The sequence below is a fragment of the Streptomyces sp. SudanB5_2050 genome (genome assembly GCF_964272335.1).
Classification (GTDB): domain Bacteria; phylum Actinomycetota; class Actinomycetes; order Streptomycetales; family Streptomycetaceae; genus Streptomyces; species Streptomyces rochei.
The window spans coordinates 4,193,690-4,250,651 of record NZ_OZ186760.1 but is presented as its reverse complement, the minus strand read 5'-3'; the positions used below and the strand labels follow the sequence as shown (position 1 = coordinate 4,250,651).

At 73.0% G+C, this 56,962-nt stretch carries 46 protein-coding genes, 1 tRNA gene and 2 pseudogenes (1 of these 49 only partly in view); 21 read left to right on the top strand and 28 right to left on the bottom strand.

All coding sequences use genetic code 11. The features are described 5' to 3' along the window. Positions 1-149 precede the first annotated feature (149 nt). Positions 150-614, bottom strand: coding sequence for a GatB/YqeY domain-containing protein (locus ACFZP7_RS18945; RefSeq protein ID WP_019329804.1), 465 nt, complete (start codon positions 612-614; stop codon positions 150-152). A gap of 108 nt (positions 615-722) precedes the next feature. Here ACFZP7_RS18945 and ACFZP7_RS18940 point away from each other — a divergent pair, with 108 nt between their 5' ends. The 4 genes and pseudogenes from ACFZP7_RS18940 (at position 723) to ACFZP7_RS18925 (ending at position 6,457) form a co-directional block, all read left to right on the top strand. Continuing rightward, complete coding sequence (locus tag ACFZP7_RS18940; protein ID WP_019329803.1) at positions 723-1,649, top strand: metallophosphoesterase; 927 nt, start codon at positions 723-725, stop codon at positions 1,647-1,649. A gap of 272 nt (positions 1,650-1,921) precedes the next feature. After that, a pseudogene (locus ACFZP7_RS18935) lies at positions 1,922-2,708 on the top strand (Pr6Pr family membrane protein). Between the two features lie 33 nt (positions 2,709-2,741). Beyond that, positions 2,742-2,815: transfer RNA gene (locus ACFZP7_RS18930), tRNA-Pro, on the top strand. Between the two features lie 459 nt (positions 2,816-3,274). Next, complete coding sequence (locus tag ACFZP7_RS18925; RefSeq protein WP_385634917.1) at positions 3,275-6,457, top strand: type ISP restriction/modification enzyme; 3,183 nt, start codon at positions 3,275-3,277, stop codon at positions 6,455-6,457. Positions 6,458-6,537: 80 nt separating this feature from the next. On the opposite strand, the gene ACFZP7_RS18920 is transcribed toward ACFZP7_RS18925, so the two are convergent. Further along, positions 6,538-7,731: a hypothetical protein gene (locus tag ACFZP7_RS18920; RefSeq protein WP_254219211.1), complete on the bottom strand. Its 1,194-nt coding sequence runs from the start codon at positions 7,729-7,731 to the stop codon at positions 6,538-6,540. A 359-nt stretch (positions 7,732-8,090) separates the two neighbouring features. Here ACFZP7_RS18920 and ACFZP7_RS18915 point away from each other — a divergent pair. The 4 genes and pseudogenes from ACFZP7_RS18915 to ACFZP7_RS18900 form a co-directional block, all read left to right on the top strand. After that, a pseudogene (locus ACFZP7_RS18915) lies at positions 8,091-8,377 on the top strand (NUDIX hydrolase); the annotation flags it as partial. A gap of 56 nt (positions 8,378-8,433) precedes the next feature. Then, complete coding sequence (locus ACFZP7_RS18910) at positions 8,434-8,751, top strand: winged helix-turn-helix domain-containing protein (RefSeq protein WP_127444000.1); 318 nt, start codon at positions 8,434-8,436, stop codon at positions 8,749-8,751. Positions 8,752-9,743: 992 nt separating this feature from the next. Next, the gene (locus tag ACFZP7_RS18905; RefSeq protein ID WP_210903947.1) at positions 9,744-11,261 is read left to right on the top strand and encodes a sodium:alanine symporter family protein; all 1,518 of its coding nucleotides are present in this window, start codon (positions 9,744-9,746) and stop codon (positions 11,259-11,261) included. Positions 11,262-11,448: 187 nt separating this feature from the next. Further along, positions 11,449-12,099: a DNA-binding response regulator gene (locus ACFZP7_RS18900; RefSeq protein WP_046249700.1), complete on the top strand. Its 651-nt coding sequence runs from the start codon at positions 11,449-11,451 to the stop codon at positions 12,097-12,099. On the opposite strand, the gene ACFZP7_RS18895 is transcribed toward ACFZP7_RS18900, so the two are convergent. The 5 genes from ACFZP7_RS18895 to lanKC form a co-directional block, all read right to left on the bottom strand. Next, on the bottom strand, positions 12,068-13,909 hold the full coding sequence (locus ACFZP7_RS18895) for an ATP-binding cassette domain-containing protein (protein ID WP_385634915.1): 1,842 nt from the start codon (positions 13,907-13,909) through the stop codon (positions 12,068-12,070). The two genes, ACFZP7_RS18900 and ACFZP7_RS18895, sit on opposite strands and share 32 nt — an antisense overlap. Further along, complete coding sequence (locus tag ACFZP7_RS18890; RefSeq protein ID WP_385634913.1) at positions 13,906-15,726, bottom strand: ATP-binding cassette domain-containing protein; 1,821 nt, start codon at positions 15,724-15,726, stop codon at positions 13,906-13,908. The genes ACFZP7_RS18895 and ACFZP7_RS18890 overlap by 4 nt, the downstream gene beginning before the upstream one ends. Before the next feature lie 158 nt (positions 15,727-15,884). Then, positions 15,885-15,998, bottom strand: a complete 114-nt coding sequence (locus ACFZP7_RS18885; protein ID WP_107053326.1) for a SapB/AmfS family lanthipeptide — start codon at positions 15,996-15,998, stop codon at positions 15,885-15,887. Between the two features lie 106 nt (positions 15,999-16,104). Continuing rightward, positions 16,105-16,218: a SapB/AmfS family lanthipeptide gene (locus ACFZP7_RS18880; RefSeq protein WP_220450921.1), complete on the bottom strand. Its 114-nt coding sequence runs from the start codon at positions 16,216-16,218 to the stop codon at positions 16,105-16,107. Positions 16,219-16,328: 110 nt separating this feature from the next. Then, entirely contained in the window at positions 16,329-18,932 is a 2,604-nt protein-coding gene (lanKC, locus tag ACFZP7_RS18875; RefSeq protein WP_385634911.1) for a class III lanthionine synthetase LanKC, read from the bottom strand. 243 nt (positions 18,933-19,175) lie between these two features. Between lanKC and ACFZP7_RS18870 the strand changes: the two genes are divergently transcribed. After that, the gene (locus ACFZP7_RS18870) at positions 19,176-21,722 is read left to right on the top strand and encodes an ABC transporter permease (protein WP_385634909.1); all 2,547 of its coding nucleotides are present in this window, start codon (positions 19,176-19,178) and stop codon (positions 21,720-21,722) included. Between the two features lie 130 nt (positions 21,723-21,852). On the opposite strand, the gene ACFZP7_RS18865 is transcribed toward ACFZP7_RS18870, so the two are convergent. From ACFZP7_RS18865 to ACFZP7_RS18850, 4 genes are all read right to left on the bottom strand, one after another. Then, positions 21,853-23,079, bottom strand: coding sequence for a sensor histidine kinase (locus tag ACFZP7_RS18865; RefSeq protein ID WP_385634907.1), 1,227 nt, complete (start codon positions 23,077-23,079; stop codon positions 21,853-21,855). A 109-nt stretch (positions 23,080-23,188) separates the two neighbouring features. After that, entirely contained in the window at positions 23,189-24,709 is a 1,521-nt protein-coding gene (locus ACFZP7_RS18860; RefSeq protein WP_385634905.1) for a potassium/proton antiporter, read from the bottom strand. A gap of 90 nt (positions 24,710-24,799) precedes the next feature. Then, entirely contained in the window at positions 24,800-25,099 is a 300-nt protein-coding gene (locus ACFZP7_RS18855) for a DUF3040 domain-containing protein (protein WP_385634903.1), read from the bottom strand. 272 nt (positions 25,100-25,371) lie between these two features. Beyond that, the gene (locus ACFZP7_RS18850; RefSeq protein WP_127442844.1) at positions 25,372-26,502 is read right to left on the bottom strand and encodes an amidinotransferase; all 1,131 of its coding nucleotides are present in this window, start codon (positions 26,500-26,502) and stop codon (positions 25,372-25,374) included. A gap of 141 nt (positions 26,503-26,643) precedes the next feature. Between ACFZP7_RS18850 and ACFZP7_RS18845 the strand changes: the two genes are divergently transcribed. The 4 genes from ACFZP7_RS18845 to ACFZP7_RS18830 all read left to right on the top strand — a co-directional run bounded on the left by ACFZP7_RS18845 (position 26,644) and on the right by ACFZP7_RS18830 (position 28,989). Continuing rightward, on the top strand, positions 26,644-27,141 hold the full coding sequence (locus ACFZP7_RS18845) for a DUF2975 domain-containing protein (RefSeq protein ID WP_062130713.1): 498 nt from the start codon (positions 26,644-26,646) through the stop codon (positions 27,139-27,141). Further along, a complete protein-coding gene (locus ACFZP7_RS18840) occupies positions 27,141-27,365 on the top strand; it encodes a helix-turn-helix transcriptional regulator (RefSeq protein ID WP_019324965.1) in 225 nt (74 codons plus the stop codon). Before ACFZP7_RS18845 ends, ACFZP7_RS18840 begins: the two co-directional genes overlap by 1 nt. Before the next feature lie 111 nt (positions 27,366-27,476). Then, positions 27,477-27,782 carry a zinc-ribbon domain-containing protein gene (locus ACFZP7_RS18835; RefSeq protein ID WP_019324964.1) on the top strand — a complete coding sequence of 102 codons (306 nt, stop codon included), beginning with the start codon at positions 27,477-27,479 and terminating at the stop codon, positions 27,780-27,782. A gap of 121 nt (positions 27,783-27,903) precedes the next feature. After that, positions 27,904-28,989: a CdaR family transcriptional regulator gene (locus ACFZP7_RS18830; RefSeq protein WP_030972902.1), complete on the top strand. Its 1,086-nt coding sequence runs from the start codon at positions 27,904-27,906 to the stop codon at positions 28,987-28,989. 30 nt (positions 28,990-29,019) lie between these two features. On the opposite strand, the gene ACFZP7_RS18825 is transcribed toward ACFZP7_RS18830, so the two are convergent. Both ACFZP7_RS18825 and ACFZP7_RS18820 read right to left on the bottom strand, forming a co-directional pair. Beyond that, positions 29,020-30,546, bottom strand: coding sequence for a flotillin family protein (locus ACFZP7_RS18825; protein WP_199578793.1), 1,527 nt, complete (start codon positions 30,544-30,546; stop codon positions 29,020-29,022). A 119-nt stretch (positions 30,547-30,665) separates the two neighbouring features. Then, positions 30,666-31,175 (bottom strand): NfeD family protein, encoded by a 510-nt coding sequence (locus ACFZP7_RS18820; RefSeq protein ID WP_127444008.1) that lies wholly within the window; start codon positions 31,173-31,175, stop codon positions 30,666-30,668. 335 nt (positions 31,176-31,510) lie between these two features. Between ACFZP7_RS18820 and ACFZP7_RS18815 the strand changes: the two genes are divergently transcribed. Continuing rightward, complete coding sequence (locus ACFZP7_RS18815; RefSeq protein ID WP_125537942.1) at positions 31,511-33,406, top strand: NAD(P)-binding protein; 1,896 nt, start codon at positions 31,511-31,513, stop codon at positions 33,404-33,406. A gap of 196 nt (positions 33,407-33,602) precedes the next feature. Here the strand turns inward: ACFZP7_RS18815 and ACFZP7_RS18810 are convergent, their stop codons facing one another. Further along, positions 33,603-35,450 (bottom strand): prolyl oligopeptidase family serine peptidase, encoded by a 1,848-nt coding sequence (locus ACFZP7_RS18810; protein WP_175462065.1) that lies wholly within the window; start codon positions 35,448-35,450, stop codon positions 33,603-33,605. A gap of 143 nt (positions 35,451-35,593) precedes the next feature. Here ACFZP7_RS18810 and ACFZP7_RS18805 point away from each other — a divergent pair, with 143 nt between their 5' ends. Continuing rightward, entirely contained in the window at positions 35,594-36,427 is an 834-nt protein-coding gene (locus tag ACFZP7_RS18805) for an SURF1 family protein (protein ID WP_318653716.1), read from the top strand. A gap of 21 nt (positions 36,428-36,448) precedes the next feature. On the opposite strand, the gene ACFZP7_RS18800 is transcribed toward ACFZP7_RS18805, so the two are convergent. The 7 genes from ACFZP7_RS18800 to ACFZP7_RS18770 form a co-directional block, all read right to left on the bottom strand. After that, positions 36,449-37,666, bottom strand: coding sequence for a hypothetical protein (locus ACFZP7_RS18800; RefSeq protein ID WP_037900114.1), 1,218 nt, complete (start codon positions 37,664-37,666; stop codon positions 36,449-36,451). After that, positions 37,663-38,238, bottom strand: a complete 576-nt coding sequence (locus ACFZP7_RS18795; RefSeq protein ID WP_019324956.1) for a SigE family RNA polymerase sigma factor — start codon at positions 38,236-38,238, stop codon at positions 37,663-37,665. The genes ACFZP7_RS18800 and ACFZP7_RS18795 overlap by 4 nt, the downstream gene beginning before the upstream one ends. 491 nt (positions 38,239-38,729) lie before the next feature. Then, positions 38,730-39,806 (bottom strand): aspartate-semialdehyde dehydrogenase, encoded by a 1,077-nt coding sequence (locus tag ACFZP7_RS18790; RefSeq protein ID WP_385634899.1) that lies wholly within the window; start codon positions 39,804-39,806, stop codon positions 38,730-38,732. Continuing rightward, entirely contained in the window at positions 39,806-41,083 is a 1,278-nt protein-coding gene (locus ACFZP7_RS18785) for an aspartate kinase (protein ID WP_019324954.1), read from the bottom strand. Before ACFZP7_RS18785 ends, ACFZP7_RS18790 begins: the two co-directional genes overlap by 1 nt. Before the next feature lie 209 nt (positions 41,084-41,292). Beyond that, positions 41,293-41,952 (bottom strand): DUF5063 domain-containing protein, encoded by a 660-nt coding sequence (locus ACFZP7_RS18780; protein WP_019324953.1) that lies wholly within the window; start codon positions 41,950-41,952, stop codon positions 41,293-41,295. Next, complete coding sequence (gene recR / locus ACFZP7_RS18775) at positions 41,945-42,544, bottom strand: recombination mediator RecR (protein ID WP_019324952.1); 600 nt, start codon at positions 42,542-42,544, stop codon at positions 41,945-41,947. Before recR ends, ACFZP7_RS18780 begins: the two co-directional genes overlap by 8 nt. Before the next feature lie 73 nt (positions 42,545-42,617). Next, positions 42,618-42,962, bottom strand: coding sequence for a YbaB/EbfC family nucleoid-associated protein (locus ACFZP7_RS18770; RefSeq protein ID WP_078494807.1), 345 nt, complete (start codon positions 42,960-42,962; stop codon positions 42,618-42,620). A gap of 271 nt (positions 42,963-43,233) precedes the next feature. On the opposite strand from ACFZP7_RS18770, the gene ACFZP7_RS18765 reads away from it, so the two are divergent. The 3 genes from ACFZP7_RS18765 (at position 43,234) to ACFZP7_RS18755 (ending at position 49,006) form a co-directional block, all read left to right on the top strand. Continuing rightward, on the top strand, positions 43,234-43,992 hold the full coding sequence (locus ACFZP7_RS18765; RefSeq protein WP_030972889.1) for an SLATT domain-containing protein: 759 nt from the start codon (positions 43,234-43,236) through the stop codon (positions 43,990-43,992). A gap of 186 nt (positions 43,993-44,178) precedes the next feature. Next, positions 44,179-44,667 (top strand): CU044_2847 family protein, encoded by a 489-nt coding sequence (locus ACFZP7_RS18760; protein ID WP_127444013.1) that lies wholly within the window; start codon positions 44,179-44,181, stop codon positions 44,665-44,667. After that, positions 44,657-49,006, top strand: coding sequence for a trypsin-like peptidase domain-containing protein (locus ACFZP7_RS18755; protein WP_385634898.1), 4,350 nt, complete (start codon positions 44,657-44,659; stop codon positions 49,004-49,006). The genes ACFZP7_RS18760 and ACFZP7_RS18755 overlap by 11 nt, the downstream gene beginning before the upstream one ends. Positions 49,007-49,031: 25 nt before the next feature. Here the strand turns inward: ACFZP7_RS18755 and ACFZP7_RS18750 are convergent, their stop codons facing one another. The 3 genes from ACFZP7_RS18750 to ACFZP7_RS18740 all read right to left on the bottom strand — a co-directional run bounded on the left by ACFZP7_RS18750 (position 49,032) and on the right by ACFZP7_RS18740 (position 52,055). Next, positions 49,032-50,891: a serine/threonine-protein kinase gene (locus tag ACFZP7_RS18750; protein WP_385634896.1), complete on the bottom strand. Its 1,860-nt coding sequence runs from the start codon at positions 50,889-50,891 to the stop codon at positions 49,032-49,034. Positions 50,892-50,979: 88 nt separating this feature from the next. Then, complete coding sequence (locus tag ACFZP7_RS18745) at positions 50,980-51,447, bottom strand: MarR family winged helix-turn-helix transcriptional regulator (RefSeq protein ID WP_019324946.1); 468 nt, start codon at positions 51,445-51,447, stop codon at positions 50,980-50,982. Beyond that, positions 51,444-52,055, bottom strand: a complete 612-nt coding sequence (locus ACFZP7_RS18740; protein ID WP_385634894.1) for a type 1 glutamine amidotransferase family protein — start codon at positions 52,053-52,055, stop codon at positions 51,444-51,446. The genes ACFZP7_RS18745 and ACFZP7_RS18740 overlap by 4 nt, the downstream gene beginning before the upstream one ends. A gap of 237 nt (positions 52,056-52,292) precedes the next feature. On the opposite strand from ACFZP7_RS18740, the gene ACFZP7_RS18735 reads away from it, so the two are divergent. From ACFZP7_RS18735 to ACFZP7_RS18725, 3 genes are all read left to right on the top strand, one after another. Next, positions 52,293-53,648 carry an aspartate aminotransferase family protein gene (locus ACFZP7_RS18735; RefSeq protein WP_086877901.1) on the top strand — a complete coding sequence of 452 codons (1,356 nt, stop codon included), beginning with the start codon at positions 52,293-52,295 and terminating at the stop codon, positions 53,646-53,648. A gap of 164 nt (positions 53,649-53,812) precedes the next feature. Further along, on the top strand, positions 53,813-54,514 hold the full coding sequence (locus ACFZP7_RS18730) for a GntR family transcriptional regulator (RefSeq protein WP_019324943.1): 702 nt from the start codon (positions 53,813-53,815) through the stop codon (positions 54,512-54,514). Positions 54,515-54,631: 117 nt separating this feature from the next. Beyond that, on the top strand, positions 54,632-55,282 hold the full coding sequence (locus ACFZP7_RS18725) for a hypothetical protein (protein ID WP_019324942.1): 651 nt from the start codon (positions 54,632-54,634) through the stop codon (positions 55,280-55,282). 33 nt (positions 55,283-55,315) lie between these two features. Here ACFZP7_RS18725 and ACFZP7_RS18720 read toward each other — a convergent pair whose 3' ends face one another. The 4 genes from ACFZP7_RS18720 to ACFZP7_RS18705 form a co-directional block, all read right to left on the bottom strand. Beyond that, positions 55,316-55,606 carry a hypothetical protein gene (locus tag ACFZP7_RS18720; RefSeq protein ID WP_031018987.1) on the bottom strand — a complete coding sequence of 97 codons (291 nt, stop codon included), beginning with the start codon at positions 55,604-55,606 and terminating at the stop codon, positions 55,316-55,318. Between the two features lie 43 nt (positions 55,607-55,649). Next, a complete protein-coding gene (locus tag ACFZP7_RS18715; RefSeq protein ID WP_019324940.1) occupies positions 55,650-56,504 on the bottom strand; it encodes a sigma-70 family RNA polymerase sigma factor in 855 nt (284 codons plus the stop codon). An 83-nt stretch (positions 56,505-56,587) separates the two neighbouring features. Further along, positions 56,588-56,788, bottom strand: a complete 201-nt coding sequence (locus ACFZP7_RS18710; protein WP_019324939.1) for a hypothetical protein — start codon at positions 56,786-56,788, stop codon at positions 56,588-56,590. Positions 56,789-56,855: 67 nt separating this feature from the next. Further along, on the bottom strand, positions 56,856-56,962 hold the 3' portion of the coding sequence (locus tag ACFZP7_RS18705) for a DUF3515 family protein (protein ID WP_019324938.1). The gene runs 385 nt beyond the window's last position; the window shows 107 of its 492 coding nt (coding positions 386-492); the start codon falls outside the window, past its right edge — the gene reads right to left on this strand; the stop codon is at positions 56,856-56,858.

Genomic DNA, 56,962 nt, shown 5'->3' with positions numbered 1-56,962 from the left:
GACGCGTACTCCTGTAGCCGTACGCCATAGTCCGTGCCCCGTGCCCCGTGCCCCGTACTCCGTAATACGACGACGAAGGCCGGTGGCTCCTCCTCCCGGAGGCGCCACCGGCCTCGCTCGTGCCGGCGCCGGGCGAGCGCCCGGGCGGGTCAGCCCGCGAGCAGCTTCTTCACCGCGGCGGCGACCCGGCCGCCCTCGGCCTGTCCGGCCACCTTCGGGTTGACGATCTTCATGACGGCACCCATGGCCCGCGGCCCCTCGGCGCCCGCCGCCTTCGCCTCCTCGACGGCCTGCGCGACGATCGCGTTCAGCTCGTCGTCGGAGAGCTGCTTGGGCAGGTAGGCCGCGAGCACCTCGCCCTCCGCCTTCTCGCGCTCGGCGCTCTCGGCACGGCCGCCCTGCGCGAAGGCCTCGGCGGCCTCACGGCGCTTCTTGGCCTCGCGGGTGATCACCTTCTGCACCTCGTCGTCGGAGAGCTCCCGCTTCTCCTTCCCCGCGACCTCCTCCTTGGTGATCGCGGCGAGCGTCAGCCGGAGCGTCGAGGAGCGGAGCTCGTCGCGCTCCTTGATCGCGGCGTTGAGGTCGTCCTGCAGCTTCGACTTGAGCGTGGTCATGGTGACGATTGTCGCAGGTGCCGGGGAAGGGGCGCCTGCCGATTAAAGGGTGCCCCGGCGAACGGACGCGCGGCCGGCTCACTCCCCCGCTTCTGCGACGATGGACACATGCGCGCGCGATACGGAGTACCCCTGGGAATCACGGCGGTTGGCGCCGCCGGACTGGTCTACGCGGCGGGCTTCGAGGCCCGCTCCTTCCGCCTGCGACGGGTGACGATCCCCGTCCTGCCCTCCGGGATGCGCCCGCTGCGCGTGCTCCAGGTCTCCGACATCCACATGGTCGGCGGCCAGCGCAAGAAGCAGCGCTGGCTGCGCTCGCTGGCCGGCCTGCGCCCCGACTTCGTGATCAACACCGGCGACAACCTGTCCGACCCGGACGGTGTCCCGGAGGTCCTGGACGCCCTCGGGCCCCTGATGGAGTTCCCCGGCGCCTACGTCTTCGGCTCCAACGACTACTACGGCCCCAAGCTGCGCAATCCCGCCCGGTACCTGATCGAGAAGGCCCAGGGCCGCCACGGTCTGAACGGCAACGCGCCCGCCGTGGGCGCCGTCCACAACCCGTGGGAGGACCTGCGCGACGGCTTCGACGCCGCCGGCTGGCAGAACCTCACCAACACCCGCGGCACCCTCAAGGTCGAGGGCGTCTCCGTCGAGCTGACGGGGCTGGACGACCCGCACATCAAGCGCGACCGGTACGCGGAAGTGGCCGGCGGCCCGTCCGGCACGGCCGACTTCTCGATGGGCGTCGTGCACGCCCCGTACCTGCGCGTCCTGGACTCCTACACGGCGGACGGCTACCCGCTGATCCTGGCCGGCCACACCCACGGCGGCCAGCTCTGCATCCCCTTCTACGGCGCCCTGGTCACCAACTGCGACCTCGACACGGACCGCGTGAAGGGCCTGTCCACCCACACGGCCGAGGGCCGGACGGCCTACCTCCACGTCTCGGCGGGCTGCGGCACCAACCGCTACACGCCGGTCCGCTTCGCCTGTCCCCCGGAGGCGACGTTGCTGACGCTGGTGGGGCGGGAGTAGCGGGGGGGGCGGAGGCCGGAGGCCGGGGCAGGGCCGCGAAGGCCGGGGCCGGCGGCCGGGGCCGGGGGCTGGGGCCGGGGGCTGGGGCCCGGGGGGAGCCGGGGGCGGGGCACTAAGGCCGGGCCGAATCCGAGGACCGGGCCATGCGCTGGGCCCGGCGCCGGGCCCAGCGCATGGAAGCGCAGAGCCCTGAGCCGGGGGTCACGAGTCGGAAGTCACCCACACGGCCCACCCGCATAGCCCGCTATGTCCGGCATGCCTAGCTTGAGGCCATGACAGCCCCGATACCCAGGGACATCCCGGACCTCCCCGCGGTCCCCGGCCCGCCGACCCTGCTGCCCTCCCCCGTCCCGGCGACGGCCGTGATCACGCCCGTACGCCGCCCGCTGGTCGCCGTCTTCCGACTCCTGACGGCACTCCTGGCCGCCACCGGCGTGGCGCTCGAACTGGCGACGGGCGGCCCGGCCACCAGGACGGTCAGCCACTTCACGCTCCAGAGCAGCGTCCTGCTGGCCCTGGTCATGCTCGCCTCGGCCCGTCGCGCGTGGTCCGCCCGCCGCCCCCTGCCGGGCGCCCTCACCGGAGCGGCCCTGCTCTACGTCGTCGCCGCCGGCCTCATCCACCACCTGCTCCTGGTCAACGCGTCGAGCCCCTTCGCGACCGAGGCGGCGACCGCGGGCACCGGCTGGCAGGCGACCGCGAGCCATCTCCTGAACACCGCCGTCCCCGCGGCCGCCGCCCTGGACTGGCTCCTCCTCACCGCCCCCGGCCGCCTCCACCTGCGCCAGGCCGCCGCGTGGCTCCTCTACCCCCTGGCCTACCTGGCCTTCTCCCTGGCCCGCGGCGAACTCCTCCTCCCCGGCACCCAGGACCGGTACCTCTACCCCTTCCTCGACGTCGACCAGCACGGCTACAAGGGCGTCCTCGGCAACGCCCTCCTCCTGGGCCTCTCCCTCTACGCCCTCGGCGTCCTCCTCGTGGCCCTCGACCACATCCGCCCGAACCCCCTGCGCCGCCGCTGGTAAAACCGGATTTCGTCTCCGGCTCCGGGTGGGCTAAAGTAAACGACGTCGCCGCGAGAGCAGCGACGATCGGGGTGTGGCGCAGCTTGGTAGCGCGCTTCGTTCGGGACGAAGAGGTCGTGGGTTCAAATCCCGCCACCCCGACAGTGAAGTACCAGGTCAGGGGCCTGATCCACCAAGTGGATCAGGCCCCTGACGGGTTTCTGGACAGCGCCCGCCGCCTCGCGACGGCCTTGACCCGGCGCATCCAACGTCTCAGCTCCAATCCGACATGGGCGCATATTGCGCGCATACGCGCCTCCGTGCGCCCTCGCATGCACCCTCCTTGCGCCCCGCGCTCCCCTCCTACGGTCATGGAACAGCGAGGGCCGGAATGAAGTCCGACCCCGACGGGAGCAAGGTGCGGCAGATAGCCGCACCGACCTGACGTCGGCCGGATCTGCCCGCCTTGGGGGATGGGGCGGTATGAGTGCCCGACGGAGGATCCATGACAGCTTCGAACAGGCAGTCCGCGCCTCTGTGTCCGCGTTTGGAGCGGAGGTCACGCCAAAGCTGAGAGGCAGCGGGTGGCAGGAGGACCAGCTCCGGGGACCGCTGGAGAACATGATCCGGTCTGTGTGCCGTGGCCTTGGTCTGGACGTCACCCTCATCGGCGAAGTTCCCCTCGTCGACATGGGAGCCCGCCCTGACTATGTGGTCGAGGTCGGCGGCGCTCTCGTCGGTTACATCGAGCTCAAGAAGCCGGGCACTCAGGCCGACCCGTCCGTCTACACACGCCGCAACGCCGAGCAGTGGGCGAAACTGCGGCTGCTCAACAACGTACTGCTCTGTGACGGTAACGAGTTCTCTGTCCACCAGCAGGGCGAGCAGGTTGGCGACGTGGCCTACCTGCGCGGCTCGGTCCTCACTTCCGGAGCCCGGCTTGCTCCCGCCGACGGCGCGCTTGCCCGAGTGCTGTACGACTTCCTTACCTGGGAGCCGCAGACACCCCGCACCACGAGCCAGCTCATCCGAGCAGTCGCCGGCCTCTGCCAACTTCTGTCGGAAGAGGTCGGTGAGGCGATCGCGCAGGAGAAGAGCCAACGCCGTCTGCCGGCCTTCACAAAGCTGGCCAAGGACTGGCGGCACTTGCTGTTCCCGGAGGCGACCGACACCGAGTTCGTCGAACAGTACGGTCAAGCCGTCGTGTTCGCCCTTCTGCTCGCTCGGGTGGAGGAAATCACCTTCGAGGGCGAGACTATGCACAGCATCGCCACGAAGCTGGGCAAGAAACACTCGCTGATGGGCCAGGCACTTGACGCCCTCGCCGGAGACTCAGTCGCTGGACTGTCCACCACACTCAACACACTGCTCCGTGTCATCGGCGCGGTCAGATGGGACCTGCTCGACGACGGAACGGGCGACGCCTATTTCCTGCTCTACGAGCACTTCCTTCATATCTACGACCCTGAGCTGCGGATACGCACCGGCTCGTACTACACACCGCGTGGTGTCGTCTCGGCCATGGCCAGGCTGGTCGAGGACGTCCTGAGACGGGAGGGATTCCGTATTCCGTCCGGCTTCGCTTCTCCCGATGTGGTCCTTGTCGATCCGGCCATGGGCACCGGCACTTTCCTGCTGTCGGCACTGGAGCTCGCTGCCGAGACGATCGCCGAAGAAGAGGGCCCGGGCGCGGTGGGACCGCGTCTGCGAGACATGGTGGGGCGTCGACTGGTCGGCTTCGAGATGCAGGTCGGTCCGTTCGCAGTCGCAGAACTGCGCATGCACGCCATGCTCAAGCAGTACGGGTCCGCGGCCCCCTCCCAGGGCCTCAGGCTGCTGGTGGCTGATGCCCTGGACAGTCCGACAGCCGAGTTCAACTGGATCCCCCATACCTACCGGGCGCTCGCCGAATCCCGCCGCCAGGCCAACCAGGTCAAGCGGGACGAGCGTGTCATGGTCGTCATGGGCAACCCGCCTCACGACGCCGTGAGCCGGGGCGCCGGCAAGTGGGTGGAACGAGGCGAGCCCGAGGCGGACATCCCCGCCCCGCTGGGGGCCTTCCGGGAACCTGGTAATGGCAGGTACGAGTCGAAGATCGCCAATCTCTACGTCTACTTCTGGCGCTGGGCCACCTGGAAGGTCTTCGACGCACACGACGACGCTCCATTCGGTGTCGTCGCCCTGATCACACCGAAGGCATGGCTCAAGGGGCGGGCGTTCGCCGGAATGCGGCGCTACTTGCGGGAAACCGCCGACGAGGGCTGGATCATCGACCTGTCACCGGAGGGCCACCGCGCGGATGTCGCGACCCGCATCTTCCCCGAGGTCGCCCAGGAGCTGTGCATCGCGATCTTTGTACGATGGCGGGACAGCCCCAGGCCGCGGACAGACCGGCAGGCCGCAAAGGTAAGACACCTCAAGGTCGGCGGGCGCCGCGACGAGAAGATCGAACGTCTGACGACCCTCAGGCTCGACGACCCCGAATGGCGCGAGTGTGCCACCGGCGGGACGGATGCCTTCCTGCCACCCGGCAGCGATCTGTGGGAGTCCTGCCCGCAGTTGAGAGACCTGATGCCGTGGTCGTCCCGTGGCGTCACCCCGGGGCGCATGTGGGTCTATGCACCGGACGAGGAGACGCTCCACAAACGGTGGCGGCGCTTTGTCGCTGCGGACACTGAGCGGCGTGCCGAGATGCTCGGAAACTCGGGAGAGCGAACGCCTGATGACAAGGTCCCGCCCCTGCCGGGGGTCGAATCTCATGGACGTACAACACTCGCCACCGAGCACAGGGCAAACGCTCAAACGGTGCGCATCGGATTCCGGTCGTTCGACCGGCAATATGTCCTGCCGGACAGCCGATTGATGGAACGCGGCAGAGCAGACCTCTGGCGAGTCCGCAGCGACCGCCAGATCTACACCATCGAGCAGAACGCCCACCCGGTGGTCAACGGGCCAGCACTGGTCTTCAGCGCCCTCATCCCCGACATGCACTACTTCAACAACCGCAGCGGTTGCGCCCGTCCTCTCTACCGCAACGCCGCCGGTACGCTGCCCAACGTCGCGCCCGGTCTGCTCCCCCTCATCTCCGGGCGACTCGGCGTACCGGTCGTCGCCGAAGACCTGTTGGCCTACATCGCCGCGATGGCGTCCCACCCGGAGTACACAGCTCGGTTCCAGGAAGACCTGGAAGTCCCGGGCGCCCGGATACCCCTCACCGCTGACCGTTACCTGTGGGAACGGGCGGTTGCCATCGGCCAGCGAGTCCTGTGGCTGCACACCTACGGCGAGCGGTACGCCGATGAGACGGCCGGGAGGCCGTACGGCAGGGTGTTGCTACCACGCGAGCGCCCCCGATGCGTCGCGGAGATTCCGGACCATGCGGAAGCCATGCCGGAGAAGCTGGCGTACGACCCCGTGACACAGGACCTGTGGGTCGGCAGTGGACGGATCAGTCCGGTGCCTCGCGCGGTCCGGGAGTACGAAGTGTCCGGGATGAACGTTCTCGACAAGTGGTTTGGCTACCGTCGAAAGAATCCCGCCGGCAAGCGGCGCCTCGAACTGGACCATGAGTTCGCTCGGCACTGGCTTCCCTCATGGACCACGGAATTGCTGGAGCTGCTGAATGTCCTCGGCCTGCTCGTGCGCGAGGAGCCGGCACAGGCCGACCTCTTCAATGAGGTGTGCGCGGGCCCACTGATCACGGTGGCGGACCTGACCACAGCGGGAACCCTTCCCGTGCCCATAGAGGCGACCAAGGCGTTGAAGGCGACATCGGATGCGGGCGACGCACTGTTCGACCTGTGAGTGAAGCAGCGGCTCGTCTTGGATGTCACGCCCTGGCTTCGGCAGAACCTGGCTGTGTAAAGGGCGGGTAGCGGGACAACTCACTGCGCTGCCCCCTCCGGTTCATTAGCCGCGGACGGGTGGACGTACCTGCCCTCGTTGAACGGCGTGAACCACGCCTTGAACGCCATCGGTGCGACGCCGAGAGCCGATCCGACGGCGCTCTCGTCGGCACCGTCCATGGAGTCGTCGTAGAGCCACTCGTGGTCCATGTCCTCGTAGACATTGTTCGTGAACGCGTCGAGAGCGGCCGAGACACCGTCGTCGAGCAGCCCGAAGGTCTCCAGGGTCACGTTCGTCGCATTCAGCAGTAGCCTCAAGGCGAGTTCCTCGGCGACACAGCTCAGCTGCTGGAAGCTGCCGTCTGTGAAGCGGGTGGTCATGGCGATCACCGTCACCAGGAAGCGGCGGGCGAAGCGGGCGTCGTACTGGAGGGCGTATCGCTCGGGAAGGTCCTCGAAGTGCCAGAGGGGACCGTCGCATTCCGCAGCGGTGGTGTCCTCCTCCGTCAGGGTCTGCACGTCTTGGAACAGCTCGCCCACCAAGACTTCCGTCGCGTACACCAAGGCACCGGCGGCGAGTTTGGCGTCCTCCAGCGAGACGGCGAACTCGCTGTCACAGTGTTCTTCCTCACCGTCTTCGTCGTCCAGGACGCCAAACATCACGGGCGGGAAGGAGCGCAGCTCGTCTGCCAGTGCCAGCATCTGACCGCGTACTGCCTCAGCTTCCGCCTTGGCGTCATAGCCCTCGCTGCCGCCCTCGACCGTGGGACGCTCGGCATGCCGGGCCTTACGGTCAGCCGGATCATCGGGCGGGGCATCGGGACCCTCGGCGGCGGCGAGACTCTCCTGGGCGAGATCCGGGTGCAGTTCGACCTGGCATCGCTCGATCTGCCAGTCAGCCAGCAGCTCAGACCGTTCAAGCAGTTCACCCACGATCGACCGCACAGCCTCCTCGGCGAATTCCAGAGCCGGAGCATCCACGAACACCTTCAGAAGCGCTCCGCCCGGGTAGACGGCCACGATGCTGTCGAGGAGGTCGACTTCCATGCCGTCGGGGCCCTCGATGGCCTCGACCGAGTCGAAGCCGTCCTCAATGAGCGCCACGGCGCCGGCGCGCTGAAGTGGGTCCATCTCCGGAGTGCCCTCCGGGATGTGGGCGTCCACAGTCACTACGTATGTCACGCGTCCGATCCTGGCAGGGATATCCCAGGCGACGGTGAGGAATCCGCTCAATCACGGGCGCTACGCATCGAGCCAAGATGTCGGCCCGGCTGATGTCGGCGGTGCAGCCGTCGTAGACGTCGTGCTCAGCGACCTGGCCAGTGCTTCGGTGGCTCCACAGCGGGGTCGGTGACCTGCAATCGGCTGCGTCGGGAGGGATCGACAGCCGTGAGGGAGATGAGTCGCTGGCCATCCGCCTCCTCCAGCTCGGCCAAGGCGTGAGGAAGCGCCGCACATACGGTGGCGATGGCGGTGCCAAGGCCAACCAAGCCGCCATGCTTGTTGTTCTGGCGGTACTAGAGTAGGTGCCTCACCTGTTTCGTATGCGTGTCTAACTCCGCGGCTACCGCTCCGGAGTGCGCTTGGAGATCGAGACCCCGGAGGCCGGCGTAGCCCGCGAAGTCTGGGAAGAGACAGGCATCCACGTCGAGGGCGACGAGCTCACCGGCGTCTACAACAACACGACCCGAGGCATCGTGGCCGGGGACTTCCGGTGCAAGCCGTCCGGCGGGGACGAGCGCACGTCCAGCGAGTCGACGGCTGTCTCGTGGCTCGACGAGGTCAGCGAGCGCATGGCCGAGGTCTACGCGATCAGGCTCTTGGACGCCCTGGACCCCACACGCGAAGCCACGACGGCAAGCACCTCATGGAACCTGGCCACGCTCTCAGCAGAGGGCGCCACGCGAGTCAGAGCGGAGTCATACGATCCCCAGCATGCAGCTGACACCCCACGAGGTACTCGGCCGTTGGCTCCTCACAACGCTTGGCGAGATGGGCGGCGCGGGCTCCAAGCAAGCGGTGCTTCGGAGAATTCAAGAGCGGTACGGGCCCCAACTCACGGCAACCGACCACCTGCCGCAGCCGTCCAATGGAGAAGTCAAGTGGGAGAACCGAACCGCTTGGCAGCGGAACCGGATGGTCAAGGCAGGGCTTCTCAAGCCGTACGAGAAGCGCGGTGATCCGTGGGCACTCACTGAGGCAGGCTGGGCGGCTTACCGTGCCCTTGAAGCAGGTCAGAAGGGATCCGCTTAGAAGTGGGTTGCGGCAGTCCCAGGCTGAAACGCCGCGTTGAAGAGGTGCGTGTCTAACTGCGTGACAACGCCGACGGACAGCGGCGGAAAGCGCGGACGCCCTTGGACCATCGCCGCAGGTGAGGGACACATCAGCCCAAGGCCGAGCACCCATCAACGTTGCTTCGGACGAAGAGTTCATGGGTTCAAGTCCTGCCTCCCGGACAGTGAGTTACCAGGTCAGGAGCCTGATCCGCAGCGTGGGGCGGGTCCCGGAGGGGTCTTTCTGAGGTCGTTTGGCAGAACGAGCGGCGCTCAACGTGTCGAGGGACGGGGCGACTTGGGCGGCGGCGCAACCCATTCCGCAGGAAGCGGCCGACGGCCAGGGCACCGCCCGCGCGAGGACGGGCGCGGGGATGTAGGCCGCTGGGGCGGGCGGCGTGCGGAGCGGGATCGGGGGCTCGGCTCGGCATGTGGTGCGGCAGGGTCCCGGTGCCGTTGCCTGGTGGTGTCCGGCATCGGGACCTGGCGCTTGCTCCCCTCGGTTCCATCGTGCCGATACGGAGCACGCTCCGCATTGCCCGCTTCCGGCAGTCTTCGGCAGGCCCTTCATGCCGGTGGGCGTCAAGGAGGCGTCGGAAGCGGTGGGTGCCGTCGGTGGGCCCCTGCGAGGGCCGGCCCAGCGGGATATAGGTGCCCCTGACACCCATCCCGGGCGCGGGATAACGGTCCGGTCTCACGGGCTGGGACTTCCGTCGGTGACGAACAGTTATGTGATGTACGTCACTAAAGAAACGGCAAACTCGTGGTAGAACTGCGCAACTCCGCAGGTGGATCGGACAGCTGCCGATCCGCGGAGGGTCGGCCTGTACGCGCACCACGACCCTGAACGATCACGGTCCGAAACCGGACCGTGCGCACGGGTTCGATCACCGGACAACGACGTTCGCTCAGAGACCGCTCACCCGGCGAGATTCCCCAGCCCGCCAGCCCCGCGTCATCGAGGTAGCCACCGTGTCACTCGAATCCGTCACCCAGTCCGTCGACGAAGCCGTCAGCGGATTCTTCGAACCCATAGCCAAGTGGCTGGGAGAGGTCGTCTTCTACGCCGTTCCCGTCGGCGGCACCGACCTGCCCCTCATCGTCGCCTGGCTCGTCGTCGCCGGCCTGGTCTTCACCGGCTGGTTCGGGTTCGTCCAGGTCCGCAAGTTCCGGCTCGCCGTCGACGTGGTGAGGGGGAAGTACGACGAGAAGGGCTCGGCCGGCGAGGTCAACCACTTCCAGGCGCTGACCGCCGCCGTCTCCGGCACGGTCGGTCTCGGCAACATCGCCGGTGTGGCCGTCGCCGTCTCCATCGGCGGCCCCGGCGCCACGTTCTGGATGATCCTGTGCGGCCTGCTCGGCATGGCCACCAAGTTCGTCGAGGTCACCCTCGGCGTGAAGTACCGCGAGGTGCACGCCGACGGCACCGTGTCCGGCGGCCCGATGCACTACCTGCCCAAGGGGCTCGCCGAACGCTTCGGCAAGAACGGCAAGACCCTGGGCAAGGTCCTCGCGGTCCTCGCCTCGTTCATGATCCTCTTCTTCGGCCTCTTCGGCGGCAACCTCTTCCAGGTCAACCAGTCCTACGCGCAGCTGGTCTCCGTCACCGGCGGCGAGGACGGCGCCATCGGCTCCTCCGCCGGCGCCCTGTTCTTCGGCATCCTGGTCGCCGCGCTGGTCGGCATCGTGCTGCTCGGCGGCATCCGCTCCATCGCCAACGTCACCAGCCGGCTGGTGCCCGCCATGGCCGGCATCTACATCGTCGCCTGTCTGATCGTGATCCTGGTCAACGTCAGTGCCGTCCCGGACGCCGTCACCGCCATCGTCGAGGGCGCGTTCAACCCCGAGGGCGTCGCCGGCGGTGTGCTCGGCGCGCTGATCATCGGCTTCAAGCGGGCCGCCTTCTCCAACGAGGCGGGCCTGGGCTCCGCCCCGATCGCCCACTCCGCGGTCAAGACCAAGCACCCCGCGAGCGAGGGTCTGGTCGCCCTGCTGGAGCCGTTCATCGACACCGTCGTCATCTGCACCATGACCGCGCTGACCATCGTCATCGCCAACCCGGCCACGCTCGGCGAGGACATCGGCGGCGTCACCATCACCTCCGACGCCTTCGAGACGGTGCTGCCCTGGTTCCCGTACATCCTGACCGTCGCGGTGATGCTGTTCGCCATCTCCACCGTGCTGACCTGGGGCTACTACGGCCTCAAGGCGTGGACGTACCTCTTCGGCCGCAGCCGGACCAGCGAGGTGACGTACAAGGTCCTCTACACCGTCTTCGCCATCGCCGGCTCGCTGCTGACGCTGCAGACCCTGATCGACCTGGCCGACGCGGTCCTCTTCTCGCTCGCCGTCATCAACATCATCGGCCTCTACCTCCTCGCCCCCGTCGTCAAGCGTGAACTCAACTCCTTCCTGGAGTACGTCCGCGCCCGCGACGCTGGGGAGACCGGGGACGGCGAAGACCAGGAGTCGGTGAAGACCACCGTCTGACCCGCCTCACGCGGACCGGCTCCTGAACGGGCCCGTGCCCACCTCGCGCCTTGGTGAGCACGGGCCCGTCCGTGCCTGTGCGTCCACGGGTGGCCGGGGGCGTGGCCGGTTTGCTCCTTGTTCCTTTCTGCGGGTTCACATGTCATGTGAGGGGGAGTCTGATCGATCAGCGGACGGGGGCGCGGACGTGCACGACGGCAGACCGGACCGGGACCGGGTCGAGGGGGACGCCCGTATCCGGGTGCTGCTGGCCGAGGACGCGCCGTTGATCCGGCAGGCGCTGACCGCGCTGCTGTCCCAGGAACCCGACCTCGACATCGTGGCGGCGGTCGAGCACGGGGACCTCATCGTCCCCACCGCGCTGCGCACGCGGCCGGACGTGGCCGTGCTCGACATCGACCTGCCCGGCATGGACGGGATCACCGCCGCCGTGGAGCTGCAGGCCAAGCTGCCCTCCTGCCGTTCCCTGCTGCTGACCAGCGTGGCGCGACCGGAGCACGTGCGGCGGGCGCTCACGGCCCGGGTGGTCGGGTTCATCCGCAAGGACGCGCCGACCGCCCGGTTGGCGGAGGACATCCGGCAGGTGGCCCGGGGGCACCGGGTGGTCGATCCCGAACTGGCGCTCGCGGCGGCGACGGCGTCGGAGAATCCGCTGACCCCCCGTGAGGTCTCGGTGCTCCGGCTGACGGCGCAGGGCGCGTCGACGCGGGACGTCGCCGCGCAGCTCTACATCTCGGTCGGCACGGTCCGCAACCATCTGGCGTCCGCCGTGGCCAAGACCCAGGCCCGCAGCCGGGTGGACGCGATCAGGATCGCGACCGAGGCAGGGTGGCTCTGACCGTGCCGCCCCGCGCGGCGGGGGCGCCGGGGTCGTCACCGGCCGCGCCGTCCGGCGGGGCCTCGGGCGGCGCCTCGTCGCTCCAGTGGCCGACCAGGTCGCGGTAGAGGGGGGAGCGCCGCAGCACCTCGTGGTGTGCGCCGCCGACCGCCCGGTCGCCGTCCAGGACGAGGACGTGCCGGGCGCGGAGCGCGGAGCTGATGCGGTGGGCGATGACGACCAGCGATCCCGGCCGCCGGGCGAACGCCTCCTCCGCGCGGGCCTCCGCCGCCGGGTCGAGGTGGCAGGTGGCCTCGTCCAGCACGACGAGGGGGGCCGGCGACAGATAGGCGCGGGCCAGGGCGATCTGCTGGCGCTCGCCCGACGACAGGGCGGCCGGGTCGACCTGGGCGCCGAGGCCGCCGAGCCGGGTGACGAGCGGGGCCGCCCCCACCGCGGCCACGGCCGTCGTCACCTCGTCCTCGCCGGCGTCGGGGCGCAGGAGGCACAGGTTCTCCATGAGGCCGCCCGAGAAGACGTACGCCTCCTGGGGGACGAGGACGCGCACGGCGGAGCGGTCGGCCGGGCTCAGGGCGGCCGGCGGGCGGCCCGCGACCAGGATCCGGCCACGGTCCGGCCGCAGGGTGCCGCAGATCAGCCCGGCCAGGGTGGACTTGCCGATGCCGCTCGGCCCCACGACCGCGAGGTGCGCGCCCTCCGGCACGGTGAGGTCGAGGTCCCGCAGGACCGGGGCCGCGTGTGCTCCGTAGGCGAAGGTGACGGCGGTCAGGACGACGTCGTGGGCGGGACGGGCGGACGCGCTCGCCCGGGGCCGGGTGCTCGGCGCGGGAGGAGGGGCGGGGAGCGGGTGGGCCTCGAGGATGCGGCGCAGCGCCACCGCGAGACGCAGGCCGCTGCCGCCCAGCCCCTGGATGAGCGAGCGGACCGCCGGCTGCAGGCCACCCGTCACATAGGTCGCCGCTCCCAGCACGGCGCCCGTGGTCAGACCGCCCGAGCGCAGCCCGGGGGCGGCCACCAGCAGCAGAAGCAGCGGCAGCCAGCCGGCGACCGCGAGGCACAGCACCCGGGCGGGCATGAGGACCGCGAGGCGCCGTGCGGCGGCCGCCTGGGCGTCGATCCGCTCCGCGAGCCGGTCCCGTACGCCGTCCTCCGCACCGCACGCCGTGATGTCCCGGGCGGCCGCGCACGCGGCGCCGGCCGCCTCGGCGACGCGTTCGTCCGCGACGATGACGTCCCGCTGCGCGCCGGCCATCCGGCGGAGCAGGGCCAGGAAGAGGCCGAGGCCCGCCAGGAGGGGCGGCAGGACGAGCGGCAGGACGGACGGCGCCAGGAACACCATGCCGAGCAGGGCTCCGCCGACGGTGAGCAGGAAGCCGCGTACGACCATGAGCACGCCGGCGTACGCCTCGCGCACCATCTCGACCTGGAGGGTCAGGCGGGAGACGCCCGAGGCGTCCACGGGATGTCCCGCCACGGCCTGGTGCAGCGCCCCCGCGGCGACCCGGCGCACGAGGTCGTCGCGGAAGGGTTCGACCACGCGGGCGAGCAGCGGGTACGCCTGCCGCGTCCCCCAGGCCCCGGCGAAGACGCCGAGCCCCATCAGGGCGAGCCAGCCCAGTCCGCGCAGCGGGTGCCCCGCCGCGAAGCCGTGATCGACGGCGCGGGCCACGAGGTGGCCGGCGAGCAGCGCGGGGACGGCTTCGACCAGGGACCACAGGATCAGGCGGAGGAGGAGCCCGGGCCGGGCCCGCAGGGGGGCGACGAGGAGGGGGAGGAGGGGGAGCGGGTCCCGGGGGGTTCGGACGTTCACGGCGCCACCTCCGCGCCGGCGTCCGCGTCGGCGTCGGCGGCGTCCGCGTCCACGTCGGCGGCGGCATCCGCGTCCGCGTCCGCGGCGCCGCGGAAGACCCGTCGGTACGCGGGTTCCGTGCGCCAGAGTTCGCGGTGCGGGCCGACCCGGCGGACCCGGCCGCCGTCGAGCCAGGCGACGGTGTCCGCGCGGGCCGCCGTGGCCGCCCGGTGGGCGACGACGACGCGGGTCCGGTCGCGCAACGCCCCGGTGAGGACGGCGCCGACGCGGTGTTCGGTGACGGTGTCCAGGCTGGACGTGGCGTCGTCGAGGACGAGCAGTCGGCCGCGGTGCACGAACGCGCGGGCCAGACCGAGGCGTTGGACCTCGCCACCGGACAGGGCCGCCTCCGACGGCGGGGTCCGGTAGTCCTCGGGCAGGCGTCGTACGAATCCGTCGGCGTCGGCGGCGCGGGCCGCGCGCTCGATCCGCTCGGCCGGGACCTCGTCCGCCGCCCGGCCGGTCCCCCAGGCGATCGCCTCGCCGAGGGTCTCGCCGAAGAGCACCGGGCGTTCGAAGGCGTGGGCGACCGCGGACCGCAGGTCCTCGCGGGTCAGCCGGCGCAGCGGCACGCCGTCCAGGGCGACCGTCCCGGCGTCGGGGTCGGCCAGCCGGCCGGCGACCGCGGCGAGCAGCGATTTACCCGAGCCCGACGCGCCGACGAGCGCCACGCACGAGCCGCCGGGGACCGTCAGATCGACTCCGTCGAGGACGGTCCCGCCCCCGGCGACCACGCGGACGTCACGGAGTTCCAGGGTGCCCGGACCCGGAGGGAGCGTCCGCGCGCCGTACTCCAGGGCGGGGCGGGACAGGGCGCCGCGCACCCGCTCGGCGCCGGCCCGTGCCCTGGCCAGGCGGCCGAGGAGCATCGTCGTCATGCCGACTCCGCTGCCGATGGCGACGTACTGGGCGGCGGCCAGCATCTCGCCCGCGGTGATGCGCCCGGCGGAGAGCGCGAAGCCCGCCACGGACAGCACGCCGATCTCCAGGAGCGGGGTGAGCAGGGCGGACCGGCCGGCGACGCCGGTCTGCGCCTGCCACATGCCGTGGCCCAGCCGGCTCAGTTCGGGCAGCGTCCGCAGGATCCGGCGGGTCTCGGCCTCGGCCGTCCCCGCGGCGGCGATGGTGCGGCGCCCGGAGAGGGCCTCCAGCAGGGCGGTCGCCAGGCGTCCCTGCGCCTCCTGGTACCGGGTGGACACGTCGGACATGCGCCGGGTGAACGTGCGCAGGACCACGACGACGGCGGGGAAGCCGAGCAGGAACGTACCGGCGAGCCAGGGGTCGATCAGCGCGAGGGCGATGACGCTGCCGACGGCGGGCACCACCGAGAGCGCCGCGCGGACCAGTACGGCGGCCACGGCGCCCGCCTCGCCCGCCGCGCCCACCAGGCGGCTCACCAGGTCACCGGTGGCGGAGCGGGCCGCGCCGGGGCCGGTCCAGGAGAGCAGGGAGCCGAGCATCGAGTGGCGCAGGAGGGCGACTCCGCGTGCGGCGCCGACACCGGCGGCCAGCTCGAACAGGGCGTCGGCGGCGGCCATGGCGGCCACGGCCACGAGGCAGCCGATCACCCACCGGCTGCCGCCGGCGCCGTCGAGCACGGCGTCGAGGGCCTTGCCGAGGAGGGCGGGGAAGAGGATCTGCGCCACGGTCGACAGGGTCGCCGTGACGAGCAGCAGTACGGTCCAGGCGCCGCCCGCGCGCGCGGTGCGCAGCAGAATGCGGTCTGCCGCGCGCCCCGGGTGCCGGGTTACGCTTTTCAGCGGCTGGTCCGCGGTCATGTGCTGCTCCTTGTGCGAGGTGCCACGGGCGGCCCGGACCCGACACGGTCCGGCCGGCGGGTGATTGCCGCACCCGCCGACCGGTTCGTTCACGGCTTGTCAGCCGCGTCAGGTGTTCTCGCCCCGCGGTGACCGGGGGCGGGGTTCACCTGGCCGGATCAGCAGAAGACCCAGCTGGCGTCCGAGCAGTGCTGGCTCTTGCCGCTGCCGAGCACCGTCTCCTCGGCGGAGTCGGTGGGCAGTTCCATCTCCTGAAGGTCGAGCAGGGACATGCGGTGTCCTTTCGTCGATGTGGTCGATGTGGCCGGTGGCCGGTGTGGCCGGTGGCCGGTGGCCGGTGTGGCCGGTGTGCTGATGGGTCCGCTGAGCCGGTCCGGATCAGCAGAAGACCCAGCTGGCGTCCGAGCAGTGCTGGCTCTGGCCGCTGCCGAGCACCGTCTCCTCGGCGGAGTCGGTGGACAGCTCCATCTCCTGAAGGTCGAGCAGGGACATGGTGATTCACCTCCTTCGGGCGCGGATGCGCGTGCCCGCGGTGCGGGCGCCCTCCGTGGTCGGCGGGCAGGTCGTGGGCCGGGGTCAGCGGCCGGGGGCGGGGCGTGCGGTCACAGGAACGGCAGGCGGGCCGGCCCCGTGTGCAGGGCGGAGCCGAGGGCCAGCAGGACGCCGGCGGAACCGGTCGCGAGATCCATCGACAGCCTCAGCAACTGCTCGCCCGGGAAGGCGAGATGCCCCTGGTACTCCATCGCGTGCCAGGACAGCGCGTCGATCTGCGCGGCGACGAGCGGGTCGTCGGACGTCGGGCGCACCGGTGACACGGCGGTGAGGTGGGCCAGGATGCCCGCCCGGCCGTTGAACAGTCCGGACTGGACGTAGAACTGGGAGCTGGACGAGACCAGCAGGCCCGAGGCCGCCGTGCGGAAGCGTTCGTCGTCGCGGTGGGCGCGGTAGAGGTCCAGGACCACGGCCACCCCGGCGCCGCCTTCGGCGAGGTACGGCAGGGAGCGCCAGCCCTCGTTGACGTGCAGGGCCCCGTCGTCCCGCAGGACGCAGCGGCGGAGGTCCTGGCGGAGTGCCGTCGCCGCGAGGTCCAGGAACGTGTCGTCGCCGGTGGCCTCGTAGCAGCGCAGGAACAGCAGCGCCGGGCCCGACGAGCCGTGCATGAGCCCGGCCTTCGGGTGGGGGCCGCCGCTCAGCTCCGGCACGTCGGTCTCGGTGCCCAGCCGCTCCGCGACCGTCCGGGCGACGTCGAGCGCCGAGTCGCACAGGGCGTCGTCGCCCGTCCTCCCGGCGAAGTGGAGCAGGTTGAGGCCGACCCCGGCCAGCCCGCCGTGCAGGTCAGTGCCGAGGCGCTGCCACCGCTCGCCCATGCAGCGGTCGAGGACCCGCCGGGCCTCCTCGCGGTACCCCAGGTGCTCCAGTACGTACGCCACCCCGTGGAGCCCGTCGTAGAAGCCGATCCGGGCCCGCTGCTCCCGGCGCAGCGCGCGTTCCAGCAGCCACCGCTCGTGCTCGGGCCGCCGGCCCGCTCCGGTGACGTCCAGGGCGTACAGGACGCCCGCCGCACCGTGGGCGATGTTGAGCGCTCCGGTGCTGAACTGCTCGATGTCGCCGGGAAAGAGCCGGTCGTCGCGGTGCGGCGTGGCACTGGCCCGAATCCCGTCGGCCAGCGAGTCGCGCACGCGGGGCCATGCCGCCCGGTCGGACCGGGGGCGGGGCGGCCGGCCGTCCCGCCCCCGGGGCTCACCGGCGGCGGTGTGCGGTCCCGCGCCGTCGCGGCCGGCCGGGGCCACGTCCGAGGCGGAGTCCCCGCCGAGGACGGCGCGGACCGCCGAGTCCAGGAACGCGCGCGGCACGGGGAACCGCGCGGCGATCTCGTCGGCCAGTTCCACCGCCTTGCGCAGGTCCAGTCGCAGCAGCGCCGTCAGCGGCAGGAAGACCGCCAGCTTGACGCAGCCCAGCGCGTAGTCGTCCGCGGCGAAGCCGGTGCGGTCCCGGGGCGCGGCGTAGGCGGGGTGCCCCAGCATGCGCACCCCGTCCGTCCCGGCCGGCGCCGCGACCTCGAAGTCGATCAGGCCGATCCGGCCGTCGTCGCCCACCATGACGTTGTAGGGGTGCAGGTCGCCGAAGACGATCCCGCGCTCGTGCAACGAGCCCACCGCGCGCTCCACCGCGTCGCAGACGCCGAGGGCCCACCGCGTGTACGCGGCGATCTCGTCCGGGTCGGCCCGCGGGCCGGTTTCCGGGTACTTCTGGCCGAAGTACTTGCTCAGCGGCTTGCCGTCGATGAGTTCCTGGGCGAGGAAGTGGTGGTCGCCGACGGTGAAGTAGTCGACCACCGAGGGGACGCAGTCCAGTCCGGCGAGCCGGTCGAGGATGTCCCGCTCCCACTGGAGCCGGCTGACCGCGTCCCGTCCGTCGGCCGTCAGCCCCGCGTGCGGGCGGGCCTCCTTGAGGATCACCTCCCGGCCGGTGCGGGTGTCCTCGGCGACGTAGACCCCGCCCCCGTTGGAGAAGTGCACCGGGCGGCGCACGACGTAGGGGAGATCGGTCAGGGAGTGGGCGCGCCGGGCCTCGGCGTGCGGCTCGAGGAACGGCGGCAGTGTCACCCAGTCGGGGACGTGGAAGCCGGGTCTGCGCCGGTCGGGCACGAGGGTGCCGTCGGGCCGCTCGACGGCCGGTTCCAGCACGCCCTTCTCCGAGACGACGTGGCGTTCGACGAAACCGCCGTAGCGCACGTACAACGGTCCCCGGTTCCAGCGCAGATCGCTGAGAATGTAGGCGCCGGGCTCTCCCCCGACGGCCGCGTCGACGCCTTCGAGGACCTCGCGCAGTTCCGCCTCGTCCGCCGGATATACGGTGACGAATTTTCCACTGGCGCCCCGCGGCGCGTATTTCATGTTCCGCAGCTGCAGGAGGTGCCGGCCGCGCAGGAACTTGAACGGTATTCCCCGGGGGACGCAGAAATCCCAGACGGCGTCAAGTATCTTCTCGGCGTTGTCCTGACACCCGGAGGCGTGGATCTTCCAGCCCTGCGCCGGCCGGCGCGTGTCCTCGGGGGAGCAGACCAGCCAGTCGTCCTGGCGCGTCTTCTTCCAGCCCGCGGGGAGGTCCCGGTGCACCGCGGCGAAGGCGTACTCCGCTTCGCCCGCCTCCCACGGCGAGTCGAAGAACGTGTGATCGGCCACACAATACGCGTCGTACCGCATCCCTGTGTCCCCCCGAATACCCGTACTCCGCACTCTGCTTTCCCCGAACGTGAGGAAACCTTTCACACCCCGAACAGGTGCACCAGTACACAACGCCCAAGTTGAACCGTGAAAAACACATGGTTCAGGGTCGGCGAATCGGCCAAAGTGCGTCCCACGCTGGAGATTCGACTTTCTCCGGCCGGTCCTTCGATACGCTTTCGACGCCCGTTCCAGGGGATCCGGTCCGTTCGAGAGGCACCCGTGATACGACTCGCATGGCGGTCCCTCGCGGGCCGCAGGGCCGGCTGGGCGGCGAGCCTGGTCGCGCTCGTCCTGGCACTGGTCATGACGACGGCGTGCGCCGTGCTGCTGGAGTCCGGCACCCGGGCCGCGTCCCCCGTCGAGCGGTACGCGGGGACGGACGTGGTCGTCGGCGGGCAGCCCTTCGTGCCCCGGGCCCGGGAACTGCGCGCGGCGCTGGAGGATCTGCCGTCCGTGGACCGGGTGGTTGTCGAGCTGTCCTTCCCGACGACGGCGGTGGACGCCTCCGGGGAACCGGTCGAGGCGCCGTGGGACGGGCCGTCCCTCGGGCACTCCTGGGAGAGCGCCGTCCTCGCCCCCTTCACGCTCCGGCGGGGCCGCGCGCCCGGCGGTGACGCGGAGGTGGTGCTGGACGGCGCCCTCGCCGCACGCCTGGGCAAGGGCACGGGCGACACCGTGCGGCTGGCCGGCCCGGACGGGACCCGCGCCTACCGCGTCTCCGGTGTCGCCGACCCGCCCCGGCGGCTGACCCGTCAGTACGCGGTGTTCCACACCCCGCGGGAGGCGGAGCGCCTGGCGGCCTCCGCCCAGCCGGTGCGGGCCGTCGGGGTCCTCGCCGCGGCGGCCGCCGATCCGGCCGCGCTGCGCCGGGAGGTGGAACGGCGGGTCTCGGACGTGTACGGCGACGGCGGTGCGCCGGTCGTGGTCGCCTCCGGCGGCGAGCGGGCCGACGCGGAGTTCTGGAACGTGCCGTCCCCGGCGTCGGTCCTCTCCTCGCTGGTCGGCACCTTCGGGGTGCTCTCGCTGTTCGTGGCGGGCTTCGTCGTCTCGGGCACACTGTCGCTCGCGGTCGCCGGGCGGCTGACCGAGATCGGCCTGCTGCGGGCCGTCGCGGCCACCCGGGGCCAGGTCCGCCGGATGATCGCCGTGGAGGCCCTGCTGGTGACCGCGGTGGCGGCGCTGGTGGGTGTGCCGGGCGGCATCGGGGTGGCGCTGGCGCTGCACGGGGTGCTGGTGGACGGGGAGGTCCTGCCGCCGTCGTTCACCCTGTCGGTGGGGCCGGTCGCCCCCTGGCTGACCGTCGTGCTGGCCGCGGCCGTCGCCCAGGTGGCATCGTTCGCGGCGGCCCGGCGCGCCTCCCGGGTACGGCCGGTGGAGGTGCTGCGCGAGGCGGCGGCACCCGCGCCGAGGGTTGGATGGGGGCGGGTCCTGCTCGGGGTGTGCGTGCTCGCGGGGGCCGGCGTCTGCCTGGGCGCGGTGGCCTCGGGCCGCCTGGACGGGGGCGGGGGGACGGCCGAGAGCATGGTGCTGGTGCTGATCGCCGGGGTGGCGCTGCTGGCCCCGCCGGTCTGCCGCGCCGCCGTCCTCCTGCTGGCCCCCCTGCGCGGGCTGCTGCCGAGGGAGGGCGCCCTGGCCGTCCGCAACCTCCGGGGGCAGAACGCGCGGCTGGCCTCCACCGTGACCCCGCTCGTGCTCGCCGTCTCCCTCACCGGCACGTTGCTGTCCGTGCCGCTGATCACGGCGGAGGGCGCGCGGCAGTCGGAACGGCAGCGGCTGCTCGCCGACCACGTGGTGACCTCGGCCGGCCCCGGCGTCGCGCCGCGTTACGCGGAGAGGGCCGCCCGGCTGCCCGGGGTGGCGGCGGCCTCCGGACAGCTCGGTGTGGACGGCGAGTTGCGGCGGGCGGACGCCGCGGAAGGCGACGCGGCGGCGGTCGTCGGCGCCGGCCTGGTCGCCCTGCGCGCCGACGCCGTACCGCACCTGCTCGACCTCGGTGTCCGCGCGGGGTCGCTCGACCGGCTCGGCGCGGCCTCCCTCGCCCTGGGCGCCGACGCGGCCCGGGAGCTGGGAGCGGCGGTGGGCGACCGGGTGCGGGTCGACTGGGACGACGGGGGCCGGGACACGTTCCGCGTCGCCGCCGTCTACTCCCGCGACGAGGGGTTCGCCGACGCGGTGCTGCCGAGTGCCACGGCGGCCCGGCACGCGGCGGATCCCTTCCAGGACTCCGTGCTCGTACGGGCCGCGCCCGGGGCCGACCCGGCCGCCGTGGGGCGTGAACTGACCGCCCTGGCGGCGGAGTTCCCCGGTACGCGGGTGGCGGGCGCGGACGAGGGTGCCCGGGGCGCCTCCGGGGGCGGGGACGCGGCCGGCCTGTTCGTCCTGCTGCTCCTGCTCATGATCAACGCGTTCACGGCCATCGCCGTCGTCAACACCCTGGGGACGGCCACGGCCGGCCGCCGGCGCGAGTTCGCGCTGCTGCGGCTGGCGGGTGCGCAGTCGTCGCAGGTGCTGCGGATGCTGGTGTGGGAGGCCGTGCTCACCTGCGTGATCGCCCTGTCGCTGGCCGCCGCGGTCTGCGCGGCGGTACTGACGACGCTCAGTACGGCGCTCACCGGCTCGGCCGTTCCCGCCCTGGCGGCGGGGTCGTTGACCGTGCTGGTCGTCGCGGCCTTCCTGGTGACCGTCACGACGGTCACCCTGGTCGGCCGGACGGTCATGCGCCGGACCGCGGCGGCGCCGGGGGGCTGGGCGGAGGCCGTCTCCTGAACCGTCGGCCCGGGGCCCCGGCAGCGGCGGTGACGGGAGGAGGGACCGGTGTGCGGGGCGCGTGGCACGCGGGGACCGGAGGGCGGGACATGGGGCGCGCGGGGCCCGGAGGGCGGGACGCGGGGCCCGGTCACCGCCGGCCGGACCCCTGCCGCAGGACCGTGCCGGACGAGGCCGGCACCGGGGTCGCCGCACCCGGCGGGTCCTGTCCCGCGCAGGGCAGCGTCACGGCGATGCGGAAGCCGCCCTCGCCGTCCGGGCCGGTGCTGATGCGGCCGCCGCGTTCCGCGACCCGCTCGCGGAGATTGCGCAGGCCGCTGCCGCCCAGGCCGCCCGGACCGGTGCCGTCCTCCCGGTCCATCGCCACGTCGCCCGGGCCGACCCCGTCGTTGGTCACCTCCAGGTGTGCCCGGCCGCCGCCGGGGTGGGCCTCGTCCACGGTGAGCCGGATCGCGCAGTGCCGGGCCTTGCTGTGCCGCAGGGCGTTGGTGACCCCCTCCCTGACCACGATGGCCAGGGTCTCGTCGACGGGTCCCGGCAGCGGTGCCCCGGAGAGCCGGACGTCGACGGTGACCCCGAGGGACTTCAGCAGCGCGGCGGTGGACCGTGCCTCCCGCTCCAGGGACAGCACCCGGTACCCGGCGGACACGGCCCGCACCTCCGACAGCGCGTGCCGGGCCAGGTCCTGTGTCCGGCCCAGCTCCTCCTCGACGCGCTGCGGATCACTGCGTACGAGGCGCTGGATCCCCTCGCAGTGCAGGGCCACCGCGGTCAGCGAGTAGCCGCACAGATCGTGCAGGTCGCGGGCGAAGCGCAGCCGTTCGCGGTCGACCGCGCGCTGGGCCAGTTCGGCGCGGGCCGCCTGGAGTTCCTCGGCGAGGTCCGCGAGGCGCACGACGCCGAAGAGGGCCAGCCCGCCCACGGCGTGGGACACCGCGGAGTTGAGCCCCTGCCCCGTCGTCTCGCCGATGGCCACGGCCAGGGGCACCTGGAGGCCGGCCAGCGCGGCGAAGGCGACCCACGCCTGCGGCGCGGGCGTGGTCAGCAGCACCGCGGCGGCGAGCGAACCCGGGATGCCGACCCAGGTGTCCTGGAAGAAGCAGTACGGCAGGTAGGTCACGGCCGCGTGCGCGACGAGCGACCACGGCCACCACGGCCGGCGTCGGCGCACCGCCGCCCGGGCGGAGTGGCGCAGATGCAGGCCCAGGGTCGCCGTCAGGATGACCGACGCCACCACGAGGTCCCGGACCCCGTCGCGGTTGGCGGCCGTCGCCGCCACCGAGGCGACGAAGAAACCGACGGAGACCAGACAGACGATGACCCGCGCGACCCGCGGGCTGTTCCCTTCCTCCCCCATGTCCCCCCTCATGAGGTGTCCCCCTGCCACCCCACAGGCGAGGATACGCAACGGGGCGCGACGCGCCGAGTGCGAGGACGCGCCCATGTTCGGTGGAGGGGGCCGGCGTTCAGCCCGTCCGGGCGTCGTCCTCGGGCACGCCGTGCTCGCCCAGCCAGCGGGCCAGTCTGCCGCGCCGGCCGAGGGCGCGCAGCCGGCGTTCCGCGGCCTCGCGGACGGGCGGTGTGGTGATGAGGAGCAGTTCGTCGCCGGCGCGCAGGACCGTGTCGCGGTCGGGGACGAGGGTGACGCCGGCGCGGACGATCAGGGTGAGGACGGTCGGGCGCGGCAGGCGCAGTTCGGCGACGGTGACGCCGTGCAGACGGGAGCCCGGGGGGACCGAGACGGTGAGCAGGTCGGCGTCCAGGACGTCGAGCGGCGCCGTCTCGACCTGGATCTCGCGGAGGGTGTCCGGGCGGGTCAGGCCGAGGCGGCGGGCGACGGCGGGCAGGGCCGGGCCCTGGATGAGGGTGAAGAGGACGACGAGGACGAAGACGATGTTCAGTACGTCGTCGGCGCCGGTGACCCCTTCGACGATCGGGAAGGTCGCCAGGACGATGGGGACCGCGCCGCGCAGGCCCGCCCAGGAGATGAACGCCTGCTCGCGCCACGGGACGCGGAAGGGGAGGAGGCACAGGGCGACGGAGACCGGGCGGGCGGCCAGCAGGAGGACCAGGCCGACGAGGAGGGCGGGGAGGATCGCGGCGGGCAGTTCGCTGGGGTCGACGAGCAGGCCCAGCATCACGAACAGCCCGATCTGGGCCAGCCAGCCGGCGCCCTCGGCGAAGGAGCGGGTGGCGGCGCGGTGGGGCAGTTCGGCGTTGCCGAGGACCAGGCCGGACAGGTAGGCGGCGATGATGCCGCTGGCGCCCGCGGCGCCGGCCGCGGCGAAGGCGACGATGCCGAAGCCGACCGTGGCGAGCGGGTAGAGACCGGTGGCCGGGAGGGCGATGTGGCGCAGGGCGGCGGCGCCCAGGCGGCCGATCAGCACGCCGAGGGTGCCGCCGACCAGGAGCTGGTAGAGGAGGTTGCCCAGGACGGGGGCGGGGCCGGGGAGGTCGCCGGCGGAGGTCGTGGCGAAGATCAGGACCAGGATGATGGTGGGGGCGTCGTTGAAGCCGGATTCGGCCTCCACCAGGCCGGTCACCTTCTGCGGCAGCGGCAGTGAGCGCAGTACGGCGAAGACGGCGGCGGCGTCGGTCGAGGAGACGATGGCGCCGAGCAGCAGGGCCAGGTGCCAGTCCATGCCGAGGAGCCAGTGCGCGCCCGCCGCGGTCACCGCGACGGAGAAGGCCACCCCGGCGGTGGCCAGCACCCCGGCCGGGGCGAGCAGGCGCCGGACGTCGCCCCACCGGGTGGTCAGACCGCCCTCGACGAGGATGACGGCCAGCGCGGCGGTGCCCAGCGCCTGGGCCAGTTGGGCGTCGTCGAAGTCCAGGCCCAGTCCGTCCTCGCCCGCGATCACCCCGACCGCGAGGAAGAGGAGCAGGCTGGGCAGGCCCAGGCGGTGCGCGGCACGGGCCGCGGCGATGCTGGCCAGCAGCACGGTGCCGCCGACGAGAAGCGCCAGGTAGAGATCGGGCAGTGTCATCGTCCGGGCCCCGGGGAGGGCGAGGGGCGCGGCGAGAGCCAGGGTCCCGGCGAGAGCCAGGAGCCCGGGACGCGGCGGGCGGCGCGGCGGTCAGCGGGGCCAGGAGCGGGGCGGCGGGTGGCGGGGCGGGCGGCTGCGGCGGTGGGGGTCGAGGAGTTCCGCGGCGATGCCGGCCAGGACCAGGCCGGTGGCGATGAGCAGGCCGTGGGCGAGGAACAGGCCCGTGCCCAGCACCGCCAGTGCGACGGCGAGCAGCAGCCAGACACGCGGGGGGTGGTACTCGCGCGGCCGGCGGGGAAGTCCCGCGTCCAGGGCCTCGGCGAAACGGGGGTCGTCGCGGTGCAGGTGGTGCTCGATCTCGGTGAGTCGGTGGTCGTCGGATCCGGGCACGGTGTCCTCCTCCCGGCGCGGGGCCCGGTACGGGCGACGCGGTCGGTCGGGCGGGCCATCTGCTCTCCTCGCGGGGTGGGAACGCCACGGTCGCACCAGGGCGAAGGGGCGCCGCCGCGTATGCGTGGCCGGTTCTCCCCGGACCGGTCCGGGGAAGCGGCTCCGTTCCAGGGTCGCCGGGTCACGGCGGCGCGCACCATCCGGTACGGCACCCAGATGCGGGCGTACGGGACCTGTAGCCCGTGGCCGCGGGAAGGCTCCCGGAGGGGAGGTCAGTCGCAGTACGACTGCAGCGTGCCGCGGCGCCGGACGTCGAGGGTCGCGCAGTGGAACGAGCCGCCGAACGGCGCGTAGTGGAGGAGGTCGCAGGGGACCGGCTCGAAGCCCCAGCGTTCCAGGGCGCGCAGCATGCCGGTGTGGTGCCGGTCGGCGATCACCCGCTCGCCGTCGATCACGAGGACGTTCATGCTGAGCCACTTCCCGCACATCGAGGTGACCCTGAGCATGCGGTCGGGGATCGGGTCGGGCTCCGGGGCGGTCAGGACGTCCCAGGAGGCGAGGGCGTCGGGCAGCCGGTCGGGGTCGACGTACTCCGGGTTGATCAGCACCTTGCCGGGCGCCAGCGGCATGAACGTCGTGTCGATGTGCATGGGCGTGCGGCAGCGGCTCTCGATCTCGTGGACGCGGTAGCCGGGGCCGAGGTGGCGGCGCAGCCACTCGACGCCCGTGCGGTTGGTGACGTTGCTGCGGGTGACGAAGAGATCGCGTCCGGCGCGGACGAAGTCCGCGGCGTCGAAGACCGGCTCGAACTCGGTGAGGATGTGGCGGATCGGCTCGCCCGGCTTCGGGATGCGGAAGTCCGGGTCGAACAGCTCGTCGGTGAGCTGGGGCTTGGGGGCGGCGGTCCAGCGTCCGCCGCGGCGGAACCAGTCCTTGAGGAGCGGACGGTAGGAGTGGGTCTCGAAGTAGCGGCACGGCCAGGCCATCGGGGTCTCGATGATCTCGTCGCCGATCACCAGGAGGCAGTCGCGCGGGCAGGTGTTGCAGAAGCCCCGGGACGACCAGTCCGGGGTGCCGAAGCGCCGCCGGTGGTCGACCGCCTCGGGGCGGGTGACCGTGACGCCGAGGGACTCCAGCAGGGCGATGAACCCGTCCAGCTCCTCCTGGGCCCGCTCGATCAGGAAGCGCGGGTAGCGGAACCCGGCGGCCAGCCCCTGCAGGCGGGCCGCCCACGGGGGGACGTTGCAGGACACGACCGGATGGTCGGAGGGGATCGTCGCGCCCTCCAGCCGTCCGACGACGACCTCCTCCAGCGGGTCCCACTCGTTGTGGGAACCGACCGGCGGCACGACGGGTTCCGCCGCCTTCGTGACACCGACACCGGGTTCCTGCGCCACCGCCATGACTGACCGCTCCCGCTCGACACGGCTCCGTGACGTACTCGGTGCCCCGAACCGGGCCGACGACACCGCGGACCCCGCACGGCTTGCCTGAGCTATCGTTTCTCGATAGATTTCCATCGTGGTTCGATTGCAGGAGGGGTGATGGGGCAACTGATGACGCTCGCGCTGCGCGGTGTGCTGGTGGTGTTGCTCGCCGGGGCGGCGTGCCTCCAGGGGGTGCTGATCTGGCTGCTGGTGGCCGGGACCCCCGACCCCGACGCCGCGCTGGCGTCGGTGCGGACGCCGGTGTTCCTGATCGTCGTGGCCGGGGCCGCGGCGGCCGAGGTGGTGCTGGTCTGCGTGTGGCGGCTGGTGACCATGGTGCGGCGGGGCACCGTCTTCTCGCTCGGGGCCTTCCGCTACGTGCACATCGTGATCGGCGCCTTCGTCGCGGCCGCGCTCCTGGTGTGCGCCCTCGGGGTCGTCCTCGCGCCGGGCGAGGCCGTCGCCCCGGGCATCGTGCTCATGCTGGGCGGGGTCGTCGTGGCCGTCCTGGGCGTCGCGCTGGTCGTGCTCGTCCTGCGGATGCTGCTCGCCCAGGCCGTCGCGCGCGACATCGAGGCGGCGCGGATGCGGGCCGAGCTGGCCGAGGTGATCTGATGCCGATCGTCGTGGACATCGACGTGATGCTGGCCAAGCGCAAGATGTCCGTGGGCGAGCTGGCCGAGCGCGTCGGCATCACCCCCGCCAACCTGGCGGTGCTCAAGAACGGCCGCGCGAAGGCGGTCCGCTTCACCACGCTCGCCGCGCTCTGCGTCGTCCTCGAGTGCCAGCCCGGTGACCTGCTGCGCCACGAGGCCGGGGACGCGGACGACGAGGAGTGACGCCGGGCCGGTGCCGGGCGCGAGTGGCTCCGAGCCCCCTTCCGGGCGCAGTCTGGGAGAAGATCTGCGTGCCACGCGCGCCCTCGGGCGCCGACCCGGAAGGACCCGCTCGTGATCATCTTCGGCACCAAGGGATACCTCTACCAGCTCGCGATACTGACGCTGGTGTGCGGCCGGTGCGGCAATCCCTCCGCGCACACGCTCAGGAAGCGGGTCAACAAGTTCACGCTGTTCTTCGTGCCGCTGTTCCCCTTCTCGACGAAGTACCTGACCCAGTGCACCTTCTGCGGCGCGGAGCAGCAGGTGAGCAAGGAACAGGCGGACCAGATGCAGAGGCAGGCCGTGAGCGGTGGCCCGGGCAGTTCCGGCGCACAGCCGTACGGGCAGTCGCCGCAGCACCCCTACCAGCGGCCCTGAGACCCGACCGCGCCCCCGAACCGCGGTACCGCTCGGCCGCGTTGCCGGGTCCCGGCAGCCCTGACTACCCTCACGTTGCCGAGACCGCGCACCGGGCGTGACCGGCGGGGGGAGGCACGGGGTGACGGACCAGCAGACCGAGCAGCAGGCGGAGCCGCAGGAGACCTACCTGGACGGGTACGCCGCGATACTCGCCCAGGTCGCCGGCACCGGACGCCGGCTGACCCGCGACGAGTTGGAGGAACGGCGGCTCCTCGGGGAACGGGCCGCGGAGGCGGGGCACAGCCTGCGCGCTCTGGTGCGGCTGCACCTGGACGCCACCCGCGCCTCCTGGCCCGGCGGCACGTCCGGCGCCGGCGTCGCCGACAGCGTGCTGGCCGCCGTCGCCCAGGCCGTCGACGCCTTCGCCGAGGGGTACGAGCGCGCGCAGCGACTCGCGGTACGGCAGGAGGAGGCCGCGCGGCGCGAGTTCATCGACGACCTGCTCTACGGCCGCAGCGACCTGGGCCGCCTCGCGGAACGCGCCGAACGCTTCGGGCTGGTCCTCTCCCGCGCCCACGCCGTCGCGGTGGCCGAGGGGCCCGAGGCGTACGACGACACCGCCCCGGTCACCCGGCTCGTGGAGAGCGCGCTCATCTCCCGCTTCGGCGACCGCCGCATCCTGATCACCACCAAGAACGGGCAGCTCATCTGCATCGCGCCCGGCGACCAGGACGAGATCCTCGCCTTCTTCGCCAAGCAGGCGTACGCCGCCACGGACGGCAGCCGGGTGGCCATCGGGCGCCCCCAGAGCGGCGCGGGCGGCGTGGTGCACAGCTACGAGGAGGCACTGAGCACCCTGGAACTCGCCGAGCGGCTGGAGCTGGACGAGCCGGTGCTGCGCGCCGCCGACCTGCTCGTCTACCCGGTGCTCACCCGCGACCGGCAGGCCATGGCCGACCTGGTGCTGAGCGTGCTGGGGCCGCTGCGCGGGGCCCGCGGCGGGGCCGAACCGCTGCTGCGGACCCTGGAGGCGTACTTCGACGCCGGCTGCACCGCCGCCGAGGCCGCCCGGCGCCTGACGCTCAGCGTCCGGGCGCTCACCTACCGGCTGGACCGCATCCACCAGCTGACCGGGGCCAATCCGGCCGACCCCGTGCACCGCTACACCCTGCAGACCGCGGTCATCGGTGCCCGGCTGCTGGGCTGGCCCGCCCAGGAGATCTGAGCGGGCCCGCCGTATCGTCCCGGCCTCGGGTCAGCCGGTGATCTCGACCTTGCCGTTGCGCTGGTCGGGAGCGGGACGCGGCTCCTCGGCGCCCTTCGCCGTGAGGTTCTTCAGCAGGGCCGCCAGGTCGACGCCCGTGGTCGAGCCGAGCAGTTCCATGCCCTGCGCCACGTTGTCGGCGACCGTGCGGGACAGGCGGCTCGCGCCGTCCGTGGAGATGACGGTCATCTTGTCCACGGCCGACAGCGGCTCGGACGCCTTGGCGACCACCTGCGGCAGCGCCTCGACCAGCATCTGGATCACGGCGGCGTCGCCGTACCGCTCGAAGGCGTCGGCCTTCTTCTCCATCGCCTCGGCCTCGGCCGCGCCCTTGGCAGCGATCGCGGCGGCCTCCGCCTCGCCCTCCAGCCGTACCGCCTCGGCGATCGCCGCACGCCGGGACCGCTCGGCCTCACCCTGCTTGAGGCCCTCGATGGCCCCCGCCTCGGCCAGCGCGCCGCGCCGCTGCTTCTCGCCCTCACCGGTGAGCCGCGCCCGCTCGGCCTCGGCCTGGGCGCCCGCGATCTCGGCCGCCCGGTCGGCCTCCGCCTGCTTGACCCGCGCCACCCGGCGGGCCTCCGCCTCCTGCTCGGCCTCGTACCGCTTGGCGTCGGCCGGCTTGCGGACCTCGGTGTCGAGCTGGCGGTCCTTCAGCGCGGCCTGCCGCTCGGCGACCTTCTCCTGCTCGGCGAGGATGTCCTGCTGGCGGGCGGCCTCGGCGAGCGGTCCGGCCGCGTTGGCGCGCGCCGCGGCCTGGTCGGTCTCGGCCTTGATCTCGGCCTGCTTCAGGTAGAGGGTCCGCTGCGCGACCGCGATCTCCTCCTCGGCCTTCAGCCGCGCCTGCTCGGCCGCCCGCCGGGCCACCGCCTCGGCGATGTCGGCCTCCTGCTTGGCCCGCGCCGCCTCGGGACGTCCCAGGTCCTCCAGGTAGGAGCCCTCGGTGGTGATGTCCTGGATCTGGAAGGCGTCGAGGACCAGGCCCTGCCCGGACAGGCTCGCCTCCGCCTCCTCGGCGACCTGGCCGGCGAAGGCGGCCCGGTCCCGGATCACGTCCTCCACGGACATCCGGCCGACGATCGCGCGCAGCGCGCCGGACAGCACCTCCTGGGTGAAGCCGACGATGCCGTCCTGCTGCATCAGGAACCGCTGCGCCGCCGCGCGGATCGCGTCCTCCGTGCCGCCGACCTTGACGATGGCGACGCCTTCGAGGTTGGCCTTCACCCCGCGCAGCGTCACCGCGCCGCGCACGGCGACCGGGATGTGGCGGGAGGAAAGGTCGAGCGTGAACCGCTGCTGCACGAACGGCACGACGAACACGCCGCCGCCGACCACGACCTTCTGGCCGCTGTTGTCGGTGAAGACGCGGCCCGTCTCCGGATCGGTGGACTTCTTGCCGCGCCGCCCCGTGACGATGAACGCCTCGCTCGGGCCGGCCACCTTGTACCGGCTGACCACCACCAGCGCGAGCAGCACCAGGAGTACGACGACTCCCAGCACCGCGATGACGACAGGACTCATGGCAACGCCCCCGAATCACAGAGAGGAACAGAGAGGAACGGACGAACAGGAACAGGTGCAACGGCAAGAGCAAGTGCAGGGACAGGTACAGGGACGGGGAGGAGGGTGTGCGGGACCGTTCAGCGGTCCACGGGGCGGACCACGACCGACGTACCGGTCGGCACCGCCTCGACCCACACCTCGGTGCCCCGCGCCACCGGCTCCGCGCTGCGCGCCGCGCACTTCAGCGGCTGGCCCGCCAGCCGGAGCAGCACCTCGCCGAAGCCGTCGGCGGGAATGGCGGTCACGACCTTGCCGGACGTGCCGAGCAGATCGTCCGTACGGGGTGTGACGGCGGTCCGGTCGCGCATCAGCGCACGGCTGAAGCGGTACGTGAGCCAGCCGGCCCCCACGCCGGCGACGGCACCGACCCCGGCGGCGCCCGCGGGGCCGGTCCAGCCGGTGCCGAGGGCGATGGTGCCGGCGAAGCCGGTCATCGCCGTGAACCCGGCGATGACCGGCAGCGACAGCCACCCCTCCAGGAGACCGTCCAGCGCTCCCCCGAACGCGCCTTCCAGCACTCCGTCGAAGACCAGCGACAGGGCGAGCAGCACGACCCCCGTGATACCCAGCCCGAGAAACCAGGCCATCGCGCTTCCCCCTCTCGCCCGTCGCTGAGCTTCGGTGAGACAGATGTTCACATTCGGCGGACGCCGCTGTCATTGCCGTGTTCCGGCAGTCTTAACGCGTCTTTTATGCCGCCCTCCGGCCCACCGCGATCTCCTCGGCCGCTCCCGGAACCGGGGGTCGTGTCGGTATTGTCCTTCTTCAAATGGGGACTTCAACGGGGGCGTCGAGCGGGACCTCGACCGGGGCTTCGACCCGTACATCGGCCGGTACTTCCACCCGGGCCGCGCCCCGGTCCGCGACCCGGACGTCGGGAAGCGTTCCGAACCAGGCCGGGCGGGACGGCACGTACGCGCACATGGTGGTGTGCGGGGACGACGGGCTGGCGCACCGCCTCGCCGCCGAACTGCGCGGTGTCTACCGCGAGCAGGTCACGCTCGTCGTCCCGCCCTCCGGGCGCGGCGTGTCCCGACCGGCGGTCGGGCGGGCCCGCGCGGCCTCGGCGGCGCTGCTGGACAGGGTCAGCGCGGCCGTCAGCCGCTCCGGCACCGGCGACCCGGGCGGAGGCGAACCGGACGGCGGCCGTGAGCTGGAGGCCGCCGAGCCGACCGACGAGGTGCTCACGCGGGCCGGTGTCGACCGGGCCGCCGCGCTGGCCCTGGTGTACGACGACGACGAGACCAACATCCGCGCCGCCCTGGCCGCGCGCCGGCTCAACCCGCGCCTGCGCCTGGTGCTGCGCCTGTACAACCGACGGCTGGGCCGGCACATCGAGGAACTGCTCGACCAGAGCGCCGCGCTGGCCACCGGTGACGCGCGGGACGCCGGGCTGGACGGTGCCGGGACGTCCACGACCGTGCTGTCGGACGCGGACACGGCCGCGCCCGCGCTGGCGGCGACGGCGCTCGTCGGCACCAGCAAGGTCGTGGAGACGGACGGGCTGCTGCTGCGCGCGGTGGAGCGGCAGCCGCCGCGTCCCGGCGAGGTCGCCGACCCCGGGCTGTGCACGCTGGCCCTGCTGTCCGCGACGAGCAACGACCCGGCCGGCGCGGACGGTTCGGAGGGCAGCGGCGACCAGGCTCCGCAACTGCTGCCGGACGCGGCGGCGGTGGAGGCGGCCACCGGGCGCGGCACGGTCGTCCTGGAGCAGGTGTCGTACTCCGGTCCGCCGCTGCCCGCCGCTCGGGCCGGTGTACCGCCGTTCGGCGAGCTGTTCTCGCGGCGGCTGCGGTGGTCGCTGGCGGGCCTGGGGGCGTGCGTGGTCGCGCTCGCCGTGGCGCTGATGGTGGTCACCGGGGACCATCCGCTGCACGCCACGTACGTGACGCTGCTCGACCTGTTCGCCATCAACGAGCCCGCGCACAACGAGGACACCGGGCGGCAGGTGCTGCAACTGCTCTCCGGTTTCGTCGGTCTGCTGCTGCTGCCGGTGCTGCTCGCCGCCGTGCTGGAGGCCCTGGGGACCTTCCGCAGCGCGACCGCCCTGCGCAAGCCGCCGCGCGGGCTGGGCGGACACGTGGTCCTGCTGGGTCTCGGCAAGATCGGCACGCGGGTGCTGACCCGGCTGCGGGAGATGGACATCCCCGTGGTGTGCGTCGAGGCCGATCCCGAGGCGCGGGGCATGGCGACAGCGCGGCGGCTGCGGGTGCCGGTGGTGCTCGGGGACGTCACACAGGAGGGGGTCCTGGAGGCCGCCAAGATCCACCGGGCGCACTCCCTGCTCGCGCTGACCAGCGTCGACACCACCAATCTGGAGGCGGTGCTGTACGCCCGCTCCGTGCGGTCGCGGCTGCGGGTGGTGCTGCGGCTGTACGACGACGACTTCGCGACCGCCGTGTACCGCACCCTGCGCGCGGCGCACCCCGGGGCGCTGACCCGCAGCCGCAGCGTGACGCACCTGTCCGCGCCGGCGTTCGCCGGGGCGATGATGGGCCGCCAGATCCTGGGGGCGATCCCCGTCGAACGACGGGTGCTGCTGTTCGCGGCGGTGCGGGTGGCGGGGCATCCGCAGCTGGAGGGGCGGACGGTCGGCGAGGCGTTCCGGGCCGGGGCGTGGCGGGTGCTGGCGCTGGAGGTGCTGGACGAGACTCCTCGCGAGGAGGCCGCCGTCGAGGTGGGAGGGGGGTCCAGGCTGGTCTGGGACCTGCCCGACACGTATGTCCTGCGGGGCGAGGACCGGGTGGTGCTGGCGGCCACGCGGCGGGGGTTGGCGGAGTTGCTGGGGCGGCGGGCGAGGCGGGGGACGGGGTCGTAAGGGCACCGCCCCTACGACCCCGTCGCCCCCGAGCCGACCGCCCGACCGGCGGGTGACTGGCCCGGCGGGTGACTGCCCCGGCGGGAGACCGGCCCGGCGGGAGACCGGCCCAGCAGGAGACCGGCCCAGCAGGAGACCGGCCCGGCGGGAGACCGGCCCGGCGGATGGCCGGCCCGACGGATGGCCCCGCGGGCGGCTAGCGCTGCGGCAAGTGCCGCGCCGCGAAGTCCAGTTCCAGCCTCACCTGCTTGATGCGCTCGTCCACCACCAGCGAGCCGTGGCCCGCGTCGTACCGGTAGACCTCGTGGACCGCTCCCCTGGCCTGAAGGCGCTCGACGTAGTTCTCGACCTGGCGGATCGGGCAGCGCGGGTCGTTGACCCCGGCGGAGATGTAGACCGGGGCCTTGACCTGGTCGACGTAGGTCAGCGGGGAGGACGCCTCGAAGCGGTCGGGGACCTCTTCGGGGGTGCCGCCCAGCAGGGTGCGGTCGAGCGCCTTCAGGCCCTCCATCTCGTCGTGGTACGCGGTGACGTAGTCCGCGACCGGGACGGCGGCGATGCCCAGGGTCCATGCCTCCGGCTGGGTGCCGAGGCCGAGCAGCGTGAGGTATCCGCCCCAAGAGCCACCGGTGAGGACCAGGCGCTCCGGATCGGCGAGACCCGAGGTCACCGCCCACTCGCGCACCGCCGCGATGTCCTCCAGCTCGATGAGGCCCACCCGGTGCTTGAGGGCGTCGGTCCAGGCGCGGCCGTAGCCGGTGGAACCGCGGTAGTTGACCCGGACCACCGCGTACCCGTGGTCGACCCAGGCGGCGGGGCCCGCGGCGAAGGAGTCGCTGTCGTGCCAGGTGGGGCCGCCGTGGATGTCGAAGACCGTCGGGAGCGGGCCGCTCGCGCCGGCCGGCTTCTGGACCAGGGCGTGGATGCGGCCGCCCGGGCCCTCCACCCACACGTCCTCGACCGGGACCGAGCCGGGCGACTTCATGCCGGGCGGGTCCAGGACGACCCGGCCGCTGGTGGAGCGGACGGCCGACGGCTCGGCGGCCGAGGACCACAGGTACTCGACGGTGCCGTCGGGGCGGGCCGTCGCCCCGGACACCGTCCCGGCCGGGGTCTCGATCTCCACCAGCTCGCGCTCGGCGAAGTCGTACCGGAACAGCTCGCTGCGGGCCTCGAAGCCGTGCACGATCAACAGACCGCTACCGTCCGGGTACCACTCGGCGCTGACGTCACCGGGCAGCTCCAGGGCGAGGTCGGTCTGCTCCCCCGTCGCCACGTCCCACACCAGGGGCTCCCAGCGGCCCCGGCGCTGGTGGCCGATGAGCAGGCGGGTGTCGCCGTCGACCGGCGCGAAACCGAGGACCTCCAGGCCCAGCTCCTCCTCGCCGCCCCGGGTGTCGTCCAGCTCGGCGACCGTGGTGCCGTCGGGCCTGAGCACGCGCAGCGCCGAGTGCATCGCGTCGCCGTGCTCGGTGTGCTCGATGGCGATCAGCGAGCCGTCGTGGGAGAGGTCGCCGACGCCCGCGGACTCGCGGTGCCGGTAGATCTCCACGGGGGCGCCGCCCTCGCGCGCGAGGTGGATCGTCGTACCGTCCTCGTCGGTGGAGCGGCCGATCACCGCCGTGCGCCCGTCCCGGCCGAGGGCGAGACCCGCCGGATAGGAGGGGTCGAGGCCCGGCACCGCCGGCTCGTCCTCACCGCCCGTGAAGGGCTGGCGGCGCCAGACGCCGAACTCGTCGCCGTCCTTGTCGTCGAACCACCAGATCCACGCGCCGTCGGGCGAGAGCACGCCGTCCGTGGTGCCGTTGGGCCGGTCGGTGACCTGGCGCTGCTCACCGGTCGACCGGTCCCAGGCGTACAGCTCGTACGTCCCCGTCGCGTTGGACACGAACAGGGAGCGGTCCGGCGCGTCCTCCGCCCAGTCGGGCAGCGACACCCTCGGCGCCCGGAACCGCTTCTCCCAGTCGGGCATCTGCTCGCCCTGCGTCTGCCGCCGCTCGTCCGCGTCCACGTCCGACGGAACGGACCCGTTGCTCTCAGTCATGGCCCCATACTGCCTTCCCCCGCGGACAACGCGCAGATCAGATCCCCAGCCTGTGGAAAACTCCGCGCGCCGGCGGAGCCGCGCCCCCCTTTTCCACAGCCCCGCGAGCGGGTCGCCCGGCCGCGCCCCGTACCGTGGAGGGCGTGTACCGGTTTCTGCTGACGCCCCGCTGGTGGGGGATCAACGTCTTCGTCGTCCTGGCCATCCCCTTCTGCATCTTCATGGGTTCGTGGCAGCTGGGCCGGTTCGAGGACCGGGTCCAGGACCACGAGACGGCCACCACCCAGCAGGACTCGGACCGCCGGGAGACGGCCCGCCCGCTGGCGGAGCTGCTGCCCGTGGACAAGGCGACCGTCGGCGACCAGACGACGGTGAGCGGCCGGTACGCGGACCAGTTGCTGGTCCCCGAGCGGCAGCTGGACGGCCGGGACGGCTACTACGTCCTCACGCTGCTGCGCACCGACGGGGGCAAGGCACTGCCGGTCGTGCGCGGCTGGCTGCCGGGCGAGCCCGACGCGGCGAAGGCACCGGCGCCGCCCACCGGCGAGGTGACCGTCACCGGAGCCCTCCAGGCGGCCGAGTCCGTCGGCAGCAACGGCGTGAGCCCGCGCACCGGCTGGCCGGACGGACAGACCGGCGCGATCAGCGCCGCGACCCTGCTGAACCTGGTGCCGTACGACGTGTACGACGCGTGGATCACCCTCAACGAGGGCGACTCCGGGATGCGGGCCGTGCCGGTGAGCGCGCCGCAGAACACGGGGCTGGACCTGAAGGCGTTCCAGAACCTCGGGTACACCGCCGAGTGGTTCGCGTTCGTGGGCTTCGTGATCTTCATGTGGTTCCGGCTGCTGCGCCGCGAGGTCGAACTCGCCCGGGACGCCGAGCTGGGCCTGGCCCCGGAGGACGGGGACGACGAGCGGGGCGAGGACCCGGACCGGGAGAAGACCGGCCGGCAGGCCAGCCCGTCCGGCGTCTGACTCCGGACGGGCCGCCGACGGCTACGACGCGGCCAGCACGCCCGTCCAGTACACGGTGCCCGCGCACGCGTCGGACACCGTCGCCGTCGCCGAGCCCGAGCCGCCCTCCGGGGTGTACGTCACCGCGACGCTCCCCGCGGCCGGGCCCTCCCCGGTGACCAGCTGGGTCGTGGTGCCCGGCTCGCCGCCCTCTCCGCCGCCGCCGGTGGAGGCGCCGCCCGCGGCGGTCGTGTCACCACTGGGCGAGGGCTCGGGCGAGGGGCCGCCGGTGGCACCGCCCGTGCTGCCGCCGGTGGTCGGACAGGTCTCCGAGGGCACCCAGGCGAACTGCACCTCGTACGCGGAGGCCGGCGCCAGGGTCAGCGAGGCGGCCTCCAGGGACGGGTCGGGCAGGCCGGCCGCCGCGTCCCCGGCCGCGTGCCGCGCGGTGCCGATCCTGGTGGCGTCCGCGGCGCCCTGCGGGGTGGCCACGACACTGCCGGGGCCGACCACGACGCAGCCTTCCGCGGAGACGTTGGTGACGCGGAACGAGCCGTAGACCACGCCGGTGGAGTCGGGGCCCGAACTGCTCGCGACGGCCGGGCCGAGCTGCTTCGCGGTGCACGCGGGGACGTCGGCGGCGGCGCTCGCGGAGGGGCCGGTGCCGGGCGCCGCGCCGGTGGCGGCGCCGCTCTCCTTGTCCTCGGGCTGCTTCGTCGGGTCGTCCTCGTCCTTGCCCTCGGCCGTGCCCGCGGAGCCGGCGATGCCGCTCTGGCCGCCGGCCGGGTCCTTGCCCTGGGAGGCGCCGCCCTGGGCCTGCGAGGCGTGCCCGGCGACGGAGGGGTCGGCCCCCGGGCCGGTGGTCTTGGAGACGTGGACGAGGGCCGGGACCGCGGTGCCGATGAAGAGGGCGGCGGCCGCCATGCCGACGGCGGCCTGACGCTTGCGGGCCCTGCGGGCGGGCACCGCCCGGCGCAGGTGTTCCAGGGTGCCGTCGCTCGGCTCGACGTCCCGGACGGCCTGGTGCAGCATCCTGCGCAGGACCAGCTCCTCGGAGTCCAGGCCGTCGGGCTCGGACGCGGCGAGGGCGAGGCCGTCTCCCCGCGGGGGCCCCTCTTCCGGGGGCTCGGGGCTTCGAGGCTCGGGGCTTCGAGGGTCGGGGCCCTGGTCGGCGGGGCCGTGGTTCACAGTTCCGTTCCCTGCGTGCGTGTGCTTGTGCTCGTCCGGGGCGTCGCGCCGCGCATCGTGGCCGTCGCTCATGCCGGTGCCTCCATGGCGACCCTGAGCGCCGCGATGCCGCGCGAGCCGTATGCCTTGACCGAGCCGAGGGATATGCCGAGCGTCTCGGCGACCTGCGCCTCGGTCATGTCGGCGAAGTAGCGCAGGACCAGTACCTCGCGCTGGCGGCGCTGGAGCCCCTTCATCGCCTTGATCAGCGAGTCGCGCTCCAACTGGTCGTAGGCGCCCTCCTCCGCGCTCGCCATGTCCGGCATCGGCTTCGACAGCAGCTTGAGGCCGAGGATGCGGCGGCGCAGGGCCGAGCGCGAGAGGTTGACGACCGTCTGGCGCAGGTACGCCAGGGTCTTCTCCGGGTCGCGGACGCGTTTGCGTGCCGAGTGGACCCGGATGAACGCCTCCTGGACGACGTCCTCGCAGGAGGCGGTGTCGTCGAGGAGGAGGGCGGCGAGGCCGAGGAGCGACCGGTAGTGCGTCCGGTAGGTCTCGGTGAGGTGGTCGACGGTCGTGCCCGCCGCCACGGCGTCCTCCGCGCCGTCACGCTGGTTCGATATGCGGGCCGGCCGCGCTGCGGGCATGGGCGCGATCACCGGCATGCCACCGGCCGGACCGGCCACACGGGGACGGACGGGCCGGACGGGTGGCCGCACGGCGGGGCCACGCGTCGCCGCGGGGAAATCGAGTACCTCTGCCACGCCAGTTGGACACGTCCACCCCCGTGAGGGTTGTACGTGCCGGGCGTCACGTTCCCGCGCCCCCCGGGCGGCTGCCCGGCCGACGGTGCGTCATAGGCCCTCATCGTCCCGCTCTTCCCCTATGTCCCATGTGAACGAGCGTCCCCACGCCCGCCCTCGGCGTCCCCACGCCGACTCACGCGTCTCCGCGCCCTGATGGGTGACCGCAAAGACGCTCCCCGCCCTCCGCACGGTTGCGGAGGGCGGGGAGGAAATCCTCTGATGCCACAGGTGCCGGATACAAGTAGTCCGGACCTACTTCCGGATCACATCTCGTCCACGGATCCTACAAAGGAACCCCACAGCGGCCGGTTCCGCGCTCCGCGTCCAGCCGGACCCGGCCCGGTCCGCGCTCAGTCGAACTCGGCCGCGACCAACTCCGCGATCTGCGCGGTGTTCAGCGCGGCGCCCTTGCGCAGGTTGTCCCCGCAGACGAAGAGTTCGAGCGCCGTCGGGTCGTCCAGCGCCCGCCGCACCCGCCCGACCCAGGTCGGATCGGTGCCGACGACGTCGGCGGGGGTCGGGAACTCGCCCGCGGCGGGGTTGTCGAACAGGACAACACCGGGCGCGGTGGCCAGGATCTCCCTGGCCCTGTCGACCGTCACCTCACCCTCGAAGCGGGCGTGCACGGTCAGGGAGTGCGTGGTGACGACCGGGACCCGTACGCAGGTCACCGCGACCGGGAGGTTCGGCAGCCCGAGGATCTTGCGGGACTCGTCCCGCACCTTCATCTCCTCCGAGGACCAGCCGTCCTCGCGCGGCGACCCGGCCCACGGTACGACGTTCAGCGCGACCGGCTCCGGGAAGGGCCCGGTGTCGTCGCCGACGGCCCGCCGCACGTCGCCGGGGTGGGTCCCCAGCTCGGTCCCGGCCACCAGCGAGAGCTGCCGGCGCAGCGTGTCCACACCGTCCCGTCCGGCTCCGCTCACCGCCTGGTAGGAGGAGACGACCAGTTCGCGCAGCCCGAACTCGGCGTGCAGCGCACCCAGCGCCACGATCATGGACAGCGTCGTGCAGTTGGGGTTGGCGACGATGCCCCGCGATCGCATCCGCACCGCGTGCGGATTGACCTCGGGCACGACGAGCGGCACGTCCGGGTCCATCCGGAACGCGCCCGAGTTGTCGACCACCACCACGCCCTTGGCGGCGGCGATCGGCGCCCACCGCGCGGCGATCTCGTCGGGCACGTCGAACATGGCGACGTCGACCCCGTCGAAGACCTCCTCGCTCAGCGCGAGCACCTCGACCTCCTCGCCGCGCACGGTCAGCTTGCGGCCGGCCGAGCGGGGCGAGGCGACCAGGCGGATGTCTCCCCAGACGTCCGCGTGCTGGGACAGGATCTGGAGCATGACCGCACCGACGGCGCCGGTCGCTCCGACGACGGCCAGGGTCGGCCGTCCGGTGCGCCCGGCGCCTTGGATGTCGGACATCAGCGCCCGGTGCCTCCGTAGACCACGGCCTCGTCGCTGTCGGAGTCCAGCCCGAAGGCGGTGTGCACGGCGCGGACGGCCTCGTTCACGTCGTCCTTGCGGGTGACGACCGAGATGCGGATCTCGGAGGTCGAGATCAGCTCGATGTTCACCCCCGCGTCGGACAGCGCGGTGAAGAAGTCGGCGGTGACGCCCGGGTTGCTCTTCATGCCCGCGCCGACCAGGGAGATCTTGCCGATCTGGTCGTCGTAGCGCAGCGAGTCGAAGCCGATGCCCGCGCGGTTCTTCTCCAGCGCGTCGATGGCCTTGCGGCCCTCGGTCTTCGGCAGGGTGAAGGAGATGTCCGTCAGACCGGTGGAGGCGGCGGACACGTTCTGCACGACCATGTCGATGTTGACCTGGGCGTCGGCGATCGCCCGGAAGATCGCGGCGGCCTCGCCCGGCTTGTCCGGGACACCGACGACGGTGACCTTGGCCTCGGAGGTGTCGTGCGCGACACCGGAGATCATGGCCTGCTCCACGTGCTTTTCCCCTTGCTTGATCGGCTCGCTGCTGACCCACGTGCCCTGGAGTCCGCTGAAGCTGGACCGGACGTGGATCGGGATGTTGTACCGGCGGGCGTACTCCACACAGCGGTGGAGCAGCACCTTGGAACCGGAGGCGGCGAGCTCCAGCATGTCCTCGAAGGAGATCCAGTCGATCTTCTTCGCCTTCTTCACCACGCGCGGGTCGGCGGTGAAGACGCCGTCGACGTCGGTGTAGATCTCGCAGACGTCCGCGTCGAGCGCGGCGGCGAGGGCGACGGCCGTGGTGTCGGAGCCGCCGCGGCCCAGCGTGGTGATGTCCTTGCTGTCCTGGCTGACGCCCTGGAAGCCGGCCACGATGGCGACGTTGCCCTCGTCCACCGAGGTGCGGATGCGGCCCGGCGTGACATCGATGATCCGGGCCTTGTTGTGGACCGAGTCGGTGATCACTCCGGCCTGGCTGCCGGTGAACGACTGGGCCTCGTGGCCCAGGTTTTTGATCGCCATGGCCAGCAGCGCCATGGAGATACGCTCTCCGGCGGTCAGCAGCATGTCGAGTTCGCGCCCGGCAGGGATCGGGGAAACCTGCTCGGCGAGATCGATCAGCTCGTCCGTCGTGTCGCCCATCGCGGAAACGACGGCGACCACCTGGTTGCCGTTCTTCTTCGCTTCCACGATCCGCTTGGCGACGCGCTTGATGCCTTCGGCATCGGCTACGGAGGAGCCTCCGTACTTCTGCACGACAAGGCCCACGTGCGCTCCTCGCTCAATCCGTCTCTTTCCGCACGTACGTATATGTACTGCGGTCGGCTCATTTTACCGAGCGTCCGAGTTTCACCCCTGCGGTATCGCATGGTGAGACCGCTCGCTCAGGCTGGCTCATGCCCATATGGACGCGGGTCACTCGGAAAGTGCCCCGTGTCACACGTTCACAAGTGAGACGGCGCGGTCCGCCGGCCCCGTCACGTGACCGGCCGCAGGCCCAGCGGGCCCGCGATCTCCTCCACCATGACCCGGCCGGCCTCCGTCTCCAGGGTCTCGTCGCCGAGGTCCTGGTCGGTGTCGAGGCCGTCCAGCTCCTCCAGGGGCTGGTTGAGGCGGACGTGGGCGACGACGGACTGGAGGGCGCGCAGGGTCGCGGAGGCGGTGGAGCCCCAGTTGGAGAAGTAGGAGAACTGCCACCACCACAGCGCCTCCGTGGTGCGGCCCGCCTTGTAGTGGGCCATGCCGTGGCGCAGGTCGGTGATGACGTCGGTGAGGTCGTCGGAGATGCGGGCCGGCACGGGCGCCTTGCGGGGCTCGTACGGGTCGAAGACCTCGGAGTAGACGTCGATCGGGTCGAGGAGCCGGGCCAGGTTCTCGCGCAGCTCGTCCACGTCCAGCTCGGGGCCCGGATCGGGCTCGTAGCGCTCGTCCGGGACGATGTCCTCGTGGGCGCCCAGCCGGCCGCCGGCCAGCATGAGCTGGGAGACCTCCAGGAGGAGGAAGGGGACGGCCGAGTCCGGCTCGTCGCCCTTGGCGACCTCGGTGACGGCGACCAGGAAGCTCTCGATCTGGTCGGCGATCTGGACCGCGAAGTCGTCCGGGTTCTGGTTGGTCGCGTGCAGCGTGGCGTCAGACATCTAGGAGTCGTCTCCCCTCGAAGGCGCGGCCGAGGGTCACCTCGTCCGCGTATTCCAGGTCGCCGCCCACCGGGAGGCCGCTGGCCAGGCGGGTGACCTTGAGGCCCATGGGCTTGATCATGCGGGCGAGGTACGTGGCCGTCGCCTCGCCCTCCAGATTCGGGTCCGTGGCCAGGATGAGTTCCGTGACCGTGCCGTCCGCGAGGCGGGCGAGCAGTTCACGGATGCGGAGGTCGTCGGGGCCGACTCCGTCGATCGGGCTGATCGCGCCACCGAGCACGTGGTACCGCCCGCGGAACTCACGGGTGCGCTCGATGGCGACGACGTCCTTCGGCTCCTCCACCACGCAGATGACGGAAGGGTCGCGCCGGGGGTCGCGGCAGATGTTGCACTGTTCCTCCTGCGCGACGTTCCCGCAGACGGCGCAGAATCGGACCTTGGCCTTCACTTCCATGAGGGCCTGGGCGAGCCGCCGTACGTCGGTCGGTTCCGCCTGGAGGACGTGGAAGGCGATCCGCTGCGCGCTCTTGGGACCGACGCCGGGCAGCCGCCCGAGTTCGTCGATGAGGTCCTGGACCACGCCTTCGTACAACGGACTGCCGTCCTTCCTGGGGTTCGTGCACTACGTACGGTAGAGGGCTTCGGCCGCTTCGAGAAAGGCGAACTCAGAAAGGCAGGCCGGGAATGCCGCTGCCGCCGCCGAGACCCTGGGCGAGGGGGCCCAGTTTCTGCTGCTGGAGGTTCTGCGCGTTCTCGTTGGCCGCCTGGACCGCCGCCACGACCAGGTCGGCGAGGGTCTCGGTGTCCTCCGGGTCCACCGCCTTCGGGTCGATCACGAGGCCGCGCAGCTCGCCCGAGCCGGTGACCGTGGCCTTCACCAGGCCGCCGCCGGCCTGGCCGTCGACCTCCGTCTGCGCCAGTTCCTCCTGGGCCTTCGCCAGGTCCTGCTGCATCTTCTGGGCCTGCTGGAGCAGCTGCTGCATGTTGGGCTGGCCACCACCGGGGATCACGTTCAGCTCCTGTCGCCGCTGTCGCCGCGGGGTCACCGCGGGTTTTGCCGTTCGGCACGAGCCTACGTGGTCCGGGCGGCCCTCGCCCCAGCACTCTTTCGGGTGACACCGCGGGAGCCCTATACCTGATCAACGCCCTCTTCCGGGCGGAAAAGCGGCCGAAGTCCGGCCCGGGCCACCCATTGGGCGGTAGGAAGGTTCCGGCGTACGAGGTCCGCGGGTCTCTTCAGTCTTCAGGCCGTCACGGACGGTGAGCAGTAGGGAGTACCGGGTGGGTCAGCCGGAGATGCAGCCCGAGGGGCCGTCGCACGACGGGCGGGGTGGCGAGGGGGCGGCCGGGCTCCGGCCGGGCGATCTGGTCGGCCGGGCGTTCCCGCAGGGGGACTGGGCGCTGCCGGCGGAGCGGCTGGACGACCTGTACCGGTGGGTGGAGCGGGGTGCGCTGGACACGGTGGCCTGGTACCTCGCGGACCGCGTGGGGAAGCGGCGGGGCGCCGTGGCGCTGCGGAGCGGGGCCGCGGCGGGGGCGCTCGCCGGTGCGGCGCTGCCGCTGCTGGACATGTCCGGGATGGTGGGCGGGGCCGCGCCCTGGGGGTATCTGGCGCTGCTGTGCGCGGTGGCGTGCGTGGCCGCGGACCGGTACTTCGGGGTGACGTCCGGATGGATGCGGGACGTGGCCACGGCGCAGGCGGTGCAGCGGAGGCTCCAGGCCCTCCAGTTCGACTGGGCGTCGGAGAGCGTGCGGGAGGTGCTGGGACCGGCCGACGGGACGGCGAGCGAGGCGGCCGAGCGGTGCCTGGGGGTGCTGCGGCGGTTCTCGGAGGACGTCACGGAGCTGGTGCGGGCGGAGACGGCGGACTGGATGGTGGACTTCCGCAGCGGGGTCGCTCCGCTGGGGCTGCAGTGGGGGCCGGCCGGCGGGGCCGGGGGGCGTGCGGAGGCGGGGGGTGCCGGAGCGGGGCGGTTCTCCGTGGCGCCGAACGGGGCCCGGCCGAACATGCCGAGGCAGCGGCCGCCGGAGCCGCGGTGACGCGGGGCCCGCGGTGGACGTCCGGGCGGGGCGTCCCGCCGACGCCCCCGGTGCCCGGCGCGGGTGGGCGAGAGAGGCGCAACTGGGCCTGTGGGACGAGCAGTTGATCTGGTACAGAGTGCTGCGGTGCGGATACCTTCTGTGGTCGCGGGTCCCCTCCGCACCCGAGAGAACAGGCGGCGTTCGATGACAGCGTTCACCAGCATCCGGCTCGACGACGGCTCGCTGCTGCGCGTGGAGACCTCCGACCCCGCGCCCGCGGCCGTCCCCGTCCCCGAGGACCCCTACGAGGACGAGTACGAGGACGAGTACGAGCCCATCCGGCGGCGCCGGCCGGCCGACGGCGTCTCCGGGGCGGCGGACACCCTGCGCGGTGCCGTCGACCGGGTGCGACCGGCGGTCTCGGACATCGTCGACTCCCTGCGCTCCATGCCCCGCCGCCCGGACCGGATCACCCTGGAGTTCGGGGTCAAGGTCACCGCCGAGGCCGGTGTCGTCGTCGCGCGCAGCACGGCCGAGGCGCACTTCACGGTCGGTGTCGAGTGGGAGACCGCACCCGATTCCGGCACCACGGTTTCCGGCACCACCGCGACCGGCACCCCCGCTTCCGCCGCACCCGCTTCCGGCGCCACCGCTTCCGGCGCCCCTGACGCCGGCACCCCCGATGCCGGTTAGCCCCCCGCCGCCCCGCGCGCGCTACGAGCGGGGCGCGGCCCGGGTGTTCGGTCCGGACGGGAAACCGGCCGGCGCCGGGTTCCTCGTGGCCGAGGACCTGCTCTGCACCTGCGCCCACGTCGTCGCCACGGCGGACGGGAAGCGCCCCGAGGACCCGGTCGAGGTCGACTTCCCGCTCCTCGCCGGCGCCCGGCCGGGCCCCCGGGTCCGGGCCCGGGTGACGTCCTGGCGGCCCGAGGACGACATCGCCGTACTGCGGCTGGAGCAGGAGGTGGCGGGGACCGAGCCGCTGCCCCTGGCGGGTGAGGACGGCGAGGAGTGGGACCGGGACATCCGGGCGTTCGGCTTCCCCGTCGGGGCCTTCCGGGGCGTGAACGCCACCGGCAGGCTCCGCGGACGCCAGCGCGCCGACCGCCTCCAGGTGGACCTGCGGGCCGAGGGCGAGGGCGTACGCATCGGCCCGGGATTCAGCGGCGCCGCCGTGTGGGACCCGCGGGACGACGTGGTCGTCGGCATGCTCGTCACCCGCGGCAAGGGCGTCATCGCCGACACCGCGTACCTGGTGACCGCGGACCGGCTGACCGACCCCGACCTGCTGCGCTGCCCGTTCCGCGGCCTGAGCCGGTTCGAGACCGAGGACGCCCGGTACTTCCACGGCCGCGAGGACGAGATCACCGCGCTGGTGGGCGCGCTGGAGTCCCGGCCCGTCACCGTCCTGGTGGGCCCCTCGGGCAGCGGGAAGTCCTCACTGCTGCGGGCGGGCCTGCTGACCGCCGTCAAGGAGCGGGGCACGCCGTGGGCCCTGCGCGTCCCCAAGTCCTCCTCCGGCGGCGGGAGCGCGGCCGAGGACGCCGACGGCTGGGTCGCCGAGGCGGTCACGGCCGTCTGGCAGGACGCCGCGCCCGACGGTGACGCCTGGGACGCCCGCTTCGACGCCGTACGGCAGGCGTGTGCCGGGAGCGACGCCGACCGGCTCGCGCTGCGCGGGCGGCTCACCCGGGAACTCGGCGCGGCGGGCGGCGTACTGCTCCTCGACCAGTTCGAGGAGTACGCCGGTGCCTCGCCGGACGGCGCGCTGCGCGCCTTCCGCCGCCTGTCGGCGCTGGCCCAGGCGCCCGACCCGGCGCAGGGCGGCGGACTGCGTGTCGTGCTGACCGCGCGGTCGGCGACGACGGAGGTCCTGTCGGCCGCCGACACCTCGGCCCCGCTGGGCGACGCCGTCGTGTTCCTGCCGCCCATGACCGAGGAGGCGCTGACCCGGGCCGTCGAACGGCCGGTGCGCGCCGTCCCCGGCCTCCGCCTGGAGCGCGGGCTGGCCCGGCGCCTGGTGGCCGACGCGGTGGGCGAACCGGGCTGTCTGCCGCTCCTGCAGTTCGCGCTGACCCGGCTGTGGGAGGAGCGCAAGGCGCACACCATGACGCTCGCCGCCTACGAGCGTTCCGGCGGCGTGCTCGAGGCACTGGCCGACTACGCCGACGAGGCGCTGGCGGAGTGCCTCACCGAGACCGGGACCGGCCCCGAGACGGCGCGGCGGCTGTTCCAGCAGCTCGCCAGCCCGGACGGGCAGGGCGGGTGGACCCGCCGCACCCTGCCGACCGGGCGCCTGGAACCGCGGCAGGCCGCGCTGGCCGAGGCGCTGGCGGCGCGCAGGCTGCTGGTGTGGGACGTACGCGATCAGCCGGACTCCGCCGAAGCGGTCGGCACCGTCCAGGTCGTGCACGAGGCGCTGCTGCGGGAGTGGGAGCAGGTGCGGGACTGGCTGCGGGACGGCGTGGAGTTCCGCGAGTGGCAGGAGCGCACGGCCCGGGACGCGGCCGAGTGGGAGGCCGCCGGCCGTTCCGACGGTCTGCTCGCGCACGGCGCCCGGCTGGCCGAGGGCCTCCAGTGGCTCGCCGACCGGCCCGAGGACATCGCCCCCGCGGAACGCGCCTACCTGGAGGCCGGACGCCGGCGCCAGCGGCGCGGACTGCGACGGCTGTGGGCCGTCATCGGCCTGGTGACCGTGCTCGCGGTACTGGCGTCCACCCTGGCCGTGAGCACCTACCGGGCCCGGGAACGGGACCTCGCGCAACTGCGCACGGCCGCCGCGACGGAGCTGGGCACGCTCGCCACCGATCTGGCCGACCGCTCCCCGGACAGCGCCTTCCGGTACGCCGCCGGGGCCTGGGCGGTGCGCCACACCCCGCAGGCACGGCGGGCGCTGCTCGGGCAGTACGTGCGCGCCCAGGACGTGGTGGCCTCGTACGGCGGGCTGTGGCCGGGCACGGCGGAGTGGACGTCGATGTCGCCGGACGGCGGGACCCTGGTGGTGCTCTCCCGGCCCGACGGCAGGGCGGATCTGACGGTGACGGCGGTGACCGGGGCGGTCGCCGGAAAGCCCCGGGCGACCCGGCTGGCGGGCGTTCCCTCCGGTCTGCGCCTTCAGACCTTCCGCGACGCGGTCAGCGACGACGGACGGCGCTACGCGCTGATCACCACCAGGGGCACGGTACTGCTGTGGGACCTGACCGCCCCCGGGGCCCCGCCCCGGCGGCTGTCCGGCGAACTGCCCGACCGCGGGGACGCCTACGAGTCCTCCCTGGACTTCTCCGAGGACGGCGCACGCCTGCTCCACTTCCTCACCTACGAGAGGCCGCGCCCGGAGGACGACGGGCGCAGGGCGCTGCTGCGGCTGTGGGACACCGACGGCGGCCGGACCCTGCCGGTGTCACAGAAGTCCGTGGCCCAGCGAGAGCCCGTCATGGCATGGCTGCTCGGCGACGGAGATCGAATGGCCGTCGCGGCCACGGAAAGTAGCGGCGAGGGCACGAACAGGTACCTCGACGTCCACTCGGCCGCCTCGGGCGAGCGGGTACGACGCGTGTACGGGCCGGAGCCGGGGTCGAACCCGATGCCAGGCGAGCGTGGGCGGGGGGTGTGGTTCAACGGGCAGGACGGCCTGCGCTGGTACCCGCTCGTTCCCGGCGCCGGCCGGCCGGGCGTCGTCCGCGGCGGGACCGCGGGTTTCGTCGAGCTAACGGGCACCCACATGTACGACGAGAAGGAGGAGACGCTGTCGGAGACCGGCGAGTACCGGAGCATGACCGTCGTCGACCCCCGCGGGGGTGAGCCCCGGTACTTCTCCCTCGCCCTGCCGGGTGACGACAGCTCCCAAGCGCTCGGCGTCGTCGGAAGCGGCTCCGGGCCCCGCACGGTCCTGGCCACCGAGGGCGACACACTCCTGCGGGCGCGTCCCACGCCCCTGCCCGGAAAGCCGCCCGGGGACTCCTCCGAGCCGGGCGGCACCGCCGCGGTCTCGCCGGACGGCTCGCGCACCGCGCGGCTGCACGCCGGACGGCTGGAGATCATCGGCCCCGGGAACCGCACCCGGAGCACCGCCCTCCCGGAGGAGATCCGCCGGCAGCAGCAGGACCTGAACCTGCGTCTGCTCTGGGTCACACGCAAAGGCGGCGACGCCGTGCTGGCCTGGTCCGGTCAGTCCGTCGACGCGCGGCTGTACGACGTCGACGACCCGGGCACCGGTACGCCGGTGACCTGGGACTGCGGCAGGCCCGGCGACGAGACCTGGAACCGGCCGCAGGACATCACCCAGACCGGCGACGGCGACCTCGCGGTGCTGTGCCTGGGCGACAGCCTGGCCCGGGTCGACCCGCGGTCCGGGGTGCCGAGCGGGCGTCCGGTCCCCCTGGAGCGCGAGCCCGCGCAGCGAGGCCCCTTCGCGCCGACCGGTCAGCTGACCGCCAGGCCGGGCCACCCCCATCAGGTGGCCGTCGTCACGGGGCGGTGGCAGGCAGAGGGCCGGATCGAGGTGTGGAACGTCCGCGACGGCACCCGCGTGGCCCGGCTGGAAGGCGGGTCCCTGAGCTACGGGCCGGGCTCCGAACAGCACCAGGGCGTTGCCCGGTGGCTGGTCTTCACACCCGACGGAGACCGGCTGGCGACATTCGACGCGGAGCGGCGGGTGGTCTGGTGGAGTGTGGCCGACGGGCGCCGGCAGGCCCCGACCCGATTCATCGCCGATGCCTCCGGACTGCTCGGCCTCACCCCCGACGGCACGCTCGTCACCGCTCAGGCGGGTGCCGAGGCCGGGCTGTACTCCCCCGACGACGCCGAGCCGCTGGGTGTCCTGAAGGGCTCCGGCTACGGCCTGCACGCCGCCCGGGTCAGCGGCGACACCCTGCACCTGGTCTCCGACAAGGGCACCCGTGCCCTGCGGCTGTCGCCCGACGCCTGGTACGACACCCTCTGCGGCGCCCTGGAGGGGCCCAACAGCCGGGCCCAGCGCGACCGCCCGGAACTCGACGTGGCGAGGAGCACGCCGCCCTGCCCGTCCGGGTGACGCCCCGCCGGCCTCGGCCCGTCGCTCATTGCCGGGTGTAGGTCAGGGCCTCTCCGCTGTCGTTGTTGACCCGCCGCAGGGTGCCGTCGGGCAGCAGGGTGACCGTGGTGGGCTCACCCGGTGCGCAGGACGCGGCGGGGCCCGTCGTCACCGTCGAGGGGCCGATGCTCAGGGGGCCGTCGGAGTCCGGGGCGGCGGACAGGTCGGCCTCGAAGACGCAGTGGTAACTGCTGCCGCCCGCCGGGCCGTCGGCGACCAGCGAGAGCACGGTGTCGCCCACCTCGCCCTGCTGGATGGTCAGTCGCCGGGTGTGGACGCCCGACGCGTTGTCGATGGTCGTGGTCCACGTGCCCAGGTACGCCGTCGGGATGGTGCCGCCCTCGGGCGTCGGGGTCGTGGGACGGTCGGCGTCGGTCGTCGGGGAGGAGCCGTCCGGTGTCGGGTCCTGGCCCCGGTCCGGCCCCTGCGACGCGGCGGCCGTCGCGGTGGTGGCGGGGTCGCCGCCGGCCCGGTCGGCGCCGTCCCCGCCGCTCATCAGCGCGTAGACCGAGCCGCCGGCGCCCAGGGCCACCACCAGGGCGACCACGACCATGAACGCGGTCGAGCGCCCTCTGCGGGACGGCTCGTGGGGCGGCCCGTACGGCGGGGTCCCGTAGGGCGGCGGGCCGTAGGGCGGGGTCCCGTGCGGCGGCGGACCGTAGGGCGGGGTCGAGCCGAGAGCGCCGTACGGGTGCTGCGCGGGCTGCGGTGCGCCTTGGGCCGGTGCGTGGCCGTGGGAGACGGGCGGGGGTGCCGGAGCGCCCGGGCCCGCGACGAGGGTGGGCAGGTGGTTCAGCGGGGCGCCGCCGCTGCCCGGTTCGCGTGGGGGCGGGGGGCCAGACGGTTCTCCGGCCGGGGGCGCGGGACGGTCCGGGACCGGGTCCGGGTCCGGCGTACCCTGCCGCGGGTCCGCCGGCGCCGGTGCCTCCGGGTTCTCCGTGTCCAGCAGCCGCACCGCGTGCCGGCCGAGCTGGGCGACCAGCGCGCCGGGCAGCCAGGGGTCGCGGGAGCGGCCGTCGGCGACGGTGTCCTGGGCGCCCGTGCGGGCCAGCACCTCGGCCAGGGACGGGCGGGCGGCGGGGTCCTTCTTCAGGCAGTCGCGCACGAGGTCGGCGATGCCCTCGGGCACCCGGTCGAGGTCGGGCTCCTCCTGGGCGATGCGGAACATCAGGGCGTGCACGCCGCTGTTGGCGGTGCCGAAGGGCAGGCCGCCGGTGGCGGCGTAGGCGATGACGGAACCGAGGCAGAAGACGTCGCAGGCGGGCGTGATGCGGTCGCCGCGCACCTGCTCGGGCGCCATGAAGCCGGGCGAGCCGACCAGCGCGCCGGTGCGGGTGAGTCCACCGTCGGTCACCGTCTGCAGGGCGCGTGCGATGCCGAAGTCGATGACGCGGGGGCCGTCGATGGTGACGAGGACGTTGGACGGCTTGAGGTCGCGGTGGATGATCCCGGCGGCGTGGATGTCCTGGAGGGCGTGGGCGAGCCCGGCCGCCAGGGTCCGCACCGAGCGTTCCGGCAGGGCGCCGTGGTCGTGGCCGACGACCTGCTGGAGGCTGGGCCCGGCCACATACCCGGTGGCGACCCAGGGCACGGCGGCCTCGGTGTCGGCGTCCAGCACGGGTGCCGTCCAGTGGCCGCCGACCCGCCGGGCGGACTCGACCTCCTTGCGGAACCGCTCCCGGAACTCCTCCTGGGCGGCCAGTTCCTCGCGGACCAGCTTCACGGCGACCGTGCGGCCGCGGTCCGAGCGGGCCAGATAGACGTGGCCCATGCCGCCCGCGCCCAGTCTTCCCAGCAGCCGGTAGGCCCCGATGTGCCGCGGGTCCCCGTCCCCGAGCTTCTGCATGTTGCGCCGCCTTCCCCCCGAACGTGAGCAACGGATCGAGGATAGTGCGGGGCGGCGCCGCGGTGAGCCCGTCTGCCGCGCCTGTTGTCTACGGTTCCGTAACGGGCGGACCGCCGATGCCGTCCAGCGCCTTCGACAGCCGTTCGACGGCCTCGACCGCCTCCGCCAGCTCCGCGTCGGACCCGCACGCCTCGGCCAGCCGGTCGGCGAGCGCGGCGTGCCCGGGGCCGATGCGGGAGACGGCCGCGCGGCCCGCCTCGGTCGGCGCGAGGAGCTTGGCGCGGCGGTGGGCCGGGTTCGGCCGGTACTCGGCGAGGCCGCGTTCCACCAGCAGGTCGGCGACGCGCTGCACGCTCTGCCGGGTGATGCCCATCTCCCGCGCGATGCCGGAGACGGGCAGCGGCTCGGACAGCACCGCGCCGAGCACCTGCCACCGGGCGGCGGTGAGCCCGGCGGGGCGGGCCAGTTCCTCGGCGACCGCGAGGAACCGGCCGTTGAGCCGGAAGACGCCGACCGCGGCGCGGCTGAGCAGGTCCTGCCGCTCCCGGCCGCTCACGCGGCGCCCGCCTTCTCCAGCACCGCGTAGGCCTCCGGGTCGGAGTCGTGGAACAGCCGGTACCAGGCGTCCACCACCTCGCCCTCGTACACGCCGAGCAGGCCGAGGATCTCGCGGGCGAAGGCGACCGGCTCGGTGGGGCCGGCGGTGATCAGGCCGCGGTCGGTGACGGCGTCGGCCTCCACGTACCGCTCGCCGCCCGCGTAACCGGTGGCGGCCAGGTAGAAGGAGACGGCGCTGGTGTGCCGGCGGTCGTCGAGCAGGCCCTCGCGGGCGAGCCCGGCGGTGGCGCCGCAGATGGCGGCGACGGGGACGCCGGCGGCCAGGAAGGCGCGGGCGGTGCGGGCGAAGGGGGCGAGGTCGTCCCCGGTGTCCCAGAGGTCGGCGCCCGGGAGGACCAGCAGCGAGCTGTCCTCGGGGCGCAGGTCGGCGAGGGCCAGGTCGGGCTGGACGCGCAGGCCGCCGATGCTGGTGACGGGGGCGGTGGTCGGGGCGACGGTGCGGACGGTGTACCCGGCGCGGGCGAGGTGGGCCGTCGCGTGGCCGGTCTCCCAGTCGGCCAGCGTGTCGTACACGGCGAGGTGGACGGGCTTGCGGGTGCCGTTCATGACGTCTCCTCGGAGGGATCCGACGCGGGTCCGGAACGGGTCCGGAGCGGATCGGCGGGCGCGATGCCCTATGACAGAAGACTGTCATTTCGACAGAGTGCTGTCAATAGACCGTTCCGTGCGGCACCGGGCCGCCGCCCGTCACCACCGCCCGTCGACAACCTGTCGTGGAAAGCCCGCGTCCACAGACAGGACGCCGATTCCGTTTCCGCATCGCGGACATCTACCCTCGGCCGCATGACCCCTCAGCCCGATCCTCAGGCCGGCGCCGCCGTGAAGGCGGCGGACCGCGCGCACGTCTTCCACTCCTGGTCCGCGCAGGAGCTCATCGACCCGCTCGCCGTCGCCGGCGCCGAGGGGTCGTACTTCTGGGACTACGAAGGCAAGCGCTACCTCGACCTCTCCAGCGGCCTCGTCTACACCAACATCGGCTACCAGCACCCCAAGGTCGTCGCCGCGATCCAGGAGCAGGCGGCGAAGCTGGCGACGTTCGCGCCCGCGTTCGCCGTCGAGGCGCGCTCGGAGGCGGCCCGGCTGATCGCCGAGCGGACGCCCGGAGACCTCGACAAGATCTTCTTCACCAACGGCGGCGCGGACGCCGTCGAGCACGCCGTGCGCATGGCGCGGCTGCACACCGGCCGGCCGAAGGTGCTGTCGGCGTACCGCTCCTACCACGGCGGCACCCAGCAGGCGGTCAACATCACCGGCGACCCGCGCCGCTGGGCCTCGGACAGCGGCACCGCCGGGGTCGTGCACTTCTGGGCGCCCTTCCTGTACCGCTCGCGCTTCTACGCCGAGACCGAGGAGCAGGAGTGCGCGCGGGCGCTGGAGCACCTGGAGACGACGATCGCCTTCGAGGGCCCCGGGACCGTCGCCGCGATCATCCTGGAGACGATCCCGGGCACGGCCGGGATCATGATGCCGCCGGCCGGTTACCTGGCCGGGGTGCGCGAGATCTGCGACAAGTACGGGATCGTCTTCGTCCTGGACGAGGTCATGGCCGGCTTCGGGCGGACCGGCACGTGGTTCGCCGCCGACCTGTACGACGTGGTGCCCGACCTGATGACCTTCGCCAAGGGGGTGAACTCGGGCTACGTCCCGCTGGGCGGCGTCGCGATCTCCGGTGAGATCGCCGCGACCTTCGCCGAGCGGCCCTACCCGGGCGGCCTGACGTACTCCGGGCACCCGCTGGCCTGCGCCGCCGCCGTCGCCACCATCGGCGTGATGGAGGAGGAGGGCGTCGTGGAGAACGCCGCCCGCCTCGGCGCCGAGGTCGTCGAGCCCGCGCTGCGGGAGCTGGCCGAACGGCACCCGAGCGTCGGCGACGTGCGCGGTACCGGCATGTTCTGGGCGCTGGAGCTGGTGAAGAACCGAGAGACCCGGGAACCGCTGGTGCCGTACAACGCGACCGGTCAGGCGGCCACCCCGATGTCCGCCTTCGCCGCGTCCGCCAAGGCGCACGGCGTGTGGCCGTTCGTGAACATGAACCGGACCCACGTCGTCCCGCCGTGCACCGTCTCCGAGGCCGAGCTGAAGGAGGGCCTCGCGGCGCTGGACACCGCACTGTCCGTGGCGGACGAGTACACGGAGTGAGGGTCCTGCCCGCCTGCGGGCAGGAAGACGGCCCGAGCGCGTAAGGTGGCGTGCCCGTGCACCGCGGACAGGTGTGCGAGCACGCCACCGGCGTGTGTACGGCCGCCCGCGCGCCTGCGACGCGGATGGTCGCCCCCCGTACGCGACGAGGAGATCGCCCGACCATGCCCGGCCCCAGCCGCACCGGTGCCGTCACACGCAGCACCCTGCGGCAGCAGATCGCCGACGCGCTCCGCGACGAGGTGCTGGCCGGACGCCTCCAGCCGGGGCAGGAGTTCACCGTCAAGGAGATCGCCGAGCAGTACGGGGTCTCCGCGACGCCCGTGCGCGAGGCGCTGGTCGACCTGTCCGCGCAGGGGCTGCTCGACGCCGACCACCACCGCGGCTTCCGCGTCCACGAGTACTCGGTCGACGACTTCCGCGGCATGGTCGAGGCCCGCAGTCTCGTCATCGGCGGGATGTTCCTCGCCCTGGAGGGCGACCGGCTGGGCGGACCGGACCCCGCGGACGTGCGGATCGCCGCCGCGCTCGCCGGGGTCCGCCGGCGCGGCGAGGAGGCCCAGCGCGCCGCCACCGCCGGGGACCTGACCGTCCTCATCGGCTACGACCTGCGCTACTGGCGCGAGCTGGCCGTGCTCTTCGGCAACCCCTACCTCGCCGACTTCCTGCACCGGCTGCGCGTGCAGAGCTGGGTGTGCACGGTGCAGCACCTGCGCCGGCTCAGCGAGCTGCGCGGCGCGCTGTGGTCCGGGCACACCGAGCTGGTCGACGCCCTCGCCCGCCGCGACGCACCGGCCGCGCGGGCGCTGATCGACGCGTACAACGCCCACTCCCTGGAGCTGATCGAGCGGATCGCCCGGCGATGACGGACGCCTGACGTGTCGTGGCCCGCCCCCGAATGGGTATGGGATCTGCACGCACCGCGCACCGACTACGCTTCCTGACCGACCCGCCCGCCCACCGTGCTGTGTGAGGAGCCTCTTTTGGCCTGTGACCTGTGGCTGGTACCGCTCGTCGACATCTTGTGCCACACGCCGGACAACCCGTTCGCCGAGGAACTCGCGCAATACGACAAGGTGCTGGCCGAGGCCGGGCTGCCGCCGGTGCCGGTGTACCCGTACATGCCGGGCCTGTCCGGCGAGGTCGCGCCGGTGGCCGGGTTCGACTACGACGCGCTGCACTTCCTGCGCCGGGCGTACCTGCTCCAGGTCTGCGGACTGCCGGTGAGCCCCGTGGACGAACTGGGCGGCGACTACGAGCAGTTGCTGGAGATGTTCGAGTCCACGGCCCAGCAGTCGCATCTGGTCTGGCACTACGACCACGCGGGCGCCTACGTCCCGGTGGACTTCCCGCACCCCCTCTCCAGCGACGAACTCCTGGCCGGAGGCGGCCCCCTGGGCTCCTCGCACACCCTGCTGCGGGAACTGGAGGCCGTCGCCCCGGCCCTCGGCATCGACCCGGCCAACCCCCCGGCGCCACCGGCGGCACCGCTCGCCCCGACGGAGCTGGAGGAACCCGCCGCTCCCGTGCCGTACGACGCGAGTCCCTTCTCCCGCGAGCGGCACGTCTGGCTGGGACTGCACGCGGCGGCCACCCGGAGCCTGGCCCAGGGGTCGATGATCGTGTTCAGCTGATCCACCGACGCACGCCGAGGGCGCGGCGGGCGGTCAGCCCAGCTGGGAGAGCCCCTTCGCCAGGTCGTCGCCGTTCATGATCGGGCAGACGTCGACCTCGGCGTTCAGCTCCATGAAGAACGGTTCGCCGATCGGCGGCATCTGCGAACTGTCCTGCATGTCGAAGAAGAGCAGGGCCGTCCGCCGTCCGTCGATGGTGCCGAAGTAGGCGGCCTCCGGCTTGATGTGGTCGATGGTCTCCTTCATGAGATCCGCCATCTTGCCGCTGCGGATCACCTCGTTCGACTTCTCGGTGTCCAGCGTCGCCTTGAGCAGCACGCGCATCGCACTCACCTTCTTCTGCCGACGCGACGTGTACAGCCTCAGCCTATGCGTCCATGACCGAGATGCGCAGTTCGCCCAGTCGGTCCGGTTCCGCGATCACGTCGATGCCGGTGATGAGGCCGTCGTCCGCGAAGGTGAAGCGGAGTACGACGCGCAGCCTGCCCCGCTCGGCCATGGCCAGGCCGATCCGGCCGTCGACCAGTACCACGCCGGTGAACCGCGCCCGCGCCATCGAGGCCATCGCTCCCCGGGCGACCGGCTCGACGCCGGTGACGACGAAGGGCTCGGGCGTCGGGACGACCGCGGCGTCGGCGCGCAGGACGACGTCCGGGTGGAGCAGGGAGACCAGCGCCTCGAAGTGGCCGCCGCGGGTGGCCGCCAGATACGCGTCGACCGCGCGGCGCCGGCGGGGCGGGTCCGCCTCGGGCGCGGGCACGCCCCGGACCCGGCGACGGGCGCGGCTGGCCAGCTGGCGGGTGGCGGCGGGGGTCTTGTCGAGCATCGCGGCGATGTCGTCGAAGGGCACGTCGAACATGTCGTGCAGGACGAACGCGAGCCGTTCCGCGGGGCCCAGGGTGTCCAGGACGATCAGCAGCGCCACGCCGACCTCGTCGGCGAGCTGGGCCTCCGCGGCGGGGTCGGGACCGGTGGTGCCCGTCCGCGGCCCCTCGTCCAGCGGCTCCTCGCGGCGGGTGTCGCGGGCGCGGAGCATGTTGAGGCAGACGCGGGCGACGACGGTGGTGAGCCAGCCGGAGGGATTCTCCACCTCGGAGGTGTCCGCGCGGTCGGCCCGCAGCCAGGCGTCCTGGAGGGCGTCGTCGGCCTCGCTCAGGGAACCGAGGATGCGGTACGCGACGGCCCGCAGCCGGGGGCGGTCCCGCTCGAAGTGCTCGGTCATCGCGTCGGGTCGTCCGGGCACGTGCGGCTTCCCTCCGGGTCCTCGGGGTGTGGACCCAGTGAATCACCGGGCGCCCGGTGCCCTCAGCGGATCAAGGAGATTCCCGGCGGCCACAGCACCCCGTCCGCCAGCAGCAGGGACGGGCCCAGGTGCACCGGGCACACCCGCAGCGGCGTCCTGCGGTGCCGGGCGACCTCGAAACGGGCCGGGTCGCCGCAGTCCTCCGGGACGCCCTCGCCGCCGTACGGGCCCCGGCAGGAAGCGGCGCGGTCGCGGTCGGTCATGCCCACGATCCGACACCAGGCCCCGCGCCGACGCCCGGGGAAGGGGGCCGAACGGCTGGGGTGCGGCCTAGGGAGCGATCTCGGCGTCCTGGAGGCCGACGCACTTACGCTCCTGCGGGATCCACTTCACGGCGGGGTCCAGCACGGCCAGGACACCGCCCACCTCCTCGCGCG

Excerpts from the sequence above, each read along its gene's own strand:
- ACFZP7_RS18945 (WP_019329804.1), bottom strand. The coding sequence starts at position 614 with ATGACCACGCTCAAGTCGAAGCTGCAGGACGACCTCAACGCCGCGATC.
- lanKC (WP_385634911.1), bottom strand. The coding sequence starts at position 18,932 with ATGCGGTACGACGCGTATTGTGTGGCCGATCACACGTTCTTCGACTCG.
- ACFZP7_RS18940 (WP_019329803.1), top strand. The coding sequence starts at position 723 with ATGCGCGCGCGATACGGAGTACCCCTGGGAATCACGGCGGTTGGCGCC.
- ACFZP7_RS18925 (WP_385634917.1), top strand. The coding sequence starts at position 3,275 with ATGATCCGGTCTGTGTGCCGTGGCCTTGGTCTGGACGTCACCCTCATC.
- ACFZP7_RS18845 (WP_062130713.1), top strand. The coding sequence starts at position 26,644 with ATGGGGCAACTGATGACGCTCGCGCTGCGCGGTGTGCTGGTGGTGTTG.
- ACFZP7_RS18880 (WP_220450921.1), bottom strand. The coding sequence starts at position 16,218 with ATGTCCCTGCTCGACCTTCAGGAGATGGAGCTGTCCACCGACTCCGCC.
- ACFZP7_RS18810 (WP_175462065.1), bottom strand. The coding sequence starts at position 35,450 with ATGACTGAGAGCAACGGGTCCGTTCCGTCGGACGTGGACGCGGACGAG.
- ACFZP7_RS18720 (WP_031018987.1), bottom strand. The coding sequence starts at position 55,606 with ATGCGCGTGCTGCTCAAGGCGACGCTGGACACCGAGAAGTCGAACGAG.
- ACFZP7_RS18755 (WP_385634898.1), top strand. The coding sequence starts at position 44,657 with ATGCCGGTTAGCCCCCCGCCGCCCCGCGCGCGCTACGAGCGGGGCGCG.
- ACFZP7_RS18885 (WP_107053326.1), bottom strand. The coding sequence starts at position 15,998 with ATGTCCCTGCTCGACCTTCAGGAGATGGAACTGCCCACCGACTCCGCC.
- ACFZP7_RS18710 (WP_019324939.1), bottom strand. The coding sequence starts at position 56,788 with ATGACCGACCGCGACCGCGCCGCTTCCTGCCGGGGCCCGTACGGCGGC.
- ACFZP7_RS18750 (WP_385634896.1), bottom strand. The coding sequence starts at position 50,891 with ATGCAGAAGCTCGGGGACGGGGACCCGCGGCACATCGGGGCCTACCGG.
- ACFZP7_RS18800 (WP_037900114.1), bottom strand. The coding sequence starts at position 37,666 with ATGAGCGACGGCCACGATGCGCGGCGCGACGCCCCGGACGAGCACAAG.
- ACFZP7_RS18820 (WP_127444008.1), bottom strand. The coding sequence starts at position 31,175 with ATGGCCTGGTTTCTCGGGCTGGGTATCACGGGGGTCGTGCTGCTCGCC.
- ACFZP7_RS18865 (WP_385634907.1), bottom strand. The coding sequence starts at position 23,079 with ATGGGGGAGGAAGGGAACAGCCCGCGGGTCGCGCGGGTCATCGTCTGT.
- ACFZP7_RS18730 (WP_019324943.1), top strand. The coding sequence starts at position 53,813 with ATGCCCGGCCCCAGCCGCACCGGTGCCGTCACACGCAGCACCCTGCGG.
- ACFZP7_RS18790 (WP_385634899.1), bottom strand. The coding sequence starts at position 39,806 with ATGTCCGACATCCAAGGCGCCGGGCGCACCGGACGGCCGACCCTGGCC.
- ACFZP7_RS18890 (WP_385634913.1), bottom strand. The coding sequence starts at position 15,726 with ATGACCGCGGACCAGCCGCTGAAAAGCGTAACCCGGCACCCGGGGCGC.
- ACFZP7_RS18860 (WP_385634905.1), bottom strand. The coding sequence starts at position 24,709 with ATGACACTGCCCGATCTCTACCTGGCGCTTCTCGTCGGCGGCACCGTG.
- ACFZP7_RS18760 (WP_127444013.1), top strand. The coding sequence starts at position 44,179 with ATGACAGCGTTCACCAGCATCCGGCTCGACGACGGCTCGCTGCTGCGC.
- ACFZP7_RS18740 (WP_385634894.1), bottom strand. The coding sequence starts at position 52,055 with ATGAACGGCACCCGCAAGCCCGTCCACCTCGCCGTGTACGACACGCTG.
- ACFZP7_RS18840 (WP_019324965.1), top strand. The coding sequence starts at position 27,141 with ATGCCGATCGTCGTGGACATCGACGTGATGCTGGCCAAGCGCAAGATG.
- ACFZP7_RS18815 (WP_125537942.1), top strand. The coding sequence starts at position 31,511 with ATGGTGGTGTGCGGGGACGACGGGCTGGCGCACCGCCTCGCCGCCGAA.
- ACFZP7_RS18850 (WP_127442844.1), bottom strand. The coding sequence starts at position 26,502 with ATGGCGGTGGCGCAGGAACCCGGTGTCGGTGTCACGAAGGCGGCGGAA.
- ACFZP7_RS18825 (WP_199578793.1), bottom strand. The coding sequence starts at position 30,546 with ATGAGTCCTGTCGTCATCGCGGTGCTGGGAGTCGTCGTACTCCTGGTG.
- ACFZP7_RS18715 (WP_019324940.1), bottom strand. The coding sequence starts at position 56,504 with ATGACCGAGCACTTCGAGCGGGACCGCCCCCGGCTGCGGGCCGTCGCG.
- ACFZP7_RS18735 (WP_086877901.1), top strand. The coding sequence starts at position 52,293 with ATGACCCCTCAGCCCGATCCTCAGGCCGGCGCCGCCGTGAAGGCGGCG.
- ACFZP7_RS18780 (WP_019324953.1), bottom strand. The coding sequence starts at position 41,952 with ATGTCTGACGCCACGCTGCACGCGACCAACCAGAACCCGGACGACTTC.
- ACFZP7_RS18795 (WP_019324956.1), bottom strand. The coding sequence starts at position 38,238 with ATGCCGGTGATCGCGCCCATGCCCGCAGCGCGGCCGGCCCGCATATCG.
- ACFZP7_RS18910 (WP_127444000.1), top strand. The coding sequence starts at position 8,434 with ATGCAGCTGACACCCCACGAGGTACTCGGCCGTTGGCTCCTCACAACG.